Raw genomic sequence first — 57,671 nt, 5'->3', positions numbered from 1 at the left:
CACGTTGATCGGATAGATTTAAGTTCGTTAATTTTTTTCAGTAAACGCAGTACAGAGGCTGACATGGATCATCAAATTAATGGAATTGCATTACCAAACGAAGCAGGTTTCTTTGGTGAATATGGTGGTCAATTTATTCCACCGCACTTAAAAGAAGCGATGGATGAAATTAATGTGGCTTATGAGGAAATTCGCCACACTGCTGAGTTTAAAGATGAATTGAATGATTTATTCACTCATTATGTCGGTCGTCCAAGTCCATTATTTCATGCGAAACGGTTGTCTGAACAATTGGGTGGTGCACAAATTTATTTGAAGCGTGAAGATTTAAACCATACTGGTGCACATAAAATCAATCACTGTTTGGGTGAGGCTTTACTTGCAAAGTATATGGGCAAAAGTAAAGTGATTGCAGAAACAGGTGCGGGTCAGCATGGAGTGGCTTTGGCGACAGCGTGTGCATTGGTCGGTATTCCATGTGAAATTCATATGGGTCAAGTTGATATTGAAAAAGAGCATCCCAATGTTGTAAAAATGAAAATTTTGGGCGCGCATTTAATTTCGGTGACACGTGGTACAGCAACACTTAAAGACGCTGTAGATAGTGCTTTTGAAGAATATTTGAAAGATCCAAAAAACTTTATTTATGCGATTGGGTCTGTGGTTGGACCACATCCGTTCCCAAAAATGGTTCGTGATTTCCAGTCGATTATTGGTGATGAAATTAAAGTTCAGACTCAAGATCGTTTTGGTTCTGCACCTGATTATATTGTGGCATGTGTTGGTGGTGGTTCAAATGCGATGGGTGCGTTTACAGCATTCTTGAATGAGCCTGAAGTTAAACTTGTGGGTGTAGAGCCGGCAGGTTTGGGTTTGGATACAGCCATGCATTCTGCAACGTTAACACTTGGTAAACCAGGTCAATTGCATGGTATGGCGTGTTATGTGCTTGAGGATGAGCGGGGCGAACCTTTGCCTGTGCATTCGATTGCATCAGGGTTGGATTATCCTGGTGTGGGGCCGCAACACAGCTTCTTGAAAGATTTGGGTCGTGTGGAATATTCAACGGCGACAGATGAAGAGTGTTTGAATGCATTTATGACGTTGTCACGCGTGGAGGGTATTGTACCTGCGCTTGAAAGTTCACATGCAGTTGCTTGGGCATTGCGTGAAGCACCAAAAATGGCAAAAGAGATTAGAATAGTCGTGAATTTATCAGGTCGCGGTGATAAAGATTCAGATTATGTTGCTGCTAAGTTGGGTTTGAATTAATTTTTCAAAAATTTGATCATAAAAAAACTGCTCAATTGAGCAGTTTTTTTATATGTCTGACTTTTATATTTTGTATTTCCAGCCTTAGCCTGAAATGTATTGCTGTAATTGTTCAATGAGTTTGTGTTGATCTTCCATTGCAGCTTTCACAAGATCACCAATTGAAATAAATCCAATTAAGGTTTCTCCATCCATTACAGGAAGATGGCGCAAATGACGATCGGTCATTAAACCTAAACATTCATCTACAGTGTTGTGGCGTGTAACCGAAATAACTTTGGGTGTCATAATCTCTGCGACGGTGGTATGGTCTGATGTTCGTTGCATTAAAGCAATCTTACGCGTGTAGTCACGTTCAGAAAGTATGCCAACCACCTTATCATTTTCAGTGACCACAACAGCACCAATGCCTTTATTAGCCATGAGTGTAATGGCTTGTAATACGGTAGAATCAGGTGAAATCGTGTGGATTTCTTGACCTAATTTATTTTGAATGACTTGTGCGACTGTGGTCATCTTATGTGTCCTTCTTTTGTTTGATGCTAAATAATGTGGCTTATTATGCTGCTTATTTTGGTATTTTTTGTGTATTACCTCTTTTAAATTAGCTCGATTTTAAAATTTTGCAAATACTTTGCAGTCATTATTTTAAAGCCTAGTGATGAAATATACTTAATGCTTTGATTTAGAAAGATATTAAGCTGTCATGAAAGCAATATTCTGTTTGAAAAAGAAATGTCGAAACTGTGGTGTAGAAAGTTTAAATTTTTGGTTAGATGCATTATACAACACAGGTACGACCTCCATTTTTAGAAGCAGTGGAAGTAGTGAGTCTTTAAAATCCTTTGAGCTGATTTTACGTGGGGTATATTGTGGCCAATGTTGTTTTGCGTATTGTAGTGCTTGTACTGAATTGAACCAAAATGGAAAGATATTGTTGTCTTGGTCAGACGTAATAGCCCATCCTTCGTTGTAAAGTCCCCATAAAACACCACAATACATCATAGATTTGAAAATTGAAATTTTGATATAGGCTTCTCGTGATACAGGCGGGATTGCAGTGTACTTTTTCATGTTCGGTCTTGCTCCAATGTTGACTGGATTGTTACAGGATAGCGATTCATATGAAAAAGACAGTGACAAAGTGGTATCGAATCGTAAGTAAATATATTTTAACAAAGTTAATTCTGATTAAAATGCAAAAAAACCACCGATTTGGTGGTTTGCATAACGCAATAAATTAAAATTGAAGAAAGTATTTAAGTGTTATGTGTTTGTTTGAGATGGGATGAGTAAATGTTGTGTTGGTTTGATTAATAATAAAATTGAAACTACAGTTAAAAGGGGAATAAAAACGCCACCTGAGTGACGTTTTTTTATGCTTGCATGGTTGCCATGTTCTGCCAATATTGTGCTTTCATTGAGTCCCGTTCTACACGGAAACCTTGAAAGTAAAGTTCAGCTAAGAACGTAGCTGATTTGCCGTGACCTGCACGAGCAACATCTTCGAGTTGTTCTACAGCGTTGGTAAAATTCATTTCACATTGAATTGTGTTTACCGCTGTTGCATAAACATGCTCGAGATCATGTTGAGAAAATTGATGAATCATAGATAACTCCTTATTGTAATTATGATTGCTACTTTGTTTGCAAAACTGTTTAATTTTAAAGACTGATCTACAAGTCTTTTCAAAAATATAAACAAGTTATATTAAACTAATATGACAAATTGCTTAACTTGTCAACTAATATGTGGGCTGGGCTGAAATATTTCAAGATTACATGATTAAACATTAATCGGTCGTAATTTTTATTAAAATAAAGATGGGACATACAAATAAAAGGAGAACAATATGAAAAACACATTAAACGGTTTTAATTTTGAAGTACCTCCGACTGAGTTGCAAATAAATGCTTTAGCTCAGTACCATCATCAGCAGCTTCACGATGCGGTCTTCCATCAGGGCGTCCATTTGGGTAACTTAGGCATCGAACAGCGCAAAATACTGCACGATTATACACGAAATTTACAACCAACACAACGGCTAGCTTTGGAACATGTTTATGACGATCAGATGCGAGGCTTAAACGATCCCACTTTACATGCAGACTCATATGACAATCCAATGTCAATGTTTGCAGTTACAGTTTGTATTATTGCACTTGCAGTTGTTTTATATCTATTTGCTCAAACGGTGATTCATTGATCTAATCAATGATCTATAAACGATATAGAGTACAGGTACAAAATTTAAATCTGCCTGATGAGTCTAAGTTTTTAGGCTCATCAATTCATTCAGTACTATATTTTTAGTGCTCGCACGATTAGACTACCGAGTGTTCGAGGTAGTTCATGTTCATTTTTAAAGATATTTATTCAAAATTCAAAACTCAATTTAAGCTAGAAACTGTGTTAAATGGCGTAGTTTTAGCGATGATTCTTGCAATATTGATCATTGCAGGGCTCGCATTGGTACGTCCTGTGAGTGTTGTGCACTTTCAAAAAATTAAACAACTTTCAGAGCAGGCGACTTATCCATACACACAGAAAATGGCACAAAATTTAATGAAAACTCCTGATATTTGTGCTGCAGATTATTTCCGTTTAATGCATGCCTACCAACGTGAAGAAATGCGCGTTAAACAATATCCAGCCATAGAAAGTGAAGATCAATAGTATTTGGATATCTTTATATTTTAAGTAAAAAATGAAAACGCAATGTAAAGTTTGAGTTATAGTTTAATCTATTTCAAATGTATTTAAATCAGCATGATAAACAAATGTTTAAGTTCTTTATGTCTATAAAATAAACGTGTTTATTTATGTGATGCGCTTTAATCCTTTACGTCAATTAAAAAGCCTTTGATTTATGTTAAAATCAATTTTTTGATCATAATGCTTTTCAAGGATTCGGCATGCAAGAACAGCAAAATAAGTTTTTGATAGATGCGGACATGGGTGATGAAGATGTCACTTTACCAGGTTTACCCGCTGTAAATGTGCCAATTATTGAAAATAAAACGGTAGAAACTGCAATACAAGCAACAACCGAGGTGAAGGCTGAAGCTGAGGTAGACAGTTCATCTAAAGGTGGTTTCTTTAGCCGTATGAAAGAAGGATTAACGAAATCCCGTAAAAATCTTGCTGATGGCATGGTCAATATCCTGATTGGCGGTAAAGAGATTGATGACGAATTGCTTGAAGAAGTTGAAGAGCAATTATTGGTTGCTGATATTGGTGTTGAAGCAACCAAAACGATTATTGCCAATTTGACTGAGCGTACTGCGCGTGGTGATTTGATTTATTCGCATTCTTTATATAAAGCACTGCAAGAAGAATTGGTTGCATTACTTGCACCACGTGTGAAACCTTTACATATTGATCCAAATAAAGGTCCATATGTGATTTTGGTGGTAGGTGTAAATGGTGTAGGTAAAACTACGACTATTGGTAAACTTGCGAAACGCCTACAAGGTGAAGGTAAAACAGTTATGTTAGCAGCAGGTGATACATTCCGTGCTGCAGCAACTGAACAATTACAAATCTGGGGTGAGCGTAACAACATTGCTGTGGTTGCGCAGGGACATGGTTCTGACTCAGCTTCTGTAATCTTTGATGCATTTGAAAGCGCGCGTGCTAAGGGTGTTGATGTTCTTATTGCCGATACAGCAGGGCGTTTACATAACAAAAGTAACTTAATGTCAGAATTGACTAAAGTGAAACGTGTGATGCAAAAAATTGATGCGACTGCGCCACATGAAATAATGCTCGTTGTTGATGCTGGAACAGGTCAAAACGCCATAAATCAAGTGGAAACATTTGATGAGGCGGTCGGTTTGACGGGTTTAACCATTACTAAGTTGGATGGTACAGCAAAAGGTGGTGTGTTATTTAATATTGCAAGTCGTACACATGTACCTATTCGTTTCATTGGTGTAGGTGAAAAAATTGATGATTTACGCCCATTCTCAGCAAAAGCATTTGTTGCTGCATTATTTGAAACGGATAAATAATTGATTGTTTTGAATGGTGCTTAATGCATTAAAAGATAAATAAAATAGTTTTTTGATGAAAAACCCTACAAATAGTGGGGTTTTTTGTTTTTGAGTGATTTAACTGCTTTAAAAATATACATTAGATTGTGCTTTAATTAGTTGAATATTCACATTCAAGCTAATATATCCATATAAAATTTATGGGTTTATTTGCCTGACTGAGAGGGATTCTAAATGACAATTTTAACGCGCTTGGGGCAAGTACTCAAAACTGATATATCGACCGATGTGATTTTTAAAAAGAAAAATATTGAAGAAAAAGAATATGATTTATTAGCTGATATGCGTAAGCGTCGCAGTATTTATGCCTTAAGTAATCGTGTGAGTCATAGTCCTGAATATTTAACTGAATTGATTAAGCAAGCTGTACGTTGTTGTCCTTCGGCACAAAATGCACAGAGTGCGCGTGTTGTTATATTACTTGAACATGCACATTATAAATTTTGGGAAATGGTACGTAATATTCAACGTAACCAATTACCTGAACGTATATTTGAGGGTGCATCGGTGAAATTGGATCGTTGTAGTTCGGCATATGGGACGGTACTCTTTTTTGAAGATCAGGCGGTCATTCAAACATTACAAAAACAGAAGCCTCTACAAGCACATAATTTCGAAATTTGGTCTGAACAAACCTCAGGCATGGTGCAATTTGCAGTATGGACAGCATTATCAAGTACAGGATTAGGTGCATCACTACATCATTACAATCCTAATATTAATCATGAAACGGCAAAAATGTTTGATTTGCCTGATAGTTGGCAGTTTAAATCACAGTTGGTTTTTGGCTCAATTGTGAAACCTGCTATTGCTAAATCTGAATTGGAGGATGGTTGCTTATTTAAAGTCTTTAGTGATTCAGTTTAATTTGGAAGATGATAATTTATATTTCAAATGAATAGTATAAATAGTCACGTATATAGTATTTGCTTTTAAATAAATTGAGCCGATTACATTGTAAGCGATAACAATATTGTTGCATAAATAGAACACTTTGTTATTTGAATACTGCTGACGGTGTCATTAACATCGCATACACTGACTTCATCTTAAAAACGAACACCGAAATAAGGTTATAAAATAGGAAGCAACCAATGTCATTTATCGATCAAATTACAGCACGTCGTACAATTTATGCAATTGGTAAAAATGTTCCAATTGATCATGCAAAAATTGAAACTATAGTAAAAGAAGCAATTAAACAAAGCCCATCAGCCTTTAACTCGCAGTCTTCTCGTGCTGTGATTTTATTTGGTGACTCTCACGTTAAATTTTGGACAATCGTGTTAGAAACTTTACGTAAAATGGTTCCTGAGGCTGCTTTTCCAAGTACAAGTGCAAAAATTAATAGCTTTATTGCAGGCGCTGGCACAGTCTTATTTTATGAAGATACAAGTGTGATCAAAAACTTACAAGAACAGTTTGCACTTTATGCAGATAACTTCCCAGTATGGTCTGAGCATTCAACAGCAATTGCACAATTTGCAACATGGACAGCATTGTCTGAAGCAGGCGTTGGTGCATCTTTACAACATTACAATCCAATCGTTGATGCTGAGGTTGCTGCAACATTTAATGTTCCTGCGGATTGGAAACTTCGTGCACAATTAGTATTTGGTTCAATTGAAGCACCTGCAGGTGAAAAAGCCTTTATTAATGATGAACATCGTTTTAAAACGTTTAACTAATTTAGTTTGATATTATGAATTTCAAAGAGTGCCTAGGCACTCTTTTTTATGTATTTAAAAAGTATAGATTATTTTATCTAGCTGTTTCAGATTTTAAGATTGTCATAAAACTGTCATTCAGACGAGGCATAGTGCCATGCATAATGTGATTTTTAAAGTTTTTTGACAAAAGAGAAAAATGATATGGGTTTTAAATACGGCATTGCAGCGTTAGGTTTAGTTTGTGGTTCGCTACTGAGTGGATCGGTTTTTGCAGCAGTGACGATTTCTGCACCTGAAGAAATTGTATTATTGGCAGTGAATGATCAAGAAGTGAATACGGGATTATTTCGTTCAAAAAAAAATGAATATAAAGTAGATGCTGGACAGGTTGCACTGAGTGTGCGTTATCAGCAGTATTTTGAACATTTAAGTGGCGAGCACGATATTTTGAAATCAGGTATCGTCACAGTAACTGCGCCAGATTTAAAAGATGGGCAGACTTATCAATTGGCGTTGGTTAATGCACCTCGTAATTTTGATGAAGGCAAGGCTTTTGCAATACAACCTACAGTTGCAATTTATGATAAAAATAAAAAAATGATCGTGCAGCAAACAGGTGTGAATAATGAAGCAAAGTCGTGGCTCAGCTCGGGTATCTTTGCTAAAGTTGTAGACTTAACAGGAACAAATAAAACAGCCAATAATCAACCTGCACCCATATATGCAAATAATACAGTTAATGCGAATGTACCTGTTGCTGTAGAAACAGTGACCCCAGTGGTAGTAGGTGGTTCACGTAGTGCAATTTCTACTGCAGATCAGCAATTGATTCAGATTTGGCAAAAAGCTTCCAAAGTTGAACGCCAGAAATTTATGAGTTGGCTTGCAACTCAATAACAATTGAATAAAGTTTTGAGACCATGAACGTGGTCTTTCTTCTTTTCGATAAGTTGAAGAACAGTATTTAATTTTTATCATTCTTTTTAATTAGTTATGAAGTTGTGATATTTATTCTTAAATTTTGCAAAAAATAAAGATTTAATATGAGCGAACTAAAATTCCGCATTGCACAATCATTCGATTTAAATCATCTGGTTAAGCTGATTAATTTGGCTTATCGGCAGACTGAAGGTCATAACTGGACGAGTGAGGCTGATATTGTTGTTGGAGAGAGAATTAACTTTGTGCAATTGAAGCAGTCACTAAACAGGAGCATTTTCAGTTATGGGTGGTCGAGTCATTTAATGAAATTGTTGCTTGTATAGGTCTGACATTTGACCAAGTAGATGTGGAAATAGGTACTTTTGCTATTTCGCCAAATCATCAAAACCTAGGTTTAGGTAGAAAAGTACTGGCATTTGTAGAAGATTATGTTTCGAATGAGCATCAATATATAAACGTATTGGTAATGTGGGTGCTTAGTGTACGTTCTGAGTTGATATCCTATTATGAACGCCGTGGTTATGTATTAACAGGTGTGGTGGATGAGTATCCTTTAAATGCTAATGTTGGAACTCCAATTGTAGATTTATATTTGGTTGAGATGAAAAAAGTGATTTCAAAAAATAGAATTTAAAATAGACTGTAAAAAAACCCTGAATTATCAGGGTTTTTCTATTTAATGTACTACTAGGCAAAGAACCAAGTGTAATAGCCCCATAACATGAGTGGCCATGCAACAAATGGGCTAAATAACCATTTCCAAAGCCAAAACCTAGGAATAAAACCAACACCATGAATAAAGCCACCTGAAATGCCGATCATGATATACATCATCGCACTGTGGCTATATTCACCATTCGCATCCAACATGGCACCTGGATGTATTAATAATACAGCTGCAAGAGGCAATGCCAACAAAAATGAAACGGCCATTGCGATCTTATTCGGCTTTTTTTCTTCAGTTGTCATTGTCACTTCAGTCATATTTTATTCCTCATCTAAGTCTTGATGATGCTCGATATATAGTGCACTCAATACACCTGCGAAACATGCCATCAAAACTCCAAGAATCCAAGCGAAATACCACATATTTATTCTCCTTGAACACAGCCTTAATAGAGGGTGTGTGTATTTTCTTGAATATGTTTATTTGTGATTACGCCCCACATCTTATAATAGCACCAAGTTGTATAGAGCAAGATCAGTGGAACAAAAATACCTGCAACTACGGTCATTACAGTGAGTGTATTTTTACTAGAAACAGCATCCCACATGGTTAAACTTGCAGTCGGATTAATACTCGAAGGCATGAGGAATGGGAATAAAGCAAAACCTGCTGTTAAAATAGAACCAGTCACTGCTAATGTTGAACCCATAAAGCTCAAGCCTGCTTTGTCTTTACCTGCAGCTAGGACGATGAGAATTCCACCTAGAATTGCAGCAAGAGGAGCAAGCATAGTGATTGGATAGAGTGTGTAGTTATTCATCCAACCATGGTTGCCTGTTGTTAATACTTCTTTTGCAAGTGGGTTTGCAACGCCGTTGGTGTTGAAGGGTTGCGCTAAAGTATAACCTTCGATATTACCGAAGTATAACCATGCGCCTGCGCCTAAGAAGCAAACAAGAAAGATGATACCCATCAATTGTGTTGCTTTCGCAGAGCGTTTACGTAAATCACCATCTGTACGAAGCATGAGCCACGCACCACCATGTGCACACAGCATAGATAAGCTGACTAGACCACAGACCAATGCAAATGGATTGAGGAGTGCAAAGAAACTGCCAGTATAGGTTGAGCGAACAGTTTCATCTAGAGTAAATGGAACGCCCAAGAACATATTGCCGAAGGCTACACCGAAGACTAAAGCGGGTACTGCACCACCTACACATAAACCCCAATCCCAAGATGTGCGCCATTGTGTATTGTGGAGTTTAGATCTGTAGTCAAAACCGACTGGTCGTAAGAACAGTGCAAATAAAACCAATAACAGCGCCCAATACATCCCAGAAAAGGCTGTTGCATAAACCATTGGCCATGCAGCAAAGAGAGCACCACCTGCAGTCACAAACCAAACTTGGTTGCCTTCCCAGTGTGGTGCAATCGTATTGATTGCAGCACGGCGTTCTTCATCATTTTTACCGACAAATGGCATAAGTGCCATTGAGCCCATATCAAAGCCATCAGTAAGCGCAAAACCAATAAGCAATACACCAACCAACACCCACCAAATTATTTTGAGCAGTTCATATTCGATCATGATTGCGCTCCTTCAACTTTTTCTTGTTGTGCCGCTTCAAGTTTTTCGAAGTGATATTTTCCTGTATGTAGCGAACTTGGTCCAAGGCGTGAGAACTTAATCATCAAATACATTTCGATAATCAGTAACACGGTATAGAACGCTGCCAATGCGATGATTGAGCCCCATACATCACCCGTACTTAAGCTAGAGGCTGATAAGTGTGTAGGGAGTACTTCACCAATCGTCCACGGTTGACGACCACCTTCAGCCACATACCAACCTGTTTGTGCTGCAATCCAAGGAAGTGGCAGGGCAAACAAAGCAAATTTGAGTAACCAGGGTTTATTTTCTGCATTACGTTTTGCCACTGCATAGGTTGCAAGGATAAACAGTAAAAGCATAAGGAAACCAGAAGCAACCATGGCACGGAAAGAGAAGAACAATGCAGTCACATTTGGAATCGTATCTTTTGTTGCTGCTTTGATATGATCTTCAGAAGCATCAGTTACTTTGTCAGTATATTTTTTCAGAAGTAAGCCATAGCCTAAATCTTTTTGATTTTCTTTAAAAGAAGCCATCAGCTCAGGAGAGCGATCGCCAGCACGAAGCTGTTCAAGTTCACTGTATGCAATCATACCATTGCGGATACGGACTTCATGTTGAACCATCAAATCTTTCAGACCGGTCACTTCTTTGTCAAGTGAACGAGTGGCAATAATCCCCATTGCATAAGGTATTTTTATAGCATAGTCAGTACGTTGTTCTTCCTGATTTGGAATACCAAACAATGTAAATGGTGCAGGTGCTGGATGTGTTTCCCATTCAGATTCAATTGCAGCCAATTTTGTTTTTTGTACATCACCTAACTCGTAGCCAGATTCATCACCGAGCAAAATGACAGAAAGTGTCGACGCTAAACCAAAGATTGCGGCAATTGCAAAAGAGCGACGAGCAAAGGGTAAATCACGTTTTTTCAACATGTAATAGCTTGAAATAGCCAATACAAAAATTGCACCCGTGACATAACCCGCAGAAACTGTATGAACAAATTTTACTTGGGCAACAGGGTTGAAAATCAGTGCACCAAAATCTACCAGTTCCATACGCATGGTTTCAAAATTGAATTCTGAACCGACAGGATTTTGCATCCAACCATTGGCAACTAAAATCCATAATGCAGATAAATTTGAACCTAATGCAACAAGCCAAGTTACCGCTAAATGTTGAACTTTAGACAGGCGATCCCAGCCAAAGAAGAATAAACCAATAAAAGTTGATTCTAAAAAGAATGCCATTAATCCTTCAATAGCAAGTGGCGCACCGAAAATATCCCCTACATAGTGGGAATAGTACGCCCAGTTTGTACCGAACTGGAATTCCATGGTTAAACCAGTCGTCACACCTAAGGCAAAGTTAATACCGAAGAGTTTGCCCCAAAATTTAGTCATATCCCTATAAATTTCTTTGCCAGAAATGACATAAGTCGTTTCCATAATGGCAAGCAGGAAAGCTAGGCCTAGAGTCAGAGGTACAAAAATAAAATGATACATTGCGGTCATTGCGAATTGGAACCGCGAAAGATCGACCACGCTTTCAGAAATCATCAACGTGTCTCCTTGATTTGGGAAGGACTGCCAGCAATACGCTCAGCAACTTGGTTATCAAAATTTTTTGGAATCGTCGGTGCATCAAACCAAATGTGTTTGATAGTCATTAAAAGCACAATCTTAATTATTAAAATGATTGTAATTTCTTTGACTAATTGGCGATTTAAATCAGGGGATTTTAAGCTCATGATTAAGCCTACTGTCTGAATATATTTATATTATTAAACGAAATGAGATATAAAATAAATAGATAAAATAATTAAAATAAAATTATATTATTTTTGTTATTTAATTCAATGTGTTATGATTTTTTAAAATAAAAAATATACTATAAGTATTTGTTTTTAAAGTTGATTGAATTGCTTGGAATTAATGAATATAAACCCGACTAAAATGCTTATATTTAAAAAATTAAAACCAACTAAAATGGTTTGATATGTGATTTTTTTGCACACGTAGAGCTCATTTTCCTATTTAAATTGAGGAAGATTGAATGTAAGTTAAAATATAAAATTAGACACATTAAATAATAATTTAAATGAATTATTTTTATTGTCTTTAGTATCAGTAATTTAAAATTTGTTTGTATTTTAAACAAATTTGTGCTTTGAGTTTATTGAATCGGAGCCAAAACCCACTGCTGAATGTTTAAAACTTATACAATTGTGGTGCTGAAAAAGATAGATGTGCTGATATGCATAGTATTGTTTTATAAAAATGACAAAACATTTAGAACTGGTCTAGGTTTGAAAGTTCATTTGAATGTGAGATTTTTTTCGCAATGTAATGTGATTTCTTAAAGCGAATTAAAATGATTTGAGATTGAAATTCAAGTTCCCCAAATTCAGGTTCAACTTGAATGTAATGCAGTTGTCCAAATTCATCTCGGACGCGTGCTTGAGCAGAAAAGCCCGGTCGGGCATTGCCACTCGATACTGTGGCTAAGCGACCGAGTAGGTTAGTCTGGGTAGCATATAGCTTAGGCTTAATAACCTGATCTAGGCAGTGGATCATAAAAACAGTAAAGAAAATGGCAATCAATAATGCAGGTAAAATGACGTAGTACCAAGTCGAAAATTGATTTTGTATGGCATAAAGGCTTAGTTGTAAAAAGTAGCCAGCAAAACTGAAATTGATGAGTAAGAAAACAAAAATCAGTACTCTGGCAAATTTGACCTGAATCAGGGGGGAGTGGGTGAGCCAATCGGGTAAAATTCGCTTGAGGAATGTGCTTGGACGTAATCCAATATAATAACCAAAGGTTTCCGCCATGCTAAGTAGAATTAATACCAATACACTGATATGAAAAGGCATTAAGTCTGGTTCTAAAAAGAATTCAAGCATGGCTGTCCTATATAAATGAAAGCCCATTATATGAAATGGGCTAGTTTAGACTTAGTCTTTAACGATATAAATACCGCCATCAGAATGTACATCAATTTTGACTTTTTCAAGGAAATCACCCTGACATGGCCCTGAAATACATTCACCACTTTCGACATCAAAGAGTGCGCCGTGAGTTGAGCATTCGATATATTCACCATCACGATCTAAAAATTGGTTTTCGAGAAATTCCAATTCAGTTTGTAAATGCGGACATAAATTATTATAGGCATAGTACGCACCATCGCGTTGTGTGATGAAAATAGTTCTACCATCATCTGTATCAAATGCACGTGCTTCACGCTCTGGAATTTCTTCTGTCATGGCAATCTTATTCATTTATACAGCTTCTCTTTTAAGTGTTGCCTGTAACTTGGCATAGTCTTGAATATCAAGGCGTGGACCAAACTGAGAAACAACTTCGCTTGAAATTAGAATCGCTAATTCAGCAGCAGTTTGAATATCTTCGCCATTGTTTAGAGCATAAAGGAAAGCACCTGAAAATGCATCACCAGCACCATTGGTATCGACAGCTATTACTTTACGACCAGCAACTTGAAGGTGCTGTTCAGTATTGGCCACTAAAGCTCCTTTACTACCTAGTGTAATGACAACATCATTACTTAGTAATTTTAATTTTTCTAGAGCAACATCAATATGGTCAGTTTCTGTGTACAATAAAGCTTCATTTTCATTACAGAAAATTAGATCAACCCCATCATCTAGCAACTCATCTAAGCCTTGACGTGCATATTGCACCATAGCAGGGTCAGACAGTGTTAATGCAATTTTGACGCCACATTCACGAGCAATTTGACGCGCTTGTTTTACTGCTAAACGAGCAGTATCACTCGTTGCAAGGTATCCTTCAATGTAGAGCCATTTTGCAGTTTTGAGTGGTTCAAAATCAATTTGATCTGCGCTGAGTTCTGCAGTAATACCCAAATAAGTATGCATTGTACGTTCAGAATCATCACTTACGAGTACCATACAAGTACCTGTAACACCTTCGCTGATTGATTTTTCAGTTGTTTGAATCTTTGCTTCATTCAAACCATCTAAGTATAAAGTGCCCAAGTCATCATTACCGACACGACATGCGTAAAATGCTGAACCGCCAAGCGCACTAAATGCTACGGTTGTATTAGCAGCAGAACCACCTGAGGCTTGTCCTTTGTATTGTTGGTTTGCTTGTAATAGTTGGTATAAAGTCGCCTGTGTATCACCATCTGTCAGTTGCATTGTACCTTTTTGCAAGTTCTGTTGATTTAAAAAGTCGTCAGATACTCGAAATTCCTGATCGATAAGCGCGTTACCAATTGCAAAAAAGTCAACTGTAGCCATGTTCGTCATCACACAATAATGTTAAAAAAGCAAAGTTTACACTAATGCTAACTTTTACTGTAGTTTGCTGAATAAAATTCAGCACTGCTTTTGTTTTTTTGAGTAATCTAGGCGACGGAAGTCTTTAGGGATATAGGCAAATGAATATCGTGATTGAAAAAGCTGAAACTTTACCTACACAAATGCAAGTACTTGCGGACAGTGCTGCACAGGATGGTTTTCAGTTTTTACATCGTTTAATTGAAGATTATACAAATGGTAAAAATCGTTTTACAGAGACGGGTGAATTTTTTTTAACGGCATATGATGATGAAAAATTAGTGGCATGTGGTGGTTTAAACATTCAACACAGCGATAATGGTGAGCCAAGCCGTATTGGTCGTGTGCGCTTGTTCTATGTATTGCCTGAGTATCGTAAGCATGGCATTGGTAAACAGTTATTGTTAAAACTTGAAAGTATGGCAAAACCGCAGTTTTCAGCTTTGTGTCTAAATACGCACACCAAGCAAGCGGAAATTTTTTATCAAAAGCAAAATTATGTTTATGTGGAAAATCACTCAAACTATAATTATTTCAAGTACTTAATTCAGTAATTTTAATTCAAAATATATTGAGTTGATTCAATGATTTTAGGCTAATATTTAAGCCTATTAAAGGTTCATTCATAAAATCAGTTTCATTATTATGAGGCTGATTTTTTTGTTTTTATAGTTCACTTTTTGGTTTGATTGTGAATATTGAGCAATGACCGTATTCATGTGGCTTTCATGATAGCTTCATATTCGTTTAAGCAAAGTAGATCAAAATAATTATAATTTATAATGATGTATGCAGTGGTTAGAAAAATGAATAATACAACTGTTTTAAATCAACCCGATTTTTCAAATCTGTTGAGTAAAGTCCCGCAAATTACCGCTTTGTTTTGGGTGACCAAAATTTTTGCTACTACTTTCGGTGAAACCGCAGGTGATGCGGTATCGATGTCGTTAAATTTGGGATATTTGGTCGGGACACTGATATTCGCGGTGATTTTTATTGGACTGGTCTTTTTACAAATCCGCTCGAAACGCTATCATCCTTATTTGTATTGGTTCACCATTATTGCAAGTACCACTGTGGGTACAACTTTGGCAGATTTGGTCGATCGTTCGCTCGGCATTGGTTATGTTGGAGGAAGTTCACTTTTACTCAGTCTAGTGCTGATATCATTGTTTATATGGTACAAAGTCGAAGACAGTATTTCACCGCATAGTGTCAATTATCCACGAGCAGAATTATTTTATTGGTTAACTATTACTTTTTCACAAACGCTCGGTACAGCCTTGGGTGATTGGTCTGCTGATACTGCAGGTTTGGGATATAGTGGCGGAATCTTCTTATATACAGGGCTCATTTTAGTTATTCTTGCATTATATTTTTGGACGAATATTTCACGGACCTTGTTGTTTTGGAGTGCATTTGTATTGACTCGTCCACTTGGTGCAGTAGTTGGGGACTTTCTTGATAAGCCGATTGATCATGGTGGTTTGGCTTTAAGCCGCTTCACTGCATCAGCAGTACTTTTATTGGCAATTTTACTGTGTATTTGGATGGCTGAAAAGTTTAATCCCAACCCAGATTTACGAGAATCTGCGGGTTAAACTGTGATCTTGAAATCTCAGTAATCGTAAGATTTAGACAGATTAAATTATCTAGATTAAATCTTGACAATTCAACTATGAATTAATCATAACAATGAAGCCCAATAATTAGAGTTTAAGGTATACTGATCGATAATAAATAATCATTCCTATTGGAGATCGCATGACTGTAGATGTCACTGAAACCTTAACTCAAACTGTTCATCCTGCGTTTCAGTTGGTACGTCAACACCATGTAGACGCTTTAGACATATTGGTGTCCGAATATAAACATAAAGTGACTGGTGCAATGCATTTTCATTTGGCGACTGAGCACGATGAAAATGTTTTTCTTGTTGCGTTTCGCACGCAACCTATGGATTCTAAGGGTGCAGCGCACATTTTAGAACATACAGCATTGTGTGGTTCAGCAAAGTTTCCCGTACGTGATCCATTCTTTTTAATGATTCGTCGTTCACTTAATACGTTTATGAATGCATTTACTGCAGCAGATTGGACTGCGTATCCATTTGCAACGCAGAATAAAAAAGACTTTCAAAACTTACTTGAAGTGTATATGGATGCAGCATTTGCAGCCAATTTAAATCCGCTTGATTTTGCTCAAGAAGGCATTCGTGTTGAACTTGAAAATGGCGAGCCTGTATATAAAGGTGTCGTATTCAATGAAATGAAAGGGGCAATGAGCTCACCTTCAGATCAGTTGTATCATCAATTGGCGCATCATTTATTTCCTAAAACGACTTATCACTACAATTCAGGTGGTGATCCAAAAGACATTCCTGATTTAACTTATGAGGAATTGGTCGATTTTTACAAATCGCATTATCACCCAAGCAATGCGGTGTTTATGACTTTTGGTAATCAAACGGCATATCATTTGCAAGATCAGTTTGAACAGTTGGCATTGTCACGTTTTGAAAAAGGTGAAACGCTTTATTCGGTTGAAGAACAACGTTTGGTTGCACCAATTGAAGTCACTGAAAATTATGCAGTTGATGCCGAAGATTTAACAGACAAAACCTATCATGTACTTGCATGGTTATTACCTAAAGCGAGTGAAATCAAATTGCGTTTAGGTATGCGTTTGGTGGAAGGTATTCTACTTGAAGATTCAGCTTCACCACTGCGTCATTATTTAGAAACATGTGGTTATGCACAGTCGACAGGACCTTTCATGGGTGTGGATGATTCCAACTTTGAAATGACGTTCTATTGTGCTGTACAAGGTTCTAACCCTGAACATGCTGAAACCTTTAAAAATGGTGTGTTGGATGTCCTTAAAGATATGGCATCAAAACCTGCCGACCCTGCAATGGTTGACGCAATTTTACATCAAATAGAATTACATCAACGTGAAATTAATGGTGATGGTACACCATATGGTTTAAGCCTAATTCTGAATGGTTTAGGTAGTGCAATTCACCACAATGATCCTGTAGATGTGTGGGATGTTGATACCGCAATTGCGAGTGTGAAAGAAGAATTGAAAGACCCAATGTGGTTGTCAAATTTGATACAAACCTATTTGTTAGATAATCCTCACCGTGTACAAATGACTTTAGTGCCTGATGCTGAAAAATCGGCAATAGAAGCTGCTGCTGAAAAAGCGCGTTTAGCTGAACTGGGTCAAAAGTTAACAGAGCAAGAAAAAGCTGAAATCATTAAACAGACTGAAGCATTGAAAATTCGTCAAGAAACGCCTGATGATTTAGATTTATTGCCTAAAGTGGGTTTAGATGATATTCCTGCTGAATTGGCAATTGTTTCAGGTCAATTGCGTGAAATTATTTCTAATGGCACAGATTTTCCACTGAATTTGTATCATGCGGGAACTAACGGTATCTATTATCAACAAGTTTTGGTACAGATTCCTGAGCAAATTGTATTGTCACCATATTTCAATTTACTGTCTATTTTGATGGGAGAAGTGGGAGCAGGTGAATATGGTTATTTAGAATTCCAACAACGACAAACTGCAGTGAGTGGTGGTTTAGGCATGGGCGCATCACTGCGTTCAAAAGTTGATGATAAAGGTAAAATTACCGCTTGGTTGACCTTAACCACAAAATCATTGACAGGGAAGTTGGATGCCATTCAACTGTTGAAATTGGCATTTGAGCAACTACGTTTTGATGAAAAAGATCGTATAGTTGAACTATTGCAGCAACGTAAAACACGTTGGGCATCACGTTTGTCAGATTCAGGACATAGTTATGCGATGCAAATTGCCTCGCGTAATATGAGTGCGCTCGCAAAGCGTGATTATGATAATACGGGTTTGGGTGCATTAAATTGGTTAACCCAATTAGTGACCAATATTGAGCAAGATGAATCGGCTTATCAAAACTTGATCAATGAGTTACAAGCCATTCACCGTGGTTTACTTCTTGCACCAAAGCAATTTTTACTCGTTTGTGAAGAACATCAATCTGAACATCTTGTTGAAGAAGTTCAGGAAGTTTGGAATAAATTAGCGGTGGATCGTTCGCCTGTATTATTGACTGAAGTTGAGCCTGAAGTTAGTCAGAATGACCAAGCATGGTTGATTCAAGCCAATGTACAATTTTGTGCATCGGCATATCCTGCTGTGGAAGTTGCACATGCAGATGCTGCACCTCTGATGGTTTTAGCAGGTTATTTACGTAATGGATTCTTGCATAGTGCCATTCGTGAAAAAGGTGGTGCTTATGGCGGTGGTGCAAGCTATGACGGCAATGCTTGTGCTTTCCGTTTTTATAGCTACCGTGATCCACGTTTAGCAGAAACATTTGCAGATTTTGAAGCAAGTGTTCATTGGCTGCTCAATACAGAACAGAAACCACATCAGCTTGAAGAAGCAATTTTGGGTCTTGTTTCAAGTATGGATAAACCAGGTTCGCCTGCAGGTGAGGCAATTACAGCATGTTATGCATTACTACATGGTCGAACGCCAGCTTTCCGTAGAACCTTACGTGCTCGTTTGTTGAATGTAACGTTAGAAGATTTAAAGCGTGTTACACAAACGTATTTAGTAGAACAAAAACCGGTAAAAGCTGTGGTTGCTCCCGTTGCTCGCAAAGAAACACTGGAACAACTTGGCTTTGAAATTAAAAAAGTAAATTAATTATTAGGCACCATCCATCAGGGTTAATCGTTGCTCTATTTTTCTTGATGCTGTTTTGGAAAATTTTCAAAGCAGCATGAAGAAAATAGAGGATGGAATAGAGTGTGCCTATTCTTTGATATTTATATCAGGAGAGCCTTATGTCGTTCAGCACTTTTGAACGCACACCATTAAATCTGAGCGTTTTAATGATGCTCAGTTTTGGTTTTGTGACTGCAACACATGCAGATGATTCTATATTGATTAACCCAGCGAGTAGCCAAGCATGTGCTGCTTTGGAGTCAAATGCAGATCGTTTAGTGTGTTACGATAAAATATTTCGTACCCCGAATGTTGTTGCCCCCGTGATTGTATCTGAACAGCGTGCAGCTGAAGTGTTAGCAACTGAAGTTGTGAAGTTAGAACCAGATACTTTGAAAGGTAAAATTGGACAGAAGGTTGAAAACTTATTCGCCATTCATGGTGATCGGTTAGATCCTAACTCATCGCTATTGGATAAACGATGGGAGCTTGCAGCAGATAGTAAATTGGGGACATGGAATATTCGGGCTAATCAACCTGTTTATTTATTACCTGCGTTTTGGACGAGCAATAAAAATGAATTTCCACATAGCCCAAACCCTGACAATACGGTGACAGAAGATCAAGATTTAAAATCGACTGAGGCAAAGTTTCAAATTTCTTTGAAAACTAAAGCGGTTGAAAATTTGATTGGAGATAATGGTGATTTGTGGATTGGTTATACCCAGTCATCACGTTGGCAGGTTTATAATGAAGACGAATCTCGTCCATTTCGTGAAACCAATTATGAACCTGAAGCAAGCTTAATTTTCCGTACAAATTATAATCTTTTGGGTTTAAATGGTCGCTTACTTGGTTTGACATTGAACCATCAATCTAATGGTCGTTCAGATCCACTGTCACGTAGTTGGAACCGTGTAATGTTAAATCTCGGTTTTGAAAAAGATAATTTTGCCTTAATGGTGCGTCCTTGGTATCGTCTTGATGAAGACTTTAAGGATGATAATAATCCTGATATTAAAGATTATGTCGGGCGTGGTGATATCACTGGATTCTACCGTTGGAATGAACATGATTTCTCCTTGATGTTGCGTCATTCACTTAAAGGTGGTGATGATTCACATGGTGCAGTGCAATTTGATTGGACATTCCCAATTAAAGGTAAACTGCGTGGTAACTTCCAAATCTTTGATGGATATGGTGAAAGTCTAATTGATTATAACCATCGTGCGACTTATGTCGGGTTGGGTGTTTCTTTGATGAATGCTTATTAATCTGAATTATATTGCATAAAAATACCGCTATAAGAAAAAGTCTTGTAGCGGTATTTTTATATCTTTAATTTTGATTAGGTGAATAGTTAGATGATTAACCAATCTGAATTTCTGTCGAAGGATGGCTGACTCGACTCTTTTTCGGTGTTGCAATTAGATAGGCGAGGGTAAGCGGTCCAAGTCGTCCTGCAAACATGAGTAGAATTAAGGCAAATTGACTGGCATGTCCTAAATCTTCGGTCACACCACGAGATAAACCAACAGTACAGGCAGCGGAAACAGCCTCAAACAATAGGTCTAAAAAACGTTTATTGGGTTCAAGAATGAGTAGAGTAAAAAAGCCAATCAAAATAAGTGTAGACGTAATGGCAATTACAGCTAAGGCTTTAAAGGTTGTATGATGGGGAATACTGTGCTTAAAGACAGTTAACTCATCTGAACGCCTTAAAAAGGTGATTACGCTGAGTACCATAATAATAAATGTACCGACTTTAATCCCACCTGCGGTACTGAGTGAACCACCACCAATAAACATCAGCATCATGGTAACGAGCGTTGAAGCATCGGTCATGCTACTGACTTCTAGACTGTTAAAACCTGAAGAGCGTGGTACTGTGGCATGGAACCATGCATTTAAAGCTTGGTCGCCAATCGACATTGGAGCAAGCGTCAGTGGATTTCCTGCTTCAAGAGCCCAAATGGTGATAAATGCAAAGAGATTAAGTCCTGCAATGGTCGATAAAATGAGTTTACTGTTGGTGGAAAGCGTTTTCCATCGTTTAGCACGCTTAATATCCATGAGGACAAGAAAGCCTAAACCACCCACCATATAAAGCATACTGATGGTAAATGTGACCATATATTGATCGGAGAAGCTCATCAAGCTATTGGGGAAAAGGGAAAATCCACCATTATTAAAAGCTGAAATACTGTAAAACAAGGCATAGAAGAAAGCATGCTTAAAATCATAATGTTCCATCCATGCCATGGTGAGAATAATCGTCCCTACGCCTTCAAAAAATAAAGAATAGATGAGTACGCCTTTTGCAGTGAAGGTTGCTCGAGCAAGACTTGTCTGCCCAATGGTTTCTTGCGCCATAATTTGTTGTTTTAAGCCCACTTTAGGCGACAAACTAAGTGCTGCTAAAATGGCAAAAGTCATAAAACCTAAGCCACCGCATTGAATGAGTAGCATGATGATAATTTTGCCAAACAAGGTATAAGCATCACCTACATTGACTACTGACAAGCCTGTAATTGTCGTTGCAGAAGTCGCTGTAAAAAGGGCTTCCATCCAATCGACATCGCCATGATTGGCAAAAGGCAATTTGAGTAAAATTGTTCCAACAATGATAAAACTTAAAAAGCCGAGTGCAAGTAGACTCGGTGGGCTGAGATTGATGCGGTTTTGTTTTTTATCGATCAACTCATGTTTAGATAATCTCATAGTCTTCCTTATTTACAGGAAACGTGTGGAGAGTTTACGGAGCATTTCGACAGGCCCTTCAATAATCAGAATATCTTTTTCCTGCAAAATTGTTCCTGGTGCAATTTCATATAGTACATGCGAGCCACGTTGTAATAATAATGTTTTAAGTCCGTCAGCTTCTTCCATTAGTGTTGCAAATTGAGCACCTTGTAAATTGATTCCAATTTCAATTTTCACAATATAGTGTTCATTGTTGAGCGCCATATAGCGTCGAACCATCGGATAACTCAGGTTCTGCGCAATACGGATTCCCATATCTTCTTCAGGATGAATAATTTTAGTAATACCTAAATGCGATAAAATCATGTGATGAGATTTTGATTTGGCTTTTACAAAAATCTTTTCAATACCAAGATTTTTTAAATGTAATACACATAAAATACTTGCTTCAATGTCCTCACCAATCGCGACCACAACGGCATCACAATTTTTGATATTCAGCTCGTCTAGCACGTGCTCATCAGTTGCATCAGCAATGACGGCATGACTGATTCTATCGGCAATATTTTCTACATTTTTTTTGAGTGTATCAATTCCGATGACATCGTGATTTAAGTTTGTGAGTTCGAGTGCAACCGCTTCCCCGAAACTTCCTAAACCAATGACTGCAAATAATGCCATATACTTAATAATCCTTACTCACGCCATACTCTGTTGAATTGTATATCAATGCGTTAATGTTTTAACAATTGTTGGCATTTTAAGTATTTTTCAGTGCAATTGGAATCAATTGACACAGAGAAATAGATGTGGATAGAGATTGGATAAGGTCGTATAGGATTTTAGGTATTGATTATTATTCCTATAATTAGTAATGCGACTTGGACTAGTGAATTCCAATCACCTGATTCTAAAAAAATTTAAACCTGATACTTATTAAAACCTTAAACGATATACATTTCATAAACCTATATTCTGCGGTCTATCTTGGTATGAAGATGGTTAAGGATGCAATGAATCAAATGTTTGGATAGGCATTGATATCGTGAAGTTTGATGGCAAGTTACATTGGAATGAATACAAGTATCAGCATCAATAAAAGTGCCGTGATATAAAGTTTAGAAAATTAAAGCGAGGCATTTTAATTGACTCGCTTTTTTATGAACAATACTTAGGTCATTTTATTTAGCTTGAATATTCAAGCCAAAGTCTTAATGCTGACTAAAGACCTGACTCGATGCTTCATCGAGTGCAGACTTTAGTTGCTCAGCAAAAATTTGTGCTTCTTCTGCATTAAGTGGTATGCCATCTTTTTTGGTCACAAAGAAAATATCTTCGGCTTTTTCTCCGAGTGTCGCAATACGTGCAGAATGAATATCAAGCCCTTGCATCATAAAGATCCCGCCTATTTTTGCAAGTAAACCGGGTTGGTCAAGCGTAGAAATTTCGACCATATTTTGTTGTAATACTTCGTTGAGCGTGACATCAACTGTATTTTCAATTTCGAAGTGACGTAGCTGACGGGGTATACGTCGTTGCATTAAGCCCGGATAAACATCGGAATTACTCAATGCCTTGACGAGTGCTTCTTTAACGGTTAATTCACGATCAGGATCGGTCAGTAAAGTGCCAAAACGATCAAGAACCACATAGGTGTCTAGGCTAAATGATGTGCTTGCAGTAATAATACGTGCATCTTGAACATCAAGATTCATTTTGTCGAGTACAGCGACAGTGGTTGCAAATAAATTGGGTTGGTCACGGGTATAAATGAATAGTTGAACGGCATCTTGTGCTGCTTTTCGGTGCGCACGCATGAGCACTAAAGGTGCAGGATTATCACCGTGTTGTAAAATGGCGCGTGTGTGCCATGCAATTTCATCGGCAGATTCTTTAATGAAGTACTCATCACCGAGTTCTTTCCACACACTTTGGACTTGATCAAATGAAAATTCATTCACTAAACTTTCACTTGCTGCAAATTTGGTATCTTCAATCAGCATTTGATAATCCACAGGGCGATCTAAACCTGAACGGATGATGTCACGTGCATGCGTATACAGTTGACGCATCAGTGAAGAACGCCATGTATTCCATAACTTTGGATTGGTGGCATTAATGTCAGCAACAGTCAGTGTATATAGATGATCGAGATGCTCCATATCACCTAATTTTTCAGCAAATGTTTTTACCACATCAGGGTCTGATATATCTTTTTTCTGTGCAGTTATGGACATCAGTAAATGATTTTGAATGAGCCATGCGACAAGATTACATTCACGTTCTGTCAAACCATGTGCACGACAAAATTCAATGGCATCGGCAGCTCCGAGTTCACTATGATCTCCACCACGACCTTTGGCAATATCATGGAATAGTGCAGCGAGAAGGACTAAATCACGACGTTGTAAACGCTGATACACAGAACTGACTACAGGATAATCTTTAGCAAATTCAGGTTCTTTGAAGCGACTTAAATTGCGCAATAAAAGCAATGTATGTGCATCAACGGTATAAATATGGAATAGATCATATTGCATGAGTCCCATAATTTGACCGAATGCGGGAATATAATTACCCAAAACGCTATAGCGTTTCATGGCGACTAATGTTTCATATAGACGCTGTGGGGAACGTAAAATTGCCATAAACAATGCCTGATTGTCAGGATGATTACGGTAATTAATATCAATGCGTTTAGCGGCTAAAATCAGTAAACGTAAAGTACGGGCGCGTATACCTTCAACATTCGGTGTATTAGCAAGCAAATAGAAAATTTCTAAAATCGCACTTGGTTTTTCTGAAAAAACTTTATGATGTTGTACGGCAAGTTTGCCATCGACAACTTTGAAGCGCTCATTGATGTTTTCAATTTTACGTTCATAATTAGGAAGGCGAGGGGTAATGACGGACTCATTAAAATACGCCAATAACATTTCATTGAGTGTCGAAACCGACTGTGCAGTACGGTAGTAACACTTCATAAATTGTTCAATAGGATAATTTGGATGTTGATCTTCAGTGCGGGTATATCCAAATTTTGCTGCAATTTCACGTTGATAATCAAATAATAAACGGTTTTCGTCACGTTTTGTAATGCGATGCAAATGGTGGCGAATTTCCCATAAAAAGTTTTCAGCTTCTTCTAAAACACGCAATTCAAATTCAGAAATAAAACCCAAATGCACCAAGTCATAAATACGATTGACTCGGAAATGACGTTTTGCAATCCAACCAATTTGGTTGATATCTCGAATACCGCCGGGTGCATTTTTAATGTCAGGTTCTAAATTACTTTCGGTATGGTTATGCTGCGCATAGCGATGCGCTTGTTCAGCTATTTTTGCATCAAAGAAGGTTTTATCTGTCCATGTTTGCGACACAATACGACGTGGCCATTTGGCAAGGTGCGGATTGCCAATAATTGTTCGTGCTTCAATTAATGCCGTAGCAACCGTTAAATCATTGGTGGCTTGTTCAAAACAACTCTTAATGGTACGTACACTAATTCCTGGTTTAAAATTACCAACATCCCAAAGTGACGCAATAAAGGCAGTGACTTGTTCTTCTTGTTCAGGTGTGAGTTCATCTTCCGATAAGACCATGATATCGACATCAGAATAAGGCAACATTTCCCGACGACCATAACCACCGACTGCAAAGAGGCTTAAGTCAGTTTGATCAAGTTCAGCATGATTCCACAAAAAAATCAGTGCTTCATCAATAATGTCTGAACGGCTACGGACAATTTCTCGAATAGAGTGACCCGACTCAAAGCTTTCCTGTAATTGCTTTTCGACATCTGTGCGCCATTGGTTAATGGCTTTGATATCGTGAATGTCTGCAACGCAGGATAACAGTGGAATAGTATCGATCATGAAAAAATTGTCCGCAAATTTATCAATTAGTTGTTCAAGTTGACAGTGACAGCATCGGCTGCTTCCTGAGCTAGTTGACGTGCCTGTTCTATGGTTTCTGCACGCGCAGTTGCTACGCCCATACGACGACGTTTAAATCCTTCGGGTTTACCGAATAAACGTAAATCGGTCGCAGGATTTGTTAAAGCAAGATTTAGACCACTGTAAGACAAATTACTTGCATCCACACCAGCATAGATTACGGCACTTGCTGCGATACTATGACGCTCAGTATTGACTGGTAAACCTAAAATGGCACGAGCATGTAGTTCAAATTCACTCTGAAATTGAGATGCAAGTGTCACAAGTCCCGTATCATGTGGGCGTGGTGAAACTTCACTAAACCATACTTTATCGCCTTTGACAAACAGTTCAACACCAAAGATGCCACAACCACCGAGTGCAACAGTGACTTTATTGGCAATCCGTTTTGCTTCAGTCAGTGCAGCATCGCTCATCGGTTGTGGTTGCCAGCTTTCAACATAATCACCAGCATTTTGACGGTGTCCAATGGCATCACAGAAATGGGTCTCAATGTCACTCGTGTGTGCGTTTTTAGCGCGAACTGTGAGTAAGGTAATTTCAAAATCAAAATCAATTTGCGATTCAACAATGACTGTACCTTGATTGACACGACCACCTGTTTGCGCATATTCCCAAGCTGCATCAACTTCGGCATATTCTTTAACACGAGATTGTCCTTTGCCTGAAGATGACATCACTGGTTTAACAAAATTTGGATAACCAATGTCATCACACGCAGCACGGAAACTTTCTAATGAATCTGCAAAACGATAAGCTGAGGTCGGTAAACCAAGTTCTTCTGCAGCTAAACGACGAATGCCTTCACGGTTCATGGTCAAGTTGACCGCTTTTGCAGAAGGAATAACAGTTGCAATATTTTGTTGTTCAATCTCAATAAGAACTTCGGTTGCAATTGCTTCAATTTCAGGAACAATAAGATTAGGTTTTACTTTTTCAATCAGTGCTTTGAGTTCTGTAGGATCTGCCATATTTAAGGCATAAGAAAAATGAGCAACTTGCATGGCAGGGGCATTTTCATAGCGGTCAGCAGCATGGACTTCCACACCAAGTCGTTGTAGTGAAATGACCACTTCTTTACCAAGCTCACCAGAGCCAAGAAGTAGAACTTTAAATGCTGATGATTGAAGTGGAGTACCCAAAGTGATGCTCATGTTATTCTTCCATGCCTGATTTCTAGGGGCTTTAAGCATAGCAGAACTGATCGCTGTGTTAAGGGCAGATTCACATAAAATAATAGATTTTGTTAGACAACCAATGGTTATGAATCCGACTTTGAGTTACAGCATCATTCAGAAGTAGATATTTATGAATGTTAATTAATCATTTGATTTAACTTATTATTTTATAAATCGGAAAAATATAGGCTAAAAACTATTGGATATTTAGCCTATTATTGTTTATTTAGTTTTACGATTTTATTGGCATATCATCATTTAAAGAGGCAAATAAGTATAAACCAAGCCATATGCCAAAGCTGCCGTTAATGTCGCCAAAACAATCCGTTTAAATTTAAAATATAACCCTATCAGTACAACAAAACCGACCAACATGGCAAAACTTTTATTCGGTGTTTCAATGAGTGGTGGCAGTGTTGCGACAATGAGCATAGAACTAATTGCTGAAATTCCGATACTACCTAATGCAATTTTGAGCCAAGTTGAGCCACGATTTTGAGAAGTTTTTTGACTTTTTTGAATCACGTAAAAGGGACCAAAACGGGATGCAAAGTTGGCAATACCCACCAAAATACCGACTAAAATAATCTGTAAATCCATTAGATATTAACCTCATTATGTTGCTTTAAAACATAATGTTTAAATAAGCCAGCTAAAATTCCCGATATAATACCAATAAAAATAGCGGCAGACATATTGATGAAATAACACGCAAGAGCAGAAACAATAAGACATACAGCAACGACAAAAGTATGTTTCTTTTCAAAGGCTGCAAGTAAGAAACTCAAAAACAGTGCAGGAAGTAAAAAGTCGAGTGCGGCCTGTAAAAATTGAGGCATATTACTGACCTGATCGGCAAATAAACCACCAAGAAAAGAACCTAATGCCCACGAGAGCCAACTACATAAACTTAAGCCTAACATCCAAGATTCAGACCATTCCTGACGACGTTGTGACAGTTTAATCATGCCTGCTGCAAACACTTCATCGGTCAAGCCCCACGCCCAAACTGCAGTTTTTTTCATATTCAAACGATCTTGAATGAGATTTTGTAGAGCAGGGCCATATAGAACATGTCGAATATCTAAAGCGATGACAGTTAAAGCGGTCATCCAAATGGAGGTTCCACTGCCAAGTAATGCAACAACAAGAAATTGACTTGCACCAGCATACATAGAACAGGATAAAAATAGAGCTTCCCAAGCACTAAAACCAAATTGGGTTGCAGATACGCCAAAGGCAAATGACACTGGGAGGTAAGTAAAGATAATGGCTTGACTATCTTTAGCGCCTTGCCAAAAACCAGCAGGATCGACTGGAGGAGTTTTGTGCTCAGACACGGTACACCATGAAGAATTGATCAAAGGATAAAATGAAGTTGAGTATTGTACCCGAATTTATTAGCATATTAGCGAATCGTTTTCATCCATTAGGCGCATATATGTCTGTGATTAAGTTACCGTCCATCTTGATGATGGGCTTAATTTCAATAGTATTTTTACTGCAAGGTTGTGGTCAATCATCTGAACAACCAAAACAGCAGGTTGAAATTAAAACTGCACCGAAACTGACCAATGATGCAACGACTTATGCTAAAGAAGCATGGAAATTGATTAATCAGGTTGAACCCTTTGTCTATCGTAAGCAATTGAATTTAATTGAAGAAAATGTCCGTAAACCTATTCGTAAGCTTAGTACAGATTGGCGCATTAATGTAAAAATGACAGATTCAGTGACAGAGGGGAAATATGCTTTATGTCGTAAAGCCTTAACATCTCTTGATAATTTTGCACGTTCAACATTGCAAAAAGATGGTTCACTTGTGCAAAAACAACAAGAATATGAACGTGATAAAGCACAGTGTAAAGATGCAATTGATAATCCGAGCCAAGGGAATACCAAAGCGTATAACAATCTTTTTTAAATCCACGATTATAGAAGATCATTACCTAAAAAAATGCCCTGAAGAATCAGGGCATTTTTTATCGTATTTATATGGTGTTTAAGAGGGCTTATACGTTAAAACGGAAGTGTAGAACATCACCGTCTTGAACGATGTAAGTTTTACCTTCTAAACGCCATTTACCAGCTTCTTTTGCACCTGCTTCACCGTTGTATTGAATGAAGTCATCATAGGCAATACATTCAGCACGGATAAAGCCTTTTTCAAAGTCAGTGTGAATTACACCTGCTGCCTGTGGCGCAGTTGCACCGACTTTAACTGTCCAAGCACGGACTTCTTGGACGCCTGCTGTAAAATAAGTTTGAAGACCAAGAAGGCTATAACCTGCACGGATTACGACGTTTAGACCTGGTTCTTCCATGCCTAAAGCCTCAAGGAATTCGGCACGGTCTTCATCTTCAAGCAATGAAATTTCAGCTTCAATTTGGTTGCAAAGTGGAACAACAATTGCATTTTCTTCAGCCGCTAATTTTTTAACAGCGTCCAAGTGTGGATTGTTTTCAAAACCATCTTCGGCTACGTTGGCAATGTACATGGTTGGTTTTAATGTCATTAAACCAAAACCACGTACCGATTTACGTTCATCATCATCTAAATCCGCTGCACGAGCAGGTTTACCTTCTTCAAGTAAAGGTAAGATTTTTTCTAAAACAGCTTTGGTTGCAATGGCATCTTTATCGCCACCTTTTGCAGATTTTGCTAAGCGTGTAATAGCTTTAGTAATTGTGTCTAAATCGGCAAGTGCAAGTTCTGTATTGATAGTTGCAATGTCATCTAAGGGATCAATTTTACCATTGACGTGAATGACATTTTCATCTTCGAAACAACGAACTACGTGCGCAATCGCATCAGTTTCACGGATGTTTGCAAGGAATTGGTTACCCAAGCCTTCACCTTTAGATGCTCCTGCAACTAAACCTGCAATATCAACAAATTCCATTGCTGTTGGAATAACTTTTTGTGGTTTTACAATGGCAGTAAGTTTGTCCAGACGTTGGTCAGGTACAGGTACAATGCCTGTATTAGGTTCAATCGTACAGAATGGGAAGTTTTCTGCAGCAATAGCAGCTTTAGTCAATGCATTGAAAAGAGTAGATTTACCAACGTTCGGCAAGCCGACAATACCGCAATTAAAACCCATGAAAAACTCACAAAGTGTTCTATAAAAATTGCCCATGATTTTACATGAAAGCCGTGATAAAGTCAGGTGAAAGTATGAAGATTGAAAATTTATAAAATAGTACTTAATTGACTTAATTTTTATGAGGGTTCAATAGGCTAAAATATGGCTAAATATTAGTGTTAAATTGAAAAGATGAAGAAAAATTGTTGCGACAATATTAGGGATAATCATAACAGTCATGGATTGGTGATTTATTTTAGTGAGTAGTGAGGAATTTAGGCATGTATCGAATAGTATCTAAATACATGCCTAAATTAAGTATCTTAAATTATTTAACCAAACCAAAAATAGAATTTTGAGCATTACATACTTCAATGGCTTTATCTTTTGGCATCTCTTGAACATTACGTTCAAATTCTTTCTTTTGTGTTTCAATGGCATCATCTGGAATACCACTTTTTTTTGCTATATCAGCAATATGCTCCCAAGATTGTTCACATTCTTTAGGCATTTTACTACAGGCTGTCAGTAGAATACTTAAGCCTGTAAGTAGTATAACGGCAGACTTTTTCATTTAATTTTCCTTGTCTTTAGTGTTTATTTCATTTAAATCTTTGATTTTATTATTGAGATAAGTTCGTTCAATGTATGCGTCGATCATAACAGAAGATTTTAGCTTTTTTTATGAATTTGATAAAAAAATTGAATTTCATCGGAAACAATATGAGTAATTCAGTGAGCTACCCATATTGTTTTGATTAAACAATTTTTTGAATATTTCTATTTATAGTAAAGTGAAAATGTCATTAGCCTTAAAAGCGATAGCCAATTTTTAAGCCATACCCCATTGCGTTATTCTTATTAAAATCCGCATGTTCAGCCATTTCAGCAGCACCTGCTACAGGTATGTGATACGTACCATCTTGTGCAACAGCATCACCAATCCAAAAATATTTTATGCCTCCTGCTATAAAGTAGTTTGGTGCGGGATTGTATTGTATGCCTAAGCCCACACCCCAACCGCCCTCAGTTGGATTCAGCACACTAGATGGATTTCCTGTTCCTGAATCCCAACTCACATCAGTGGATGCACTCCATTTCTCAGTAAATTGATGACCGATACCAAGTGTTGCGCTCCATTGATCTTTTTGGTGATCGTCTAAATTAAAACCGCCTGTATAAGTGCCTTGACTCATTTCAGTTGTTGCAAGCTCGCTAAGAGCACCAAACTGTGTTGGACGAATGGTGAAATCTTTCCAATTGACCCAACGTGCATTTAAGTAGGCAATAGTGTCTTTAAAAATTCCTGTTTGAAAGTCGATATTGACTGATTGAGGGGTAGTAATATCAGTGGTGGATAAACCCGTTAACTCAAGAGGTTGTCCAAAAATGGTTTCATTGGCATCAAGTTGATGTTTGATTTCAGAACAATAGGTAGCTGCTGCTTTGAGTGCAATCTCGGGGCTTTGAAAAGCCATACCTGCTAACCAACCAACAGAGCTATCTTCTTTAAAACTAGCATCATAACCGTTAAAAATACTCATTGAGTTACCCCGAAGAGAAACTTTTCCCTTTACTGTTTGGTATACACCACCTGCATAGAGGTTAAAAGATGGGTGGGGTTGGAAACCAAAAAGCATACTGATATTTTGGCTATCGACATCAGCAGATGTACCTTGCATCGTTATTTCATTATCGGACAAAGTATTGTTACTACGTAAGGGATAGGCAGCATCTGCACCAAAAGGCTGATCGTAAATCAGACCAAATGAAACTTGTGGTGCAATTTGTAATTTTAAGGCAGCATTGTAATACTGAAATGACTCTGCCATATCACCTGTGTTGAGGTCGGTGCTATTGACCAAATCTGGGCGATTACTGCGGACCTTCCCTGAAACATCAGGATCAGCGACTGTAATATTCGCTTCAAAATAATTTTTATCTTCAAGAAAAGCCAAAATAGACTGACCCGATTGATCCATTGCAGATGCATGGCTTGTCGCGCTGTATATTGCGGGCATGATATAGAGCATACCGAGTAGTAGTGGTTTTATTTTCATGATGTTCTTCCTTGTATCATGCTGTTGTTATGCAGAAGCTTATATCTTCTTAGTTTTAATACTTTTAAGAAATTTGAAAAAAATCTTATAAAACAAAGTGAATCATTTTTAATCATCATACGAAAGGGGGAGATTGACCATTTAATGGGGGGCGCATCGGTCATAGAATTGTTTTTAGATTTTATTGTCGTGTATCGGTATTTTTGGCTGACTGAAGTATTGTCTATTGAAAATGTATTTACTTGATTATTTCTGTTATTAAAAAGGCATTCAGTAAACTGAATGCCTTTTTTCATCGACTGTTGTCATCCATGACTATTGAATCGGTGGATGCTGTAGTTGATTTAACTCTTTTTTGCTATAGCCTCGAGAGACTAAAACTTTTTTAATTCCAGCAATGACATCTTCATCGGTGGCTTGGGTTAACAGAGATAACAGCTGATCATTTGTTTTACATGAACAATCATTTTCAATACAAGCAACTTGATTCTTATGTTCATTTTGTTGTTCATTTGGAGAGAACAACGTTTGCCAAAAACTCATAGAGCATTCATTCGCAACCTAACATGATTTGAAATATAGCGAGTTTAAATATAAATGCAAGTTTGTAACTGAACCATCCGTCATAAATTGAACGTAAAAATGATGGAATAATTGTGACAAAAGAATGAAAGTTGACAGGAGTTTTGTAATATTTAATTTATAATGATAATTATCAATGAAATAAATATAAGAAAAAAAGGTGCTATAGAAACAACACCTTTTTTCATGATTTAATTTTGAAATAAATTGTTTAAATTTTTTCGAGTAATACACCTGATTCAACATGATGGGTATATGGAAATTGATCAAACATGGCAAATTTACTGATTTTATGGGTTTGCGCTAATGTTTTTAAGTTGTCATGTAAAGTTTCAGGGTTACATGAGATATAGATAATACGTTCAAAGCCTTGCAATAATTTTAAGGTATCATCATCAATACCCGCACGTGGTGGATCAACAAAGACAGTATCAAAATCATAACTTTGAATATCAATATTAGCTTCTTGTAAACGGCGGAATTCACGTTCTGCATTATAAGCTTGGGTAAATTCTTCCGCAGATAAGCGTGCAACTTGAATATTATCAATGTTATTTTTTTCAATATTCCACTGTGCTGCATAAACTGATGATTTAGCCAATTCAGTTGCGAGTACGCGGTTGAATTTTAAAGACATAGGTAGAGTGAAATTACCATTGCCACAGTATAATTCAAGCAGATCTTTGCTTGAACCTTCAGCAGCTGTACATGCCCATTGCAACATTTTTTGGCACACTTGCGCATTCGGTTGTGTGAAACTGCTTTCAATTTGTTGATATTGGAAAGTACGGTCAAAAACTTGAAGTTCTTCAACTACATATTCTTCAGTTAAAACACGTTTAACACCACGGCTACGACCAATGATTTTAACATTAAGTTGTTCTGCCAACTGCTTGGCTAAAGTATCCCATTCATCAGTGAGTGGCGCACGATAAACCAAAGATACCAACATTTCACCTTTGAGTGTCGCAAGGAAATGTACTTCAAATAATTTTTTAGATAAGAGTGGGTTGGCTTTCAGTTCAGCCAATAAAATTGGCATTAAGGTGTTAATGCTTTGATCTGCAATGGGGAATTCATCAATACGCACCACAGTTTTTTGCTGATTATCTTGACTGCGCTCGAACATGGCATAAAACATGTCATCATCAGTATGCCAAATGCGGAATTCGGCACGCATACGGAAATGTTGTTCAGGAGATTCAAATACCTCTAATGTAGGTGGATTGAACGCACTGAATTGATTACGGATACGGTCGATTTTGGCATCAAGCTGTTGCTGATAAACTGAAGTCATAAAAATTTAGATACATACTGAGACAAAGCAGTAGCGATGGTATCAAAAAATGCAGTCAATTTCTTTAATTTGACTGCAAATATTTGCGATCAAGGATTTAATATAAATGTATACGACTTGGACAAATTTAGCGTTTGGTCAAATGCTCAACTAAATAGTCAATAAACACCCGCACAGCAGGGAGTTGTCCACGGCGTGATGGATAAACTGCATGGAGAATACCATGTGAGGCTTTCCATTCAGGAAGAACACGAACGAGTTTACCAGTACGAATAAAGTCTTCGGCAACTGTATCGGGTAAAAGTGCAATACCACAATTTTGGCTTGCAAGTTTGGCTATCATAATTAAATCTGAACCCATCACAATGGGATTGATTTTGACTTTTTTCTGCTGATTATCTTTATCATGCAGAGATAATTGTTGGTCTAAATGTTCTTCAACCATACTGAGAATCCGATGTTCAGCTAATTCTTCAGGTTGTTTAAGCATACCGTATTCATTTAAATAGGCTTGGCTTGCAAATAGATGTTGCTCAATATTTTCAAACTTGCGAATGACTAAATTAGGATCATCATCTAAATTTGCACGCACACGTAAAGCAACATCAAAGCCTTCATTAATCACTTCAACACGGCGGTTACTGACAAGAAATTGTATTTTGATTTCAGGATACATTTTCATAAAGTCAGGCAGTAATTTTGACATTTCATTTTGTGCAATGCTGACTGGAATGCTGACTTTAATGACGCCACGGGGTTCTTCACTCAAATGATCGACTAAGTCATGCGCTGAACGTGCAGCATTAACCATCACTTGGGCATGACGGAAAATATTCATTCCAATATCGGTCACTGCAAAATGGCGTGAACTTCGTTGAATGAGCCTGACACCTAAATTTTCTTCGAGATTATAGACACGTCTGCTGAGTTTTGATTTAGGGATATCTGTTGCACGTTCGGCTGCACTAAATCCGCCATGTTCAACAACAAGGGAAAAACAATAAAAATCATCTAAATCCGAGAGCATAAAAGCATTCCATTTGTGCAACAATCTAATTATTTAAATGTATTTCGTTGCAAAAAGTCAATCTAAGCTATCGTGACTATGTGTAAAAAATGTAAATGCTCCATGCATTATTGGTGTTATAAATTGAGTGAAAATGGTCGAATAATCACAGATCAAAATGATCACTTCAATAAGTGCGTTCACTAATCGTTAAAAACACAGTATCCTTAGCTTTGAAATCAGGAGTTTTCATGTATCAGGTACTTGCACGTAAATATCGTCCACGTAATTTTAATGAACTTGTCGGGCAAAATCATGTTTCCCGTGCTTTGACGAGTGCGTTAGACCGAGGTCGTTTACACCATGCGTATTTGTTTACAGGAACACGTGGTGTCGGAAAAACCACGATTGCCCGTATTTTGGCAAAATGTCTGAATTGCGAAACAGGTGTGACATCAACGCCGTGTGAAGTTTGTGCAACATGTAAAGCTGTGAACGAAGGGCGTTTTATTGATCTGATCGAGATTGATGCAGCATCACGTACTAAAGTAGAAGATACACGTGAATTACTCGATAATGTACCTTACGCACCGACACAAGGGCGTTTCAAGGTTTATCTGATTGATGAAGTACATATGTTGTCGACACATTCATTTAATGCCTTATTGAAAACGCTAGAAGAACCACCTGAGCACGTTAAATTTTTATTCGCTACAACTGATCCGCAAAAATTACCGATTACTGTAATTTCACGTTGTTTGCAATTTACCTTGCGTCCTTTGGCTGTCGATGAAATCACTCATCATTTAAGCGATATTTTGGGCAAAGAAGAGATTGCAGCTGAGTCTGATGCCATTTGGCAAATTGCTGAATCTGCACAAGGTTCATTGCGTGATGCCTTATCACTGACCGATCAAGCGATTGCCTATGGTCAAGGCGAAGTACATCATCAAGATGTCAAAGAAATGTTAGGGTTGATTGATCGTACGATTATTTATGATTTGATTTTGGCGATTCATCAAAATCAGCGTGAACGCATGAGCCAATTGTTGCGTCAGTTCCGTCAGCAAGCCTTAGATGTTTCTTTGGTGCTTGATCAATTGATTTCGACCTTGCATGAATTGGCACTCATGCAATATCTACCTGATTTAAGCTTAAAATATAGCGCTGAAATCAATCAAAAAATTACTCAATTGGCGCAAGTTGTTTCCGCACAAGATTTGCAGTTGTATTATCAAATTGCATGTAAAGGTCGTGCTGACTTACAAATTTCCGTGACGCAAGAGCAAGGTTTTGAAATGACGGTGTTGCGTTTACTTGCATTTAGACCGTTACAAGCCAATGAAATAACAGTAAGCACCAATCAATCTGTGCAAACACAGGTGATTGAGCAAAATCATTCACAAGCGACTTCACAACCACAACATACACAGCAGATCGAAGCGCCTGTAGAGCAACAGACTCAACCATCAACAATAGAAGAATTGGAAGGAAATCCGAGTTTACATCGTGTGGATGAAGCTTTTAGTCAACCTTTAGATGAAGTTGTGTCTTCACCGAAAAATGCCAATACCGTATTGACTGAAACTATGGAGTTAGTTGAAGCACAGACACAAATAGTTGAAAAGGTCGATATACAGACAGCTATAGAAACATCTACTGCTGATTTAGAACCTGTCGCTCAGCAAAATGAGCTTTCAACAGAATCAATAGAGATACAAGAAATACCTGATTTAACACTTTTTGGTGGCAATACAATTTCAACAAGTACACCTCAAAATGTACAGTCGACTGTAGAGACAGAAGATATTTTCTTCCTTGCACCTGAGACTGAGCAGGCAGCACAAGATATAAATATTGAACCAGAATCTAATGACAGAAGAATACCTAATTCTAGTTCACAAAATAGTACCGTTGCACCATCAATAGCTGTTCAATTGACAGGTTCAACGCAAACGCCACAACAAATTTTACAACTGACACCGCAAAATCTAGAAGGCCAGTGGGATGTTAAAAAGTGGGAATATTGGTTCCGCAATAGTCAATTATCACCTGCGGTACAAGAGCTTGCGCAACATGGTGTGATGACAGGACAGATTAATGGTCAGTCTACATTTTCTATTCCGCAGCAGTACGAGAACTTATTAGTACAGTTTCAGCACACCCTTGAAAATGTATTGATTGAACAGTGGTCACATACACGTTTGAGTTTTACTTATCGTGAAAGCCAAGAAACCACACCTTTTGAGCTACAAAACGAGCGTAAAATCAGAGCCTTTGATCGTGCGGCAGAAATGTTGCACGATGAATCGGTGGTTAAAAATTTAATGAATGCTTTCAATGGTGAAATTCAAAACATTCAACTGAAACCTTAAAAGGAAAACGTCCTTGCATTAGGCTTGGACGAGAAATTTTTCTAGAGCACTGCGCATTTCAGGCGAAATCGGGGTGCTTTTTTTCGTTTCACGTTCGACAAAAACATGCACAAAACTTCCTTGAGCCGCAGCTTGATCTTGTCCCTGTTTAAAAATGGCGAGATCGTAAGTAACTGAACTATTACCCAATTTACTAATACCGACTGCAACCTCAATAATTTCTGGATAAGTCAGTTCTTGCATAAAATTACAGGAAGAATTGACCACTAAACCAATATTAGGTGAATGGTGAATGTCAAAACCTGCATGCTGAATCAGCAAGGAATTGGCTGCGGTGTCAAAGTAACTATAATAGGTTACATTATTGACGTGCCCATAAATATCATTGTCTGCCCAACGGGTCTGGATGGGTAAAAAGAAAGCATAATCTTGGCGTTTTTTGATGGTTGGTTTCATATGAGTTCTATTCTTGATTCAGTCAATATCGGATCTCTTGCATCAGTTATTCATCGAACAAATTCAAAGTTTAGATATGAGTTCCCTGTTCCTTTAGGAGAGGGGGCGGGAGAGATATTTATTTATATTCCCCTCATTCTAGTTCTCTCTCTTTCAGGAGAAAGGAATTTTTAACTTAAAATTTAAATAATGAAAAAATGTTCAGTTTTTGACTTTTGCAAGAATGCTATTAGAAGAGAAGCATTTAATACTCCATTTCAGCCATTAGTAAATGGCTTGATATATTTTCAATGCATGCTCATAAGTCATTTCTCTTGGATTATTTTGTAATAATCGTGTTTGCAACATAGCATCGCGTGCGAGAGTTTCGAGCATATGTTCAGGAACGCCTAAATCTCGTAGTTTTAATGTGAGTCCACTGCCATCCAAATGCCTTTGAATGTGATCAATAAATAAATCACATAAACCATCAATACTGCCTTTGCTATATGGGTCAAGCCATTGCATCAGTTCCGCATATAAATGTTTGGCATTGGGTGCATTAAACTTTAGGACTTCAAGTAAAACCAATGCATTGGTATGCCCATGTGAAAGATGGAAATGTCCACCCAATGGATAGGCGAGTGCATGTACAGCCCCAACGGGTGCATTGGCAAAAGCCTGCCCAGCAAGCATTGAACCGAGAAGCATATTTTGTCGTGCTTCAAGATCTTGTCCATTGACTAAAACGGGTGTGAGATTTTTGTTGAGTAGTTTTAAGGCTTGTTTTGCCAACATATCGGCATAAAAATTCTTTTTGATTTTAGAAGTGTAAGCCTCAATAGCATGCACCATCGCATCTATACCTGTGGCAGCGGTAATATGTGCAGGTAAGCCTGTGGTAAATGTGGCATCCAAAATGGCAGTATCGGCATAAAGAATTGGAGAAACAATGCCTGTTTTTGTGGTTTCACCTGTGGTGACAATCGAAATAGGTGTAACTTCTGAACCTGTACCTGCTGTGGTAGGAATTAAGATCAATGGTAAACGAGGTGCTTTTGCATTATTTACGCCATAGATATCTTGAATAGATTGGTTTTGACGAGGATCTGCTAACAATGCAATTACTTTGGCAACATCCAGTGAGCTTCCGCCCCCAAAACCAATAATGGCATCGACCTGATGTTGTTTAGCAAAAGAGACGGCTTCGAGCATGATGTGTTCAGGTGGGTCGGCTTGGACATCGGCATAAATTGCATATTCAACTGAAACATCTTGAAAAATATCTAAAATAGGGACATGCAGTTGATGCTGCAACATACCGGGATCAGTCACAAGTAGGATTTTTTTGTACTGTGCATCTTTGATTAGTGTTGCTAATTGTTGGATAGAGCCAATTCCAGAAATAATATTTGCCGTGGTCTGAAACTGAAATTGGTTCATACGTATTTTCCTTAATCTGTCATCATAAATTAAACATTATTGTCTTACGATTCTATAGGATTCACCCTATAAATAACTTAACATAGGCATCTATAAAATAAATGTATTTTTGAGGTTGTTATGTCGTTCAGAACGCCCTATAAGGTGTTATGTGTATGTCTTGGAAATATCTGTCGTTCACCCACTGCAGAAGTGGTGCTCAGACATTACTGTGACAGTGGACAACTGAATGTGATTATCGACTCAGCTGGAACAAGTAATTACCATCCAGGCAAAGCGCCTGATTTGCGTAGTCAACAACATGCGCTAAAGCGTGGTTATGATTTATCTAACTTGCGTGCAAGACAATTATTAATATCTGATTTTCTTGATTTTGATTTAATTTTAGCGATGGATTCAGAAAATTATAATAATATTCAACGCTTAAAAAAAACTGCAATGACTGAATATGGAGTGGAAAAAATTCGTGCAGAAGTTGCACTAATGAGTGAACATGACACGATTTACCCAAAACAAGCTGTGCCAGACCCATATTATGGAGATGCAAGTGATTTTGAGCGTGTACTTGATCAGTGTGAGTCGAGCAGTCAAGCATGGGTAGAAGTCTTTCAAAAGGCAAAATCCGAAGTTAAAGGAGTAGTTTGATGAATATTCAATCTCAAATTCAGCTCAAACCTTTTAATACTTTAAGCCTTAATTCAATTGCTTCACATTATGTTGAAATTAATGAAATGGCTGATCTTGAGCTGGCGCTTGCTTATGCAAAAGAACAGCAGTTGAATATTCTGATTCTATCAGGTGGAAGCAATATGTTATTGCCTGAAAAGATTCACGCATTGGTGATGCATATGAATATTCAGGGTATTGATGTATTGGCAGATGATCAAGATACTCAAACGCTTCGTGTTGGTGCAGGGCAAAATTGGCATGATTTTGTACTATGGACAACGACTCAAAAAATCTATGGCTTACAAAATTTAGCCTTAATTCCAGGTTTAGTTGGGGCTGCACCTGTACAAAATATTGGTGCTTATGGCGTAGAGGTTGGTGATTTTATTCAATCGGTTGAAGTGTATGATCGTGTTTTAAATCAAACAGCAAGTATTTTGGCACAAGATTGTAATTTTGCTTATCGTCATAGTATTTTTAAAGATGATCCGAATCGCTATATTATTACTCATGTTGTTTTTAAACTACTCAAACAGCCAAATTTGAAAATAGATTATGGCGATTTAAAAACAGCAATGCAAAATGATTTAACACCTGAAAATTTGCAACAGCAAGTGATTTATATTCGTCAAAGTAAACTGCCTGATCCGAAAGATTATCCAAATGCAGGAAGTTTCTTTAAAAATCCAGTCATTACACAGCAAGAGTTTGCACCTTTGTTGGATAAGTTTCCCAATATTCCGCACTACCCACAAAAAAATAATCAGGTCAAAGTTGCTGCAGGTTGGTTGATTGATCAAACGGGATGGAAGGGCAAACAGCTTGGTCAGGTGGGGATGTTTGCTCAACAAGCCTTAGTTCTAGTGAATTATGCAAATGCTTCATTGACCGATGTCCAAGAAACGTATTGGGCAGTGCAGCATGACGTGTTGCAGAAATTTACTGTACGACTTGAACCTGAACCCGTAATGTTTAATGATCAGGGCTTAATTCAGCCACATGTGGGTTAATTGAAAACTATGCAGAAACAGCATTGGATGATTCGACTTGTACGTTTTCTCTCGATATTTTTCGTGTTATTCGGCTGTTTCATTGTTTTCCTTTACACGCCATTTTATTCAAATATGATGGTCAAATTGCTCAATGCAATTGTTCCTGTAGAAGTTAATCAGGTTGCAGCAAAAAGTCAGCAACAAGCAGGCCTTTCAACCGATGAAACTTTAGAGCCAGGTTCTAGACTTTGGGTTGCACGTCAGGTTTATTTAAAATTGGTTGAAACAGCATTAAAAAGTAAAGATCCACAAGATTTAAGTGTGCTGCAGGCACGATATCAGCAATTGCAAAATGAAATTCGTCAGGACAGTGAAAAAAAACAAGTTGAAGAAAAAGATAAAAAAGAGCAAATATCCATTCCGCTCATTATACCGCTTGTAGAGCAAGCGGCATCAGAGGCGAGCGCTGTTCAATTGGAACAGCAAAAAGACCCGATTGCTGAGTTGCTTACACTGAATAATACCGATAATAAAGCTCTGATGGAGGAATATGAGCAATATTTAACATCACATGACGTTAAAATTGAAACTGAAGCTGAACAAGAAGCAGTGAATCAGCAAGTCAATCAAGATATTGCTTATTTAAATACTCAAAATAATGAGACGGAAAAAGGTTCGGAAGACAATAATGTAGCAAATCGACCTTATGCCATTGTGATTTTAGGTGGAGGTTTAACCCTTGCCGATAATCAGAAAGATATCGTGATTAATAAATATACCCGCTTAAGATTGGAAACCACATTAGCCTTGGAAAAACAATTTAGTTTACCTATTGTACTGAGTGGTGTAGAAGCACCCTATATGCAACGTTGGCTTGAACAACGTGGTATAAAAGCAAAATTACTTGAAAATCGTAGTATGAATACCTGTGAAAATACCCGTTTTAGCTCATTATTATTACAAAAAAAAGGGGGGGCACCGACTGTGTTATTAATTACAGATCGTTATCATATGCCAAGAACACGACGCTTATTTGCCTTAAATGGAATTGCCACTATTCCTGTGGAAGCACCGATGCCAACGACATTAACCCAATGGCAACCGGCTAAACAAAACTATGATCATAGTCGCCGTGCTAATTATGAAATGTTGGCGACCATTCGAGATATGTTATTTGGTTCAAGTGGCTGTAGGGAGGTTCCATAAATGTCAGATATGCCATTTTTAAATCCAACTGTGCTTAAACAGCTTGATTTACCCGTACCAAGTCGTGACGAAACACCTCATTTACTTGAAGCATTAAATTTAAACCGTTCTTATCATCCATCACGTGAATTGCAGGCATATAGCCGCTTATATGGTTTTGATCAGTTAGAATGCGATTATTGGCAGGGCTATATTCAAATGCCGCTATTTAAATTGCATGTTCAGGTTTTTAAGCCACAGATTGAGAATGTTAAAGGTACAGTATGTTTACTGCATGGTTATTTAGAGCATAGCGGTATTTATCAACCGATTATTCGTGAGTTGTTAGAACAAGGTTTTAGTGTCCTAACCTATGATTTGCCAGGGCATGGATTAAGTGATGGTTCACCTGCTAATATTAAAAATTTTGATCATTATCAAGATGTTTTACATGCAGTATATCAGTATGTAAAAAGTGCAGATCAATTACCTAAACCTTGGTTGGGCATTGGGCAAAGTACTGGTGGTGCAATTTGGATGCACCATTTACTTGAGTATGCTCAGCGCCGTGAAAACCCGATTGTGCAACGTGTTTTATTGTTATCACCTTTGATTCGTCCTGCGAAGTCAGCATGGTGGCATAACTCGATTGGCTTAGGTATTATCCGCCGTATTAAACGTGAAGTGCCTCGCCATTTCCGCCGTAATAATCATAATCCTGAGTTTTTGCGTTTTGTGCGCTTAAAAGATCCTCTACAACCACGAATGATGGGTATGGATTGGATTTTAGCAATGTCAAAATGGATGCAAGAAATGGAAGCTCGACCCGCATGTCGAATTCCAGTTTGGCTTGCACAAGGTGCACAAGATCAAACCGTAGATTGGCGCTATAATATTGAATTTATTCGTCGTAAATTCCGTTTACAAACACTACTAATGCTTGAAGAAGGTTCTCATCAACTCATTAATGAGAGGGCAAGTATTCGGGCTGCATTAACAGGGTTGATTCCTGCTTTTTTACATGCTCATTCAACAGCTGAAATTTATTAATTTATGTTTACTAAATTATTTGTATAAACCTGACTATTATTCGGATTAAATAAGTTTAAGGGTAATGACATAACTTTATGACTTTAACTTTTGGTTTCTAGATGTGTGTGTATTATGCTCAATAACATGATGTTGAAAGTGTGGATCGATATAAAAGAAGTAAATACTCATTGCTGAAATGGTCCAAAATACACCACTCCAAACTAATGAAAGACCTTGTTGTACAAAAGTTTCATTGTTTAGATAAATACGTGCAATATACATCAGTGCCCATAAGAGACTCATATAGCATGTCGTTGCAATATAGGGATGTGCTGGTGCGAGGCGTAACATCGAAAATGGTACAATAATGAAGCTTAGGCATTGAAAGACCACAGCGGTGATGCTTAACCAAGAATTGGTAGAATAAGAAATATTCACCAAACTAAAAAAAGTATTGATAATGAGCAGTAAAATCAATGGAAAGATTAAAAAATTTCTCCAACTTTTCATATTCACACCCTTATTTAAGCTTGGCTTAATTATAATCAATATGGTTTTGAACTTAGGGTTAAATTATGTATATAAATCGGAGTGGGTGGGTTTGGGTTAAAAATGACGATAAATGATGAATATGTGACAATTTTTGTAAGGTTTGAGAGCGGTAAGACCAAGAAAAGTCACTTAGAATATGTAAAGAAAGAATAACAGGAATGCTTTTATGTATTTAAATTTTATAAAAATTGTTAAAAATGTTTAAAGTAAAAAATTTCATATAGTCACTATAATTTTTTTTATTTGATGATGAATAGGTATGTGTTGTCAACATGGTTTTAATTAAAAGTGCAAAATAAAGTATAGTAGTCGAAAAAATAGCCTGACAGGCAGGCTATTTGTGTTTTAATTCATTGAAGTTAAAATATTTATTTTAAAAAGCGTTGGTAGCCCAAGTTGTTGGTAATTTCCTCATAAGGATAAGTAATACTTTCCAATGTTTCAATTAAACCATCAGGATTTTGCTGCGCATCTTCGGCTTCCAAACCCACTAAAACACGACCTTCAGCTGCACCATGATTACGATAATGGAACAAAGTAATATTATGTGTAGGACCAAGACGTTCTAAAAACGTCAGTAATGCACCCGGACGTTCAGGGAACTCTACACGGAATAAACGTTCATTTTCAATATCTGCATGTCCGCCAACTAAGTAGCGAATATGGAGTTTTGCCACTTCATCATCAGACAAATCATCAATATCATAATTGGTGTTGAGTAAGTCGTAGATGTCTTGACGTTCTTTGTCACCAGCTTTTAAGCTAATGCCCACAAAAACTTGTGCAGCACTTGAGCTACTTGCACGGTAGTTGAACTCTGTAATGTTACGACCTTGCAAAGCACGACAGAAGTTGAGGAATGAGCCTTTTTCTTCAGGAATGGTCACAGCAAAAATGGCTTCTTTACGCTCTCCCAACTCTGTACGTTCGGCAATATAACGCAAACGATCAAAGTTCATGTTTGCACCACAGACAATGGAGACCATATTTTTATTTTCTACGCCGTGTTCGGCAACGTATTTTTTAATCCCTGCCAAAGCCATTGCACCAGATGGTTCGACAATACTACGGCATTCATCATATGTATCTTTAATGGCAGCACAGATTTCATCGGTATTCACAAGGATGACATCACGCTCAACGATCGGACCTGAATTATCCGATTTTTGCAGTTGAATCACTTCAAATGGTTTCTCACCAATTTGAGCAACGGCAGTACCATCGGCAAATAAGCCCACTGAAGGTAAAATCACACGCTTATTGGCTTCAAATGCAGCTTTTAAACACGCTGATTCATCATATTCCACAGGAATAACTTTGACATGCGGTGCAACATCACCCAAATAAGCGGCAACACCTGCGATTAAACCGCCACCGCCGACTGCAACGAATACATATTCGACATCACGCCATTGGCGTAAAATTTCATTGGCAATGGTGCCTTGTCCAGCCATGACCAATTCATCATCATAAGGTGGGATGAAGGTCATACCTTCATCAGCAGCACGTTGAATGGCATATTTATTCGCAACATCAAAAGAATCGCCATGTAATACAACCTGACCACCTAAACGTTTCACCGCTTGTACTTTAATATCAGGCGTGGTTTTTGGCATGACAATAATTGCAGTAATACCTAGCTTTTGACCCGATAGTGCTACACCTTGTGCATGATTGCCTGCAGAAGCGGTAATTACGCCACGTTCAAGCTGAGATTTTGTTAATTGACTTATACGATTATATGCCCCACGTAACTTGAAAGAGAAAACTGGCTGTAAGTCTTCACGCTTGAAGCGGATATTATTATTGAGCTTCTCACTAATTCGTGGCGCTGCTTCGAGTGGAGTTTCGATTGCAACGTCGTAGACCGTTGCCTGTAATATTTGTCGAACCAAACGAGACAGCATGTTAATTTTCCATCTAACAGTTTAAAATGAGCGCTCATTGTAACAAACCCCTGTACATTTGCGTTTTAAAATTATGCAAAATGTGCAAAGAATCTGAAAATTTATAGAGAGATGTCATGAGCCTTTATGCTACCCAGGACGAGAAAAAACAAGCTGCAGCCCAAGCCGCTTTAAAACACTTACCAAAAGGGGGGATTTTAGGCGTAGGTACAGGCAGTACTGTGAATTTCCTCATTGAGCTTTTGCCTGAATTACAACTTGAAGCAGCCGTTGCGAGTTCTGAAGCAACAGCACAACGCTTGAAAAAACTAGGTATTGAAGTAGTCGATATGAACCATGTTGGCGGTTTAGATGCTTATGTGGATGGTGCAGATGAAATTGATCGTCATATGCATATGATCAAGGGTGGTGGTGCTGCATTGACGCGTGAAAAAATTGTAGCTTCTATTGCGAAAAAATTTGTATGTATCGTAGATGATTCAAAATGGGTCAATCAGTTGGGTCGTGATTTCCCGCTCCCAGTTGAAGTTATTCCAATGGCACGTTCTGCTGTTGCACGTAAAATCGTTTCTCTAGGTGGTGATCCTGTTTACCGTGAAGGTGTTGTGACAGATAATGGTAATGTGATTTTAGATGTCTTTAATTTAAATATTTTAAATGCATTAGAGTTAGAAAAAACACTGAATAACATTCCAGGTGTTGTATGTAATGGTATTTTTGCAATCAATAAAGCAGATATTGCCGTTGTTGCGACCGATAATGGTATTGAAGAGCGCACAGCGGTTTAATTTATTGATTCAATAATATTTTTGAAAATTTAAATGAATATTTATCTTCATTTAAATTCGTATTGTAAGTTCCTTCTCCCTTGAGAGAAAGCTAGGATGAGGGGGTAAAAGAAAACCTTTCTTTAGCCCTCTCCTAAAAGGAGGGGGAACTCTAAATCTGATTATAAATCTATAGAATAAAATGACCCCAAACTTACCCGAAATTCAAATTAGCCATCATGCACGAGCGACTCGTTTACGCTTATGTGTTGAACCCACTCAAATTCGTTTAACTGTACCGAAATTTTGTACAAAACGACAGATTAATGATTTTTTACAACAGTCTGAACAGTGGATGATTGAAACATGGCAGAAACAACAAGAAAAATCAGGGCAAGTCGATAAAGTATTACCAACAGAATTAAAGCTTTTTAATTTAGAACAGCCTTTAAAAGTCAATTATCAAACACAAAAAAAATCTTATATTCTTAATGAGAAAGATCATCAATTATTAATCAGTGATCGTGAGCCTGCACTTTATTTAAAAGCCTTTGTGATTGCTTATGCCAAGCATTATTTACCCATCTATTTACAGCAAGTCAGTACGGAAAGTGGTTTAAAATTTGCTGAATGTGCTATTCGACAGCCTAAGACTCGTTGGGGCAGTTGTACATCTAAACATGATATTATGCTCAATAGTGCGTTGGTTTTGTGTGATGTCGCAATGGCACGTTATGTCTGTGTGCATGAGTTAGCACATACACAGTATTTTGATCATAGTTCTGTGTTTTGGGCAGAAGTTGAAAAGCATGATGCAAATTATAAACATCATCGGAAAATTTTAAAAAGTAGTGTAATGCCATGGTGGTGGGCATAAGAGAGTATGTGAACTTTTAATTTAAGTTAAAATGAGAAAGTGAAAATCTGTAAAACCATAAGATATAACGGTCATATCTAAATAAAATATCGGTTTTTAAATTTCTTATTGATAGGGTTGGATTTATAAGTGAAATGGAATGCGTTAGTCCCTGAATTAATCGTAACTGATCTAGAAAAAAGTTATTATTTTTGGGTGAATATTCTTGGATTTTCGGTAAAGTATCAACGGACTGAAGATAAATTCATGTATTTAGAACTCAATGGTGTGCAGTTCATGTTAGAAGAGCTTCAGGACGATCAATGGGTAACAGGAGAATTGAATTATCCATTGGGCAGAGGGATAAATTTTCAATTAGAAGTTAAACAACTTGATGATATTTTAAATCGCTTACACAAAGCTCAGTGGTCAATATTTTCAGGATTGGAGGAGCGTTGGTATCGTGCGGGAAATGTAGAGCATGGGCAAAAACAATTTTTAGTTCAAGATCCTGACGGTTATTTATTGAGAATTATTGCAGTCATTGGAGATAGAGCAATATTTTAAAATTAAATCTTTATATGTACGAGTTTTAATTACTCTAAGTTTTGATAGTTTATTGTAAAATATTGATAAATTTTTATGACGTTCAAATAAGAGATGGAATTTATTAATTTAGGCATGATTTAACCATTCCTGAATTAATTTCACTACTTCGTTAGGTTGTTTAATCCAAACAGCATGCTGATTACCTTTGAGTTCTCGGGTTAAATCTAAAGTTTCAATTTGAGGATGTTTAAAATAACAACTTAAACCGAGCATTGAACGCATTGGGGCAAAATCATCACCCAGTAAAGAGATAAATAAAGCATCATTTTTAACAATATTTTCAAGTCCAATGATGTGCCTGTAATGACCTGTAAAAACCACTTTTGACCAATCTCGCATGAGTGACTTTGTTTCACGGTTTCCAAAAGAAATTTTATAACCTGCAAAATAACCATCTTTTAAAATCATGGTATTAATCACAGTCACCGCTTTTAAAATATTAAACTTGCCTTTTAAGTCCCAATTTTTGAAACCAATATTTCCAGTTGCTATACCAATCACTTTATTATCATGATTCTGTGTGTATAAAGTTGCTAAATGTCCACCTAAACTATGACCGAATAGGATTGGTTTTTGGCGTGTTGTTTCTAAAGCAATTTTTTCAAGTTGAGGGATGAAATTATTTAATAAATTGGCATAACCAAAATCAATATCGGCAGATACAAGAGGTAAATTTCTTCCACAGTTGGGATAATCTGCAACCACGACATTTAAATCATTTTGATAAAGTGTGGAAATTAACTTTTCATATTTACTCATTGCGATACCTAGTGCAGGAAGTAAAATAATCGTATGTTTATTCTCTGAATGTGAGTGAACATCTACCAGAATTGGATATTGATTAAAATGAATTGTCTTGTGGGTAAGTGCCATATTTTTCATTATTTACTCCTGAAAAATGTTCATTTCAATCATCATCGATAGTCCTAATTTATTCATTAGGGCTGTCCGAGATTGAGGATTTCTTTTGGCTTCGGTCTTTAATCGTTGTTTGAATTGAGTATTAAATTGATAACGTGGATATAAACCTAAAACGTCCTCTCTAAACGTGCTGGAAAATAAAGCCAAGTCTGTTCCAATCACGTCACACGAAGTTGCTTTTTGTAGTAATAAAACTTCTTTCGATATACTTTGATTATTCTCATTCAAATAGCCATTCATATGTAGGCAAATAGCATTGGAAATATTCTCCGTTTTTTCTCGAGGATAATGGTGCTTTACACATAAGATTTCAGATCGTAACGAACTTTCAAAAGTAAAGCATTGGCAAGTGTAGTGTGTAAGGTGGTCAACCAAACCTAAGTCGTGCATTAAACTGGAAATCAGTAAACTTTCTTCATCAAATTGCCATTGTTTATTTTGAGCGATAGCAACACCCCAAATATAACTACGCCATGAATGATTGATTATGGCTTGATTACCAGTATTTTCTAATTCGGCAATAGCTTCTTTAACAATGGGTGTATCAGGAATTTGAATATCAGCGAGTTGAAACGTATTTTTAGTGGATGGCTTTTCAATAAATGTTTTAGTGTAATTTAACGTCGCAGGCACTAAAACCTGTTTAATTAGTTGGATTTTTTCTTTAAAACTTAATGTTCCATGACTTATATTCATCCATTCCCGAGATCCAATCATCTATTTATTATCCTGACTAATAAAATTAGAGTAATTACTCTAATTTATAGTGTGTAGATATTTTGTCAATAAGAAGTTTAGTCTTGGAATTCTATAAAATGGCAATCATATAAGTTAAAAATGAACAAAAAAGATTGAATTCATCAAAACTGTTTAGAAAAATACAACTTCCTGTCATACTACATAGTTGAAAAATGGATACTTTGCATTAGAGGTTAAAATCGTGATTTCAGTTGGTATTGTTGGCGGAACGGGTTATACAGGCGTTGAATTGTTGCGTCTATTACTACGACATCCAAATGTACAGGTAACTGTACTGACATCACGTACTGAAGACGGTCGCCGTGTTGATGATATGTTCCCTAACTTGCGTGGACATACAGACCTCAAATATTCAGATCTAAATATCGATGAACTAAAAAAATGTGATGTTGTATTCTTTGCAACCCCACATGGTGTGGCGATGAAACATGCAGAAGAGCTTTTGGCTGCAAATACTAAAGTGATCGATTTAGCTGCAGATTTCCGTTTACAAGATTTAGAACAGTTTGAAAAATGGTATGGCATGCAACATGCTTGCCCAAATATTTTAAAAGATTCAGCTTATGGTTTGTCTGAGCTGAATCGTGAAAAAATTAAAAATGCTAAAGTGATTGGTAATCCAGGTTGCTATCCAACCACTGTGCAATTGGGTCTTGCGCCATTATTTAAACACGTTGAAACATTGGTTAAACCAGAAAGCATTATTATTGATGCAAAATCAGGTGTTTCAGGTGCAGGGCGTAAAGCAAGTTTGGGTATGATCTATTCTGAAAATGCAGATAATTTTAAAGCCTATGGTGTGGCAGGACATCGCCATCATCCTGAAATTGTGGAAGCTTTAGAAAATATTTCAGGTTTAAAAAATGTATTTGATCATATTTTATTTGTGCCGCATTTAGTGCCGATGATACGTGGTATGTTAAGTACAATTTATATCGATTTGACTGATGCAGGCGAAGCAGCAGATTTACAAAGTTTGTATGAGCAATTCTATGCCAATGAAACTTTTGTAGATGTGATGCCAGCAGGTAGTTCACCTGAAACACGTTCGGTACGTGGTGCAAATCAGTTACGTATTGCATTGCATAAACCGCAACCTAAACGCTTAGTGATATTGTCAGTACAAGATAACCTTGTGAAAGGTGCGGCAGGTCAAGCTGTGCAAAATATGAATTTAATGTTTGGTTTTGCGGAAGATGCTGGTTTGCAAGGCATCGGATTATTACCATAAAAAACGCTTTAAAACTTCACACACATTTAACTTTAGCGTTAAATGTGTGTTTTGACGCTATCAATATTCAGAGATGACGATGCAGAACACAGAAACCAAAACAACGTCGCAACCTAAAAAATCATTTATGAAAGGTAATATGCCGATCATGATCGGCGGCGTTGTATTATGTGCAGGCAGTATCCTACTTGGCTACACAGTTGGACATCGCCAAGGTTTATCGGTTGTTGGTTTTGATGCAGACGCAGAACAGTTGGTTGAAGTGGTCAAGCAACAGAAAATTACACTCGATACATTAAACAAGAATCTCAATTTGGCTGTGCAAGAACGTGATGTTGCTGTAGACAGTTCAAATGATCTTGTAAAAGCTTTAGAGCTCAGTAAATCTGAAAAAACGCAGGTCGATGGTATGAGCGGGATTTACCGTGAAGTACTACGTCAGCGTGGTGGTGTAAGTTTGACTGTACAAAATTTGGCAGTTAAAGCATTACCTGAAAATGCTTTTGAATATCAACTTGATTTGATGCAAGTCAGCCCATCACGTCGCCGTACATCAGGAAACGCTGAAATACGCCTAATTAATGGGACTGAAGTTCTTGTTGTTCCAATGGAAGTTAGTAACTTTAATTTTGAAAATTTTGAACGCCTAACAGGGCGTTGGACAATGCCCAAAGGTTTTGCGCCACAATATATTGAAGTTCGTTTAAATGGTGCAACACCTGCAATTAAGCGTTTTAGTTGGCAAAAAGGGAATGCTGTAGATTCATCTGCGGCATTTGCAGCAGAAGTTCCGCAAGCGGAAGCGAATGTTCAATAAGTTTATGAAAATAAAATATATGCATAGTTCTAAATCTCAACCCAACTTACATGATGTCAAAATATCATTCCAACAAACAGGTTTGATTGATTGGCATCTTAGCCCTCGTATGGCTGAAAACCCGATAGAACATGAGGGTGATGGTGATTTAGCCGTGCAAACTGCACCACCTGAATTAAAACGTCCACCTTTGTATGCTGTTGTTTTAATGAATGATGATTACACTCCCATGGACTTTGTAATCGAAGTTTTACAACAATACTTCGCATTGAATCTTGACCAAGCGACCGAAGTAATGCTAACAGTACATTATGAAGGAAAAGGTATTGCAGCGATCTACCCGCGAGACATCGCAGAGACGAAGGCAAACCAAGTAAACAACTATGCTCGATCACAAGGACATCCTTTACTCTGTCAGATCGAGCCACAATAATAAGGGGGTCTTATGCTCAGTCGCCAATTAGAAGTTTCTTTACGTTTGGCTGTTAGTATGGCTCGTCAAAAGAGACATGAGTTTTTAACAGTTGAACATTTATTACTTGCTTTACTCGACAATGACGCAGCAGTTAATGCTTTAAAAGCATGTGGCGCAGATATTGTTACTTTACGCAAAGAACTAGAAGAATATGTAGATCAACATACGCCAAAGCTTGGTGAAAATAGCGACCAAGCACCACATCCGACTGAAAGTTTTGACCGTATTTTACAGCGTGCTATTTTTCATGTTCAATCGAGCGGTGGTGATCGTACAGTAGAAGGTGCAGATGTATTGGTTGCAATGTATTCTGAACGTGATTCATTTGCAGTGTATCTACTTAAACGCCATCAAATTAACCGTTTAACATTGACACAATACTTGTCACATGGTGGACGTAAAGAAGAAATTCAGGTTGAAGAAGAATCTGAGGAGCTTGACGGTGAATCAACGTCTTCTGCCAATGCAGGACCACTTGAGCTGTATACCTTAAATTTAAATGTCGAAGCGCAAAAAGGTAAAACCGATCCACTTATTGGTCGTGAAAAAGAAATTGAGCGTGCAGCACAAATTTTGTGCCGTCGCCGTAAAAACAATCCCTTGCTTGTTGGTGATCCTGGTGTGGGCAAAACCTCAATTGCTGAAGGTTTGGCATGGTTAATCGTCAATGGTAAAGCACCGAAACCACTCGCGAATGCTGAAGTATTTAGCTTAGATATTGGCGCTTTAGTTGCAGGGACAAAATATCGTGGTGATTTTGAAAAGCGCTTAAAACAATTGTTGAATGCATTAAAGAAAAAACCTGAAGCAATTTTATTTATTGATGAAATTCACATGATTATTGGTGCGGGCTCAAGTATGGGCAGTACCATGGATGCATCGAATTTGATTAAGCCTGCTTTGGCAAATGGAACTTTGCGCTGTATTGGTTCAACCACATTTCAAGAGTATCGCCAAGTCTTTGAAAAAGATCACGCATTGTCACGTCGCTTCCAAAAAGTGGATGTCAATGAGCCATCTATTTCAGAAACAGTAGATATTTTACGTGGTTTAAAATCACGATTTGAAGAATTTCATCACGTGCAATATGAAGACAGTGCGTTGGTTTCTGCGGTTGAGTTGTCATCTAAGTTTATCAATGATCGTTTCTTGCCAGACAAAGCAATTGATGTGATTGATGAAGCTGGTGCACAGCGTCGTTTAAAAGCAGAGCAAGATAATACGGTCATTACAGTAGAAAATATTGAAGACATTATTTCTAAAATTGCACGTATTCCATCTAAAACAGTGTCGAAAGATGATAAGTCGGTACTTGAATATCTTGAGCGTGATTTAAAACGTGTAGTTTTTGGGCAAGATGAAGCCATTACTGCATTGGCATCTGCAATTAAGCTATCTCGTGCGGGATTGAAAGCACCAGATAAGCCAGTGGGTAGTTTTGTGTTTGCAGGGCCTACAGGTGTTGGTAAAACTGAAGTTACGAAGCAATTGGCGAAAATTTTAGGTGTGGAGCTTGTACGTTTCGATATGTCAGAGTACATGGAGCGTCATGCTGTTTCTCGCTTAATTGGTGCGCCTCCAGGTTATGTTGGTTATGATCAAGGTGGTTTGTTGACTGATGCAATCCATAAAAATCCACACTGTGTTTTGTTACTTGATGAAATTGAGAAAGCGCATCCAGATGTGTTTAATCTATTGCTTCAAGTCATGGATCATGGCGCGTTAACTGATAACAATGGTCGTAAATCGGATTTCCGTAACGTGATTATTGTTCTAACGACCAATATTGGTGCAGAAAGTATATCGCGTACAAGTATTGGCTTTACTGAGCAAGACAACAGTAATGATAATCAAGAAGCAATGAAACGTGCCTTTGCACCAGAGTTCCGTAACCGTTTAGATGGCGTGATTCAATTTAAGTCATTGCCAACGACTGTTATTGATTCTGTAGTTGATAAATTCTTGACTGAACTTCAAGCACAACTTGATGAGAAAAGAGTGGTTCTTGAGGTTGATCAGTCTGCTCGTGATTGGATGGCTGAGCATGGTTATGACCCATTGATGGGAGCACGACCAATGCAACGCTTGATTCAAGAACACTTGAAAAAGCCACTTGCTGAAATGATCTTATTTGGTGAATTGGCTGATCATGGCGGTAATGTTGCGGTTACTGCTAAGAAAGAAGATGGTAAAGTGGTTGGCTTGAATCTTGAAGTATTTGAAGATGAAACGGCTGAACCTGCTTAGAGTTATTTAAAAAGAACAAAAAACCCGTGTTGATCGCGGGTTTTTTGTTGTGAGATTTATATATGAATTTTGGAAGAGTGGCGTAATTGATGGATATACAGATCACCAAAGTAATAACGACATTTTTTTTATTCTTTGTAACAGCCATTGCAGAAATTTTAGGATGTTATTTTCCATATTTGATTTTAAATCAAGGAAAAAGCCAGTGGCTATGGATTCCTACTGTTTTGAGTTTGGCAGTTTTTGTTTGGCTTTTAACTCTGCACCCTACGGCATCGGGGCGTATTTATGCAGCCTATGGTGGAATTTATATTTTTACGGCTTTAATGTGGTTGCGTTTTGTTGATCAAGTGAGTCTGAGTCGTTGGGATTTATTGGGTGGGGCTGTGGTTTTGATTGGAGCTGCAATGATTATTTTGCAACCCCAAGGTTTAATTCGTTAATGTGAAATCAAATTTAGAAAGTACATTGCGTATTTTTAAGATTGATTTGATAGCTTTTTTTCTGTGATGTGAGTGTTATATTGGCAGCATATGGATTTTTACGCTGAAACTCATGATTGAAAATGGAAGAGCAGTTATCAAGTAAACCTTCGGTAAGTAATTGTTTGGTTTTTTCTTGTCCAGTAGATTGCAAATTGTGCAAAATCTTCAGATGTAATAAGCCCTTGAATTTCAATGTGATCAGTATGGAGTTGCATTTTTTCAATAATCGTATTTTGATCGACCTGAATAGGGAGAACGCGAGAGTCTTCGTCATTCAGTGCGCTTAAAACATCCTTTAAGTATTGTTTGTTGATAATTTTATATTGAGCATCGATTATATTTTTTTGTTGTAAATATTCATCGACTTCTGATGCAAAAGATGATGTGGTAAGTGAGCTGATTGAAAATATAGAAATGGCTAGAATTGTTTTAAATTTCATAAAAATAATACACATATTAAAATTAAGAGTATGTTTTGATTATAAATAGTATTTTTGACTTTATGGGAATATATTTGTATATAAAAATTTTATTTATTTTATGAAATATTTGGGGGAAATATTATGAAGATACTAATATTTTTGGGTGATGAGAGAATGATAAAAAATATCCATTATATTGATTATCAATAATAATTTTTAAGAGTACTGATCTGTAGGTCGGCTCGGAATTTGATCGATATTATGATTAAACTTAGTAAAATTATAGATTGTATTTTTAGCTTTGGTCATGATATTTAGTTATTAAAAAGGCCTTGATTAACAAAGCCTTTTTAATAACTGATTAAAAAATATTAATATTTTTTGAGATTTTCATTGATTAAAAATTCAACCAATGCTTTTTGAGCATGTAAACGGTTTTCAGCTTCATCCCAAACGACTGAGTTTTTATGATCAAGTAAACTCATTGAAATTTCTTCACCACGATGTGCAGGTAAGCAGTGCATAAATAAACAATCTGCATGTGCTAAATCCATTAATTTTTCATTCACTTGATAATCAGCAAATGCTTTTTCGCGAATTTTTTGCTCTTCTTCTTGCCCCATGCTTGCCCAAACGTCAGTCACGATTAAATCAGCATTTACGGCAGCATCTTCTGCTGAATCAACCAATTCTACACAGTGTGCAAATTCAGATAGAAATTCAGGTTTTGGTTCATAGCCTTTTGGTGATGCAATTTTAAGATTGAAGCCCCACATGTGTGCTGCTTCAATATATGAATTACACATATTGTTGCCATCGCCAATCCAAGCCACTGTTTTGCCTTCAATTGAGCCACGGTGTTCAACAAAAGTTTGTACATCTGCAAGGAGTTGGCAAGGGTGATGATCATCAGTTAATGCATTGATGACAGGGACGCTTGAGTATTCTGCAAAACGTTCAACAATATCATGACCAAAAGTACGAATCATCACGACATCAAGCATGCTTGAAATGACACGAGCAGAATCTTCAATTGGCTCGCCACGCCCTAATTGAGTATCGCGCGAAGATAGAAAAATTGCGCTACCACCAAACTGAGTCATTCCTGCTTCAAATGAAACGCGGGTACGAGTGCTTGATTTTTCAAAAATCATTCCCATGACTTTGCCAACGAAAGGTTGGAACACTTCATTGTTGTGTTGTTTACGTTTTAATTCCTGCGCACGTTCAATAATGCGATTTAACTCAGCGGTAGAAAGATCACGTAAAGTTAGAAAATGTCGTAGAGTCATGGTTACTCCACAATAATTGCTCAGTCAATAAACAAATTGACTCACAATTCATTGTTGGTTGATGAGATAAAAAAGATAGGGAATGGTCTAATATACTATAAGTCAAATGAAATGCAAAAAAACTAGTGCTTTTGATGAGCATCTAGAAAGCGATCGACACAATATTGAATGTAATTGCTTATTTCTTGTTCTGTTTTTTCAATAGGGGTGTTCATGATGATATGCCATTCCAGATCACGAATAATACCAAAGTAAAGTTGTGCAGAATATTCAGGTTGCGTGCAATGAATTAACTTATTTTGATGTGCTCTGGTTAAGGCATTTTCAATAGCTTTTTGAATATGGCGAGGTCCTTGCTCCATAATATAACGAGCAAGTTCAGGACTACGTTGAGCTTGTTCAACAATAAGGCGTAAAAAGGCAGCATTTTCGGGCTGAATAAGATGTTGGTAAAAATTCTTCAGCGTTTGAATGAGATAGTGACGTAATTGATCTTGTTGGCAATCAAACTGGTTGCAAATGTCTTTAAAAAAGATTTCACATCGATAATCACAAATGGCCGTAAATAAACCATCTTTACTGCCAAAATACTTATAAATACTGGTTTTAGAACCTCCAGCATGATGAACAATATCATCAAGTGAGACTGCATCATAACCACGCTCAAGAAATAGCTGATTTGCGCTAAGTAAAAGGGCAATACGACGCTCATGACCTCTCTTTGTCTGTGGAGTGTCACAAGCTGATGCTTCAAACTGATCCGAATGCTTATTCATAAATGAGGGGTATTTAGCGTCAATAATAATTGGGTGACAGTGATTATAGCAAATTGCAATAGAAAATTCCGTTTAGAAAAGAATTGCAAAGGATGCATTTTTTTTGTACAAAGGGTCTAAAAAATGAATTGATATTCATTTTTCTTGGACTAAAGTTTTAGAGTATTTTGCCTAAAGGGTCATAGCGTTGACGAAAAACTTATGGATATACTCGAAGCTCGATAAATATAGTAATTACTGTGGAAAGGGATATGACAGAACAAACATCTGCAGGC

Annotated in this window: 60 protein-coding genes (1 of these 60 running past the window's edge); 28 read left to right on the top strand and 32 right to left on the bottom strand. The window is 37.4% G+C overall.

Annotated elements, in window-relative coordinates; translation table 11 throughout:
* Together FW754_RS10570 and trpB are read left to right on the top strand one after the other, a co-directional pair.
* Nucleotides 1-8, top strand: the 3' end of a protein-coding gene (locus FW754_RS10570; protein WP_409511527.1) for a vWA domain-containing protein. 1,180 nt of this gene lie to the left of the window's left edge; 8 of the gene's 1,188 nt are visible here — the last part of the coding sequence; its start codon lies off the left edge, out of view; the stop codon is at nucleotides 6-8.
* 55 nt (nucleotides 9-63) lie between these two features.
* Complete coding sequence (gene trpB / locus FW754_RS10565; protein ID WP_446324626.1) at nucleotides 64-1,272, top strand: tryptophan synthase subunit beta; 1,209 nt, start codon at nucleotides 64-66, stop codon at nucleotides 1,270-1,272.
* A gap of 84 nt (nucleotides 1,273-1,356) precedes the next feature.
* On the opposite strand, the gene FW754_RS10560 is transcribed toward trpB, so the two are convergent.
* The 3 genes from FW754_RS10560 to FW754_RS10550 form a co-directional block, all read right to left on the bottom strand.
* Entirely contained in the window at nucleotides 1,357-1,788 is a 432-nt protein-coding gene (locus tag FW754_RS10560; protein WP_409511525.1) for a CBS domain-containing protein, read from the bottom strand.
* A 180-nt stretch (nucleotides 1,789-1,968) separates the two neighbouring features.
* Nucleotides 1,969-2,346, bottom strand: coding sequence for a DUF2750 domain-containing protein (locus tag FW754_RS10555; RefSeq protein WP_409511524.1), 378 nt, complete (start codon nucleotides 2,344-2,346; stop codon nucleotides 1,969-1,971).
* 302 nt (nucleotides 2,347-2,648) lie between these two features.
* Entirely contained in the window at nucleotides 2,649-2,882 is a 234-nt protein-coding gene (locus FW754_RS10550; RefSeq protein WP_409511523.1) for a hypothetical protein, read from the bottom strand.
* Between the two features lie 243 nt (nucleotides 2,883-3,125).
* On the opposite strand from FW754_RS10550, the gene FW754_RS10545 reads away from it, so the two are divergent.
* The 8 genes from FW754_RS10545 to FW754_RS10510 all read left to right on the top strand — a co-directional run bounded on the left by FW754_RS10545 (nucleotide 3,126) and on the right by FW754_RS10510 (nucleotide 8,574).
* Nucleotides 3,126-3,479 carry a hypothetical protein gene (locus FW754_RS10545; RefSeq protein ID WP_409511522.1) on the top strand — a complete coding sequence of 118 codons (354 nt, stop codon included), beginning with the start codon at nucleotides 3,126-3,128 and terminating at the stop codon, nucleotides 3,477-3,479.
* A gap of 146 nt (nucleotides 3,480-3,625) precedes the next feature.
* The gene (locus tag FW754_RS10540) at nucleotides 3,626-3,949 is read left to right on the top strand and encodes a hypothetical protein (RefSeq protein WP_409511521.1); all 324 of its coding nucleotides are present in this window, start codon (nucleotides 3,626-3,628) and stop codon (nucleotides 3,947-3,949) included.
* A gap of 239 nt (nucleotides 3,950-4,188) precedes the next feature.
* Nucleotides 4,189-5,286 (top strand): signal recognition particle-docking protein FtsY, encoded by a 1,098-nt coding sequence (gene ftsY / locus FW754_RS10535; protein WP_419347032.1) that lies wholly within the window; start codon nucleotides 4,189-4,191, stop codon nucleotides 5,284-5,286.
* Nucleotides 5,287-5,502: 216 nt separating this feature from the next.
* Nucleotides 5,503-6,195, top strand: a complete 693-nt coding sequence (locus FW754_RS10530) for a nitroreductase family protein (RefSeq protein WP_446324625.1) — start codon at nucleotides 5,503-5,505, stop codon at nucleotides 6,193-6,195.
* 227 nt (nucleotides 6,196-6,422) lie between these two features.
* Complete coding sequence (locus FW754_RS10525) at nucleotides 6,423-7,016, top strand: nitroreductase family protein (RefSeq protein WP_419347037.1); 594 nt, start codon at nucleotides 6,423-6,425, stop codon at nucleotides 7,014-7,016.
* Nucleotides 7,017-7,199: 183 nt separating this feature from the next.
* Nucleotides 7,200-7,895: a YccT family protein gene (locus FW754_RS10520; RefSeq protein ID WP_419347040.1), complete on the top strand. Its 696-nt coding sequence runs from the start codon at nucleotides 7,200-7,202 to the stop codon at nucleotides 7,893-7,895.
* Nucleotides 7,896-8,041: 146 nt separating this feature from the next.
* Complete coding sequence (locus FW754_RS10515; protein ID WP_446324624.1) at nucleotides 8,042-8,263, top strand: hypothetical protein; 222 nt, start codon at nucleotides 8,042-8,044, stop codon at nucleotides 8,261-8,263.
* Nucleotides 8,227-8,574, top strand: a complete 348-nt coding sequence (locus tag FW754_RS10510; RefSeq protein WP_409511515.1) for a GNAT family N-acetyltransferase — start codon at nucleotides 8,227-8,229, stop codon at nucleotides 8,572-8,574. Before FW754_RS10515 ends, FW754_RS10510 begins: the two co-directional genes overlap by 37 nt.
* A 53-nt stretch (nucleotides 8,575-8,627) precedes the next feature.
* Here the strand turns inward: FW754_RS10510 and FW754_RS10505 are convergent, their stop codons facing one another.
* From FW754_RS10505 to FW754_RS10470, 8 genes are all read right to left on the bottom strand, one after another.
* Nucleotides 8,628-8,924 (bottom strand): cyd operon YbgE family protein, encoded by a 297-nt coding sequence (locus tag FW754_RS10505; RefSeq protein WP_409511514.1) that lies wholly within the window; start codon nucleotides 8,922-8,924, stop codon nucleotides 8,628-8,630.
* A 3-nt stretch (nucleotides 8,925-8,927) separates the two neighbouring features.
* The gene (gene cydX, locus FW754_RS10500; RefSeq protein ID WP_004653762.1) at nucleotides 8,928-9,029 is read right to left on the bottom strand and encodes a cytochrome bd-I oxidase subunit CydX; all 102 of its coding nucleotides are present in this window, start codon (nucleotides 9,027-9,029) and stop codon (nucleotides 8,928-8,930) included.
* Between the two features lie 23 nt (nucleotides 9,030-9,052).
* Nucleotides 9,053-10,198, bottom strand: a complete 1,146-nt coding sequence (gene cydB, locus FW754_RS10495) for a cytochrome d ubiquinol oxidase subunit II (protein ID WP_409511513.1) — start codon at nucleotides 10,196-10,198, stop codon at nucleotides 9,053-9,055.
* On the bottom strand, nucleotides 10,195-11,784 hold the full coding sequence (locus tag FW754_RS10490) for a cytochrome ubiquinol oxidase subunit I (RefSeq protein ID WP_409511512.1): 1,590 nt from the start codon (nucleotides 11,782-11,784) through the stop codon (nucleotides 10,195-10,197). The genes cydB and FW754_RS10490 overlap by 4 nt, the downstream gene beginning before the upstream one ends.
* Nucleotides 11,784-11,975 carry a cytochrome oxidase putative small subunit CydP gene (gene cydP / locus FW754_RS10485; RefSeq protein ID WP_409511511.1) on the bottom strand — a complete coding sequence of 64 codons (192 nt, stop codon included), beginning with the start codon at nucleotides 11,973-11,975 and terminating at the stop codon, nucleotides 11,784-11,786. The genes FW754_RS10490 and cydP overlap by 1 nt, the downstream gene beginning before the upstream one ends.
* A 541-nt stretch (nucleotides 11,976-12,516) precedes the next feature.
* A complete protein-coding gene (locus tag FW754_RS10480) occupies nucleotides 12,517-13,131 on the bottom strand; it encodes an OB-fold-containig protein (RefSeq protein ID WP_409511510.1) in 615 nt (204 codons plus the stop codon).
* Between the two features lie 51 nt (nucleotides 13,132-13,182).
* Nucleotides 13,183-13,494, bottom strand: a complete 312-nt coding sequence (locus FW754_RS10475) for a Rieske (2Fe-2S) protein (protein WP_409511600.1) — start codon at nucleotides 13,492-13,494, stop codon at nucleotides 13,183-13,185.
* A 15-nt stretch (nucleotides 13,495-13,509) separates the two neighbouring features.
* Nucleotides 13,510-14,514 carry an adenosine kinase gene (locus tag FW754_RS10470; RefSeq protein WP_409511509.1) on the bottom strand — a complete coding sequence of 335 codons (1,005 nt, stop codon included), beginning with the start codon at nucleotides 14,512-14,514 and terminating at the stop codon, nucleotides 13,510-13,512.
* Between the two features lie 140 nt (nucleotides 14,515-14,654).
* Here FW754_RS10470 and FW754_RS10465 point away from each other — a divergent pair, with 140 nt between their 5' ends.
* The 4 genes from FW754_RS10465 (at nucleotide 14,655) to FW754_RS10450 (ending at nucleotide 20,552) form a co-directional block, all read left to right on the top strand.
* Nucleotides 14,655-15,107, top strand: a complete 453-nt coding sequence (locus FW754_RS10465) for a GNAT family N-acetyltransferase (RefSeq protein WP_409511508.1) — start codon at nucleotides 14,655-14,657, stop codon at nucleotides 15,105-15,107.
* Between the two features lie 252 nt (nucleotides 15,108-15,359).
* Nucleotides 15,360-16,154, top strand: a complete 795-nt coding sequence (locus FW754_RS10460) for a COG4705 family protein (RefSeq protein WP_446324623.1) — start codon at nucleotides 15,360-15,362, stop codon at nucleotides 16,152-16,154.
* Between the two features lie 163 nt (nucleotides 16,155-16,317).
* Complete coding sequence (locus FW754_RS10455; RefSeq protein ID WP_446324622.1) at nucleotides 16,318-19,257, top strand: insulinase family protein; 2,940 nt, start codon at nucleotides 16,318-16,320, stop codon at nucleotides 19,255-19,257.
* 140 nt (nucleotides 19,258-19,397) lie between these two features.
* A complete protein-coding gene (locus FW754_RS10450) occupies nucleotides 19,398-20,552 on the top strand; it encodes a phospholipase A (protein ID WP_446324621.1) in 1,155 nt (384 codons plus the stop codon).
* A gap of 94 nt (nucleotides 20,553-20,646) precedes the next feature.
* Here FW754_RS10450 and FW754_RS10445 read toward each other — a convergent pair whose 3' ends face one another.
* The 6 genes from FW754_RS10445 to FW754_RS10420 form a co-directional block, all read right to left on the bottom strand.
* Nucleotides 20,647-21,999: a TrkH family potassium uptake protein gene (locus tag FW754_RS10445; protein WP_446324620.1), complete on the bottom strand. Its 1,353-nt coding sequence runs from the start codon at nucleotides 21,997-21,999 to the stop codon at nucleotides 20,647-20,649.
* A 12-nt stretch (nucleotides 22,000-22,011) separates the two neighbouring features.
* On the bottom strand, nucleotides 22,012-22,662 hold the full coding sequence (locus FW754_RS10440) for a potassium channel family protein (protein WP_419347060.1): 651 nt from the start codon (nucleotides 22,660-22,662) through the stop codon (nucleotides 22,012-22,014).
* Nucleotides 22,663-23,192: 530 nt separating this feature from the next.
* Nucleotides 23,193-25,859, bottom strand: coding sequence for a [protein-PII] uridylyltransferase (gene glnD, locus FW754_RS10435; RefSeq protein WP_409511502.1), 2,667 nt, complete (start codon nucleotides 25,857-25,859; stop codon nucleotides 23,193-23,195).
* A gap of 26 nt (nucleotides 25,860-25,885) precedes the next feature.
* Nucleotides 25,886-27,094, bottom strand: coding sequence for a formate-dependent phosphoribosylglycinamide formyltransferase (purT, locus tag FW754_RS10430; RefSeq protein WP_446324619.1), 1,209 nt, complete (start codon nucleotides 27,092-27,094; stop codon nucleotides 25,886-25,888).
* A 282-nt stretch (nucleotides 27,095-27,376) separates the two neighbouring features.
* Nucleotides 27,377-27,718, bottom strand: coding sequence for an L-valine transporter subunit YgaH (ygaH, locus tag FW754_RS10425; RefSeq protein WP_446324618.1), 342 nt, complete (start codon nucleotides 27,716-27,718; stop codon nucleotides 27,377-27,379).
* Nucleotides 27,718-28,458 carry an AzlC family ABC transporter permease gene (locus FW754_RS10420; protein WP_446324617.1) on the bottom strand — a complete coding sequence of 247 codons (741 nt, stop codon included), beginning with the start codon at nucleotides 28,456-28,458 and terminating at the stop codon, nucleotides 27,718-27,720. The genes ygaH and FW754_RS10420 overlap by 1 nt, the downstream gene beginning before the upstream one ends.
* Nucleotides 28,459-28,559: 101 nt before the next feature.
* On the opposite strand from FW754_RS10420, the gene FW754_RS10415 reads away from it, so the two are divergent.
* Nucleotides 28,560-29,042: a hypothetical protein gene (locus FW754_RS10415; RefSeq protein ID WP_409511498.1), complete on the top strand. Its 483-nt coding sequence runs from the start codon at nucleotides 28,560-28,562 to the stop codon at nucleotides 29,040-29,042.
* 88 nt (nucleotides 29,043-29,130) lie between these two features.
* Here the strand turns inward: FW754_RS10415 and ychF are convergent, their stop codons facing one another.
* From ychF to FW754_RS10385, 6 genes are all read right to left on the bottom strand, one after another.
* Nucleotides 29,131-30,222: a redox-regulated ATPase YchF gene (ychF, locus tag FW754_RS10410; RefSeq protein WP_446324616.1), complete on the bottom strand. Its 1,092-nt coding sequence runs from the start codon at nucleotides 30,220-30,222 to the stop codon at nucleotides 29,131-29,133.
* 310 nt (nucleotides 30,223-30,532) lie between these two features.
* Complete coding sequence (locus FW754_RS10405) at nucleotides 30,533-30,778, bottom strand: hypothetical protein (protein ID WP_419347074.1); 246 nt, start codon at nucleotides 30,776-30,778, stop codon at nucleotides 30,533-30,535.
* Nucleotides 30,779-31,016: 238 nt separating this feature from the next.
* Nucleotides 31,017-32,264: a transporter gene (locus FW754_RS10400; RefSeq protein ID WP_446324615.1), complete on the bottom strand. Its 1,248-nt coding sequence runs from the start codon at nucleotides 32,262-32,264 to the stop codon at nucleotides 31,017-31,019.
* Nucleotides 32,265-32,579: 315 nt separating this feature from the next.
* On the bottom strand, nucleotides 32,580-32,807 hold the full coding sequence (locus tag FW754_RS10395) for a hypothetical protein (RefSeq protein WP_446324614.1): 228 nt from the start codon (nucleotides 32,805-32,807) through the stop codon (nucleotides 32,580-32,582).
* Between the two features lie 250 nt (nucleotides 32,808-33,057).
* Nucleotides 33,058-34,143, bottom strand: a complete 1,086-nt coding sequence (trmA, locus tag FW754_RS10390) for a tRNA (uridine(54)-C5)-methyltransferase TrmA (protein WP_446324613.1) — start codon at nucleotides 34,141-34,143, stop codon at nucleotides 33,058-33,060.
* A 127-nt stretch (nucleotides 34,144-34,270) separates the two neighbouring features.
* On the bottom strand, nucleotides 34,271-35,170 hold the full coding sequence (locus FW754_RS10385) for a LysR family transcriptional regulator (protein WP_409511492.1): 900 nt from the start codon (nucleotides 35,168-35,170) through the stop codon (nucleotides 34,271-34,273).
* Nucleotides 35,171-35,400: 230 nt separating this feature from the next.
* On the opposite strand from FW754_RS10385, the gene dnaX reads away from it, so the two are divergent.
* A complete protein-coding gene (gene dnaX / locus FW754_RS10380; protein ID WP_446324612.1) occupies nucleotides 35,401-37,524 on the top strand; it encodes a DNA polymerase III subunit gamma/tau in 2,124 nt (707 codons plus the stop codon).
* A gap of 18 nt (nucleotides 37,525-37,542) precedes the next feature.
* Here dnaX and FW754_RS10375 read toward each other — a convergent pair whose 3' ends face one another.
* Nucleotides 37,543-37,980, bottom strand: a complete 438-nt coding sequence (locus FW754_RS10375; RefSeq protein ID WP_409511490.1) for an acyl-CoA thioesterase — start codon at nucleotides 37,978-37,980, stop codon at nucleotides 37,543-37,545.
* 264 nt (nucleotides 37,981-38,244) lie between these two features.
* Nucleotides 38,245-39,402: an iron-containing alcohol dehydrogenase gene (locus FW754_RS10370; protein ID WP_446324611.1), complete on the bottom strand. Its 1,158-nt coding sequence runs from the start codon at nucleotides 39,400-39,402 to the stop codon at nucleotides 38,245-38,247.
* 120 nt (nucleotides 39,403-39,522) lie between these two features.
* On the opposite strand from FW754_RS10370, the gene FW754_RS10365 reads away from it, so the two are divergent.
* The 4 genes from FW754_RS10365 to FW754_RS10350 are packed head-to-tail and all read left to right on the top strand — an operon-like array spanning nucleotide 39,523 to nucleotide 43,298.
* On the top strand, nucleotides 39,523-40,047 hold the full coding sequence (locus tag FW754_RS10365) for a low molecular weight protein-tyrosine-phosphatase (protein WP_446324610.1): 525 nt from the start codon (nucleotides 39,523-39,525) through the stop codon (nucleotides 40,045-40,047).
* Nucleotides 40,047-41,081 (top strand): UDP-N-acetylmuramate dehydrogenase, encoded by a 1,035-nt coding sequence (gene murB / locus FW754_RS10360; RefSeq protein ID WP_409511487.1) that lies wholly within the window; start codon nucleotides 40,047-40,049, stop codon nucleotides 41,079-41,081. Before FW754_RS10365 ends, murB begins: the two co-directional genes overlap by 1 nt.
* 9 nt (nucleotides 41,082-41,090) lie before the next feature.
* Nucleotides 41,091-42,269 carry a YdcF family protein gene (locus FW754_RS10355; RefSeq protein WP_446324658.1) on the top strand — a complete coding sequence of 393 codons (1,179 nt, stop codon included), beginning with the start codon at nucleotides 41,091-41,093 and terminating at the stop codon, nucleotides 42,267-42,269.
* Complete coding sequence (locus tag FW754_RS10350) at nucleotides 42,270-43,298, top strand: alpha/beta hydrolase (RefSeq protein WP_409511485.1); 1,029 nt, start codon at nucleotides 42,270-42,272, stop codon at nucleotides 43,296-43,298.
* A 75-nt stretch (nucleotides 43,299-43,373) separates the two neighbouring features.
* Here the strand turns inward: FW754_RS10350 and FW754_RS10345 are convergent, their stop codons facing one another.
* Nucleotides 43,374-43,790: a hypothetical protein gene (locus tag FW754_RS10345; protein WP_446324609.1), complete on the bottom strand. Its 417-nt coding sequence runs from the start codon at nucleotides 43,788-43,790 to the stop codon at nucleotides 43,374-43,376.
* 410 nt (nucleotides 43,791-44,200) lie between these two features.
* A complete protein-coding gene (gene ilvA / locus FW754_RS10340) occupies nucleotides 44,201-45,739 on the bottom strand; it encodes a threonine ammonia-lyase, biosynthetic (RefSeq protein ID WP_409511483.1) in 1,539 nt (512 codons plus the stop codon).
* 116 nt (nucleotides 45,740-45,855) lie between these two features.
* Here ilvA and rpiA point away from each other — a divergent pair, with 116 nt between their 5' ends.
* From rpiA to FW754_RS10325, 3 genes are all read left to right on the top strand, one after another.
* A complete protein-coding gene (gene rpiA / locus FW754_RS10335) occupies nucleotides 45,856-46,527 on the top strand; it encodes a ribose-5-phosphate isomerase RpiA (RefSeq protein ID WP_446324608.1) in 672 nt (223 codons plus the stop codon).
* 181 nt (nucleotides 46,528-46,708) lie between these two features.
* Nucleotides 46,709-47,383 carry a YgjP family zinc-dependent metalloprotease gene (locus FW754_RS10330; protein WP_446324607.1) on the top strand — a complete coding sequence of 225 codons (675 nt, stop codon included), beginning with the start codon at nucleotides 46,709-46,711 and terminating at the stop codon, nucleotides 47,381-47,383.
* A 129-nt stretch (nucleotides 47,384-47,512) separates the two neighbouring features.
* A complete protein-coding gene (locus FW754_RS10325) occupies nucleotides 47,513-47,929 on the top strand; it encodes a bleomycin resistance protein (RefSeq protein WP_446324606.1) in 417 nt (138 codons plus the stop codon).
* A gap of 108 nt (nucleotides 47,930-48,037) precedes the next feature.
* On the opposite strand, the gene FW754_RS10320 is transcribed toward FW754_RS10325, so the two are convergent.
* A complete protein-coding gene (locus FW754_RS10320; RefSeq protein ID WP_446324605.1) occupies nucleotides 48,038-48,853 on the bottom strand; it encodes an alpha/beta fold hydrolase in 816 nt (271 codons plus the stop codon).
* A 3-nt stretch (nucleotides 48,854-48,856) separates the two neighbouring features.
* Nucleotides 48,857-49,609, bottom strand: coding sequence for an HD domain-containing protein (locus FW754_RS10315; RefSeq protein ID WP_446324604.1), 753 nt, complete (start codon nucleotides 49,607-49,609; stop codon nucleotides 48,857-48,859).
* Between the two features lie 223 nt (nucleotides 49,610-49,832).
* Between FW754_RS10315 and argC the strand changes: the two genes are divergently transcribed.
* The 5 genes from argC (at nucleotide 49,833) to FW754_RS10290 (ending at nucleotide 54,864) form a co-directional block, all read left to right on the top strand.
* On the top strand, nucleotides 49,833-50,882 hold the full coding sequence (argC, locus tag FW754_RS10310) for an N-acetyl-gamma-glutamyl-phosphate reductase (protein ID WP_446324603.1): 1,050 nt from the start codon (nucleotides 49,833-49,835) through the stop codon (nucleotides 50,880-50,882).
* A 79-nt stretch (nucleotides 50,883-50,961) separates the two neighbouring features.
* Nucleotides 50,962-51,699: a DUF6776 family protein gene (locus tag FW754_RS10305; protein ID WP_409511476.1), complete on the top strand. Its 738-nt coding sequence runs from the start codon at nucleotides 50,962-50,964 to the stop codon at nucleotides 51,697-51,699.
* A gap of 19 nt (nucleotides 51,700-51,718) precedes the next feature.
* Complete coding sequence (gene clpS / locus FW754_RS10300; RefSeq protein WP_419347121.1) at nucleotides 51,719-52,132, top strand: ATP-dependent Clp protease adapter ClpS; 414 nt, start codon at nucleotides 51,719-51,721, stop codon at nucleotides 52,130-52,132.
* A gap of 12 nt (nucleotides 52,133-52,144) precedes the next feature.
* A complete protein-coding gene (clpA, locus tag FW754_RS10295) occupies nucleotides 52,145-54,421 on the top strand; it encodes an ATP-dependent Clp protease ATP-binding subunit ClpA (protein WP_419347123.1) in 2,277 nt (758 codons plus the stop codon).
* A gap of 89 nt (nucleotides 54,422-54,510) precedes the next feature.
* On the top strand, nucleotides 54,511-54,864 hold the full coding sequence (locus FW754_RS10290; protein ID WP_409511473.1) for a YnfA family protein: 354 nt from the start codon (nucleotides 54,511-54,513) through the stop codon (nucleotides 54,862-54,864).
* Nucleotides 54,865-55,001: 137 nt separating this feature from the next.
* Here the strand turns inward: FW754_RS10290 and FW754_RS10285 are convergent, their stop codons facing one another.
* The 3 genes from FW754_RS10285 to FW754_RS10275 all read right to left on the bottom strand — a co-directional run bounded on the left by FW754_RS10285 (nucleotide 55,002) and on the right by FW754_RS10275 (nucleotide 57,396).
* Nucleotides 55,002-55,346, bottom strand: coding sequence for a hypothetical protein (locus tag FW754_RS10285; RefSeq protein ID WP_446324602.1), 345 nt, complete (start codon nucleotides 55,344-55,346; stop codon nucleotides 55,002-55,004).
* 353 nt (nucleotides 55,347-55,699) lie between these two features.
* Nucleotides 55,700-56,620 (bottom strand): ornithine carbamoyltransferase, encoded by a 921-nt coding sequence (argF, locus tag FW754_RS10280; RefSeq protein WP_409511471.1) that lies wholly within the window; start codon nucleotides 56,618-56,620, stop codon nucleotides 55,700-55,702.
* A gap of 122 nt (nucleotides 56,621-56,742) precedes the next feature.
* Nucleotides 56,743-57,396: a TetR/AcrR family transcriptional regulator gene (locus FW754_RS10275; RefSeq protein WP_446324601.1), complete on the bottom strand. Its 654-nt coding sequence runs from the start codon at nucleotides 57,394-57,396 to the stop codon at nucleotides 56,743-56,745.
* Nucleotides 57,397-57,671 lie beyond the last annotated feature (275 nt).

The sequence above is a fragment of the Acinetobacter sp. 1207_04 genome (genome assembly GCF_052850415.1).
Note: the sequence above shows the minus strand (reverse complement) of the source record. Positions and strands in the feature narration are given on the sequence as shown.

Bases quoted from the DNA above. Each gene is read 5' to 3' on its own strand.
- trpB (WP_446324626.1), top strand. From the start codon at position 64: ATGGATCATCAAATTAATGGAATTGCATTACCAAACGAAGCAGGTTTC.
- FW754_RS10560 (WP_409511525.1), bottom strand. From the start codon at position 1,788: ATGACCACAGTCGCACAAGTCATTCAAAATAAATTAGGTCAAGAAATC.
- FW754_RS10555 (WP_409511524.1), bottom strand. From the start codon at position 2,346: ATGAAAAAGTACACTGCAATCCCGCCTGTATCACGAGAAGCCTATATC.
- FW754_RS10550 (WP_409511523.1), bottom strand. From the start codon at position 2,882: ATGATTCATCAATTTTCTCAACATGATCTCGAGCATGTTTATGCAACA.
- FW754_RS10545 (WP_409511522.1), top strand. From the start codon at position 3,126: ATGAAAAACACATTAAACGGTTTTAATTTTGAAGTACCTCCGACTGAG.
- FW754_RS10540 (WP_409511521.1), top strand. From the start codon at position 3,626: ATGTTCATTTTTAAAGATATTTATTCAAAATTCAAAACTCAATTTAAG.
- ftsY (WP_419347032.1), top strand. From the start codon at position 4,189: ATGCAAGAACAGCAAAATAAGTTTTTGATAGATGCGGACATGGGTGAT.
- FW754_RS10530 (WP_446324625.1), top strand. From the start codon at position 5,503: ATGACAATTTTAACGCGCTTGGGGCAAGTACTCAAAACTGATATATCG.
- FW754_RS10525 (WP_419347037.1), top strand. From the start codon at position 6,423: ATGTCATTTATCGATCAAATTACAGCACGTCGTACAATTTATGCAATT.
- FW754_RS10520 (WP_419347040.1), top strand. From the start codon at position 7,200: ATGGGTTTTAAATACGGCATTGCAGCGTTAGGTTTAGTTTGTGGTTCG.
- FW754_RS10515 (WP_446324624.1), top strand. From the start codon at position 8,042: ATGAGCGAACTAAAATTCCGCATTGCACAATCATTCGATTTAAATCAT.
- FW754_RS10505 (WP_409511514.1), bottom strand. From the start codon at position 8,924: ATGACTGAAGTGACAATGACAACTGAAGAAAAAAAGCCGAATAAGATC.
- cydX (WP_004653762.1), bottom strand. From the start codon at position 9,029: ATGTGGTATTTCGCTTGGATTCTTGGAGTTTTGATGGCATGTTTCGCA.
- cydB (WP_409511513.1), bottom strand. From the start codon at position 10,198: ATGATCGAATATGAACTGCTCAAAATAATTTGGTGGGTGTTGGTTGGT.
- FW754_RS10490 (WP_409511512.1), bottom strand. From the start codon at position 11,784: ATGATTTCTGAAAGCGTGGTCGATCTTTCGCGGTTCCAATTCGCAATG.
- cydP (WP_409511511.1), bottom strand. From the start codon at position 11,975: ATGAGCTTAAAATCCCCTGATTTAAATCGCCAATTAGTCAAAGAAATT.
- FW754_RS10480 (WP_409511510.1), bottom strand. From the start codon at position 13,131: ATGCTTGAATTCTTTTTAGAACCAGACTTAATGCCTTTTCATATCAGT.
- FW754_RS10475 (WP_409511600.1), bottom strand. From the start codon at position 13,494: ATGACAGAAGAAATTCCAGAGCGTGAAGCACGTGCATTTGATACAGAT.
- FW754_RS10470 (WP_409511509.1), bottom strand. From the start codon at position 14,514: ATGGCTACAGTTGACTTTTTTGCAATTGGTAACGCGCTTATCGATCAG.
- FW754_RS10465 (WP_409511508.1), top strand. From the start codon at position 14,655: ATGAATATCGTGATTGAAAAAGCTGAAACTTTACCTACACAAATGCAA.
- FW754_RS10460 (WP_446324623.1), top strand. From the start codon at position 15,360: ATGAATAATACAACTGTTTTAAATCAACCCGATTTTTCAAATCTGTTG.
- FW754_RS10455 (WP_446324622.1), top strand. From the start codon at position 16,318: ATGACTGTAGATGTCACTGAAACCTTAACTCAAACTGTTCATCCTGCG.
- FW754_RS10450 (WP_446324621.1), top strand. From the start codon at position 19,398: ATGTCGTTCAGCACTTTTGAACGCACACCATTAAATCTGAGCGTTTTA.
- FW754_RS10445 (WP_446324620.1), bottom strand. From the start codon at position 21,999: ATGAGATTATCTAAACATGAGTTGATCGATAAAAAACAAAACCGCATC.
- FW754_RS10440 (WP_419347060.1), bottom strand. From the start codon at position 22,662: ATGGCATTATTTGCAGTCATTGGTTTAGGAAGTTTCGGGGAAGCGGTT.
- glnD (WP_409511502.1), bottom strand. From the start codon at position 25,859: ATGATCGATACTATTCCACTGTTATCCTGCGTTGCAGACATTCACGAT.
- purT (WP_446324619.1), bottom strand. From the start codon at position 27,094: ATGAGCATCACTTTGGGTACTCCACTTCAATCATCAGCATTTAAAGTT.
- ygaH (WP_446324618.1), bottom strand. From the start codon at position 27,718: ATGGATTTACAGATTATTTTAGTCGGTATTTTGGTGGGTATTGCCAAC.
- FW754_RS10415 (WP_409511498.1), top strand. From the start codon at position 28,560: ATGTCTGTGATTAAGTTACCGTCCATCTTGATGATGGGCTTAATTTCA.
- ychF (WP_446324616.1), bottom strand. From the start codon at position 30,222: ATGGGTTTTAATTGCGGTATTGTCGGCTTGCCGAACGTTGGTAAATCT.
- FW754_RS10405 (WP_419347074.1), bottom strand. From the start codon at position 30,778: ATGAAAAAGTCTGCCGTTATACTACTTACAGGCTTAAGTATTCTACTG.
- FW754_RS10400 (WP_446324615.1), bottom strand. From the start codon at position 32,264: ATGAAAATAAAACCACTACTACTCGGTATGCTCTATATCATGCCCGCA.
- FW754_RS10395 (WP_446324614.1), bottom strand. From the start codon at position 32,807: ATGAGTTTTTGGCAAACGTTGTTCTCTCCAAATGAACAACAAAATGAA.
- trmA (WP_446324613.1), bottom strand. From the start codon at position 34,143: ATGACTTCAGTTTATCAGCAACAGCTTGATGCCAAAATCGACCGTATC.
- FW754_RS10385 (WP_409511492.1), bottom strand. From the start codon at position 35,170: ATGCTCTCGGATTTAGATGATTTTTATTGTTTTTCCCTTGTTGTTGAA.
- dnaX (WP_446324612.1), top strand. From the start codon at position 35,401: ATGTATCAGGTACTTGCACGTAAATATCGTCCACGTAATTTTAATGAA.
- FW754_RS10375 (WP_409511490.1), bottom strand. From the start codon at position 37,980: ATGAAACCAACCATCAAAAAACGCCAAGATTATGCTTTCTTTTTACCC.
- FW754_RS10370 (WP_446324611.1), bottom strand. From the start codon at position 39,402: ATGAACCAATTTCAGTTTCAGACCACGGCAAATATTATTTCTGGAATT.
- FW754_RS10365 (WP_446324610.1), top strand. From the start codon at position 39,523: ATGTCGTTCAGAACGCCCTATAAGGTGTTATGTGTATGTCTTGGAAAT.
- murB (WP_409511487.1), top strand. From the start codon at position 40,047: ATGAATATTCAATCTCAAATTCAGCTCAAACCTTTTAATACTTTAAGC.
- FW754_RS10355 (WP_446324658.1), top strand. From the start codon at position 41,091: ATGCAGAAACAGCATTGGATGATTCGACTTGTACGTTTTCTCTCGATA.
- FW754_RS10350 (WP_409511485.1), top strand. From the start codon at position 42,270: ATGTCAGATATGCCATTTTTAAATCCAACTGTGCTTAAACAGCTTGAT.
- FW754_RS10345 (WP_446324609.1), bottom strand. From the start codon at position 43,790: ATGAAAAGTTGGAGAAATTTTTTAATCTTTCCATTGATTTTACTGCTC.
- ilvA (WP_409511483.1), bottom strand. From the start codon at position 45,739: ATGCTGTCTCGTTTGGTTCGACAAATATTACAGGCAACGGTCTACGAC.
- rpiA (WP_446324608.1), top strand. From the start codon at position 45,856: ATGAGCCTTTATGCTACCCAGGACGAGAAAAAACAAGCTGCAGCCCAA.
- FW754_RS10330 (WP_446324607.1), top strand. From the start codon at position 46,709: ATGACCCCAAACTTACCCGAAATTCAAATTAGCCATCATGCACGAGCG.
- FW754_RS10320 (WP_446324605.1), bottom strand. From the start codon at position 48,853: ATGAAAAATATGGCACTTACCCACAAGACAATTCATTTTAATCAATAT.
- FW754_RS10315 (WP_446324604.1), bottom strand. From the start codon at position 49,609: ATGATTGGATCTCGGGAATGGATGAATATAAGTCATGGAACATTAAGT.
- FW754_RS10305 (WP_409511476.1), top strand. From the start codon at position 50,962: ATGCAGAACACAGAAACCAAAACAACGTCGCAACCTAAAAAATCATTT.
- clpS (WP_419347121.1), top strand. From the start codon at position 51,719: ATGCATAGTTCTAAATCTCAACCCAACTTACATGATGTCAAAATATCA.
- clpA (WP_419347123.1), top strand. From the start codon at position 52,145: ATGCTCAGTCGCCAATTAGAAGTTTCTTTACGTTTGGCTGTTAGTATG.
- FW754_RS10290 (WP_409511473.1), top strand. From the start codon at position 54,511: ATGGATATACAGATCACCAAAGTAATAACGACATTTTTTTTATTCTTT.
- FW754_RS10285 (WP_446324602.1), bottom strand. From the start codon at position 55,346: ATGAAATTTAAAACAATTCTAGCCATTTCTATATTTTCAATCAGCTCA.
- argF (WP_409511471.1), bottom strand. From the start codon at position 56,620: ATGACTCTACGACATTTTCTAACTTTACGTGATCTTTCTACCGCTGAG.
- FW754_RS10275 (WP_446324601.1), bottom strand. From the start codon at position 57,396: ATGAATAAGCATTCGGATCAGTTTGAAGCATCAGCTTGTGACACTCCA.